The sequence below is a fragment of the Bacillus sp. ISL-55 genome, from assembly GCF_018613155.1.
Taxonomy (GTDB): Bacteria; Bacillota; Bacilli; order Bacillales; family Cytobacillaceae; genus Mesobacillus.
In genome coordinates this window covers 172897-224785 of the sequence record NZ_JAGGQU010000018.1, presented here as the reverse complement: position 1 = coordinate 224785, position 51889 = coordinate 172897, and the positions used below count along the sequence as shown (strand labels likewise).

The window sequence follows — 51889 nt, the reverse complement described above, 5'->3', positions numbered from 1 at the left end:
ATTTAGGTGTGGATAACTGCATGTAGTTTTCTTAATCCAGCTCCAGCGCCTAGCCCCTCGAGTCGCTTCGAGCCGCCCATTGAAGTCAAAGAACGACTTCATTGGGCGGCTCTCCAGCGCTTGTCGGGGCTGAACGAGGCGCTTGCGCTTTTTGTTCTTATACGTTTGCCTCAGTCTTCTTAACCTTTGGCAGGATTTTATGAAGAGGTACTTTTTTCTCTTTTGCCCATGTGTCCTCGTTTTCCTTGTCAAACTGTTCGAGGAAGGTAATGACCTCTTTTGTGATTGGTGTTGGAGTCGATGCTCCAGATGTGACTGCCACTGTGTCCGCATCTTTTATCCAATCAATATCAAGTTCGGTAATATCGGCAATTCGATATGCTTTTGTTCCGGCTATTTCTTCGGATACCTGTGCTAGTCGGTTTGAGTTATTGCTCTTAGGGTCACCAACTACAATTAGCACATCTGCTTCCTTAGCCTGCTCCGCTACAGCCTCTTGACGGACTTGTGTAGCCATGCAAATTTCTCTATGAACTTCTGCGTGGGGGTACTTTTCCTTGACGTTTTTCATGATGTCGGCAACGTCCCACTGGCTCATCGTTGTCTGGTTGGTTACGATTAATTTTTCAGCTTGCAGATTCAAAGCCTCTACATCCACTGCTGTTTCAACTAGGTGAACAATTCCTGGGGCGACACCTACCGCTCCCTCAGGTTCGGGATGCCCTTTTTTGCCGATGTAAATAACCTCAAAACCTTCTTTTTCTTTTTCCCTGATCAGGTTATGGGTGTTTGTCACATCCGGACATGTCGCGTCAATCGAAACTAGACCTTTTTGCTTGGCAAGCTCCCTGACTTCGGGGGAAATGCCATGTGCTGTGAAAATAACTGTACCGCCTTCAACCTTTTCAAGGATTTCCTTGCGGTTGTTTCCGTCCAAAGTAATGATGCCTTCCTCTTCAAATGCATCCGTGACATGCTTATTATGGACAATCATACCAAGTATATATATAGGACGCGGCAAGCTTTTATCCAGTGCAGCATTGCGTGCAATAACCATGGCATCGACAACACCATAGCAATAACCGCGCGGTGAAATTTTAATTACATTCATTGAGTCAACCTCCTAAGAATACCTCTGATTCTTTCTTTTATTATATAAGACTTATAGAAAGAATACAAAAGCGACTTTCCAGAAGGAATGAATTAACTGTTGGTTAAGTTAGATGAACAATTTAGGAGTAGAAGCTGAATTATTGCTTTGCTTTTTGATTGGCGGTTTTTGAGTTGGAGAACTGGAACCAGTTTTTTTGTTTTTTTTCGGTTTCTTCTTTTTCTCGGCTGATTCATTCGTTTCTTGTTCAGATTTTGACTCATCTGCATCTGGGAGGTCTTTCAGTCCTCTGTACAGTTTCCACATTGAAGGCAAATTACGGACGAGAGGACCATATTGCTGAATCATTGGTCCGAATTGCTGTGCGGTGTTGAGAACTTTTTGGGTGTTGGTGAGAAATCCATTAAGCGCAGATGGATCGGCGAGCGTTTTCAGGATACCTCCACCTGAAGCTCCACGTGCCGGTCCACTTCCGCCTCCTAATAATCCAGAGATACCATTTCCCTGGCCCCTGCTGCCTTTTCCAAGAATCTTTGATAGCAATCCGCCTCCCTGTCTTGATTGCGGATTTCTCCCCATCATCCTTGGCATTTGGCCACGTGGCATTCTGGATCCAGGACCGAATGGGTTTGAATACATCTGGCGCTGTCCCATGCCGGGCCCACCCATCATGCCAGGACCATAAAACCGGTTCTGCATCCCGCGTGAGTTCATACGGGGTCCTTGTAGCATTGTGACCCCTCCTTTCCCAATATTTCATCTCCTACTAGAGTATGCATATAATCAGGATTGGTTTAAGAAAAAAGTATGTTTGCGAAACAGGTTTGTTTTTTTATAAGGAAAGGTTAAGATAGTACTGATTGGAGATTTTCTGCAATCTTTATTATAATTACAGGATGAACCTGAAGAGATCAGCTTACGGAACGAGCTGTATTCCCCCAATTATCCAGGGAACAGGGCGAAAGAAGGAGATTTTCAATGAGTGAAACAAAATTTAATCGTTATGAATTGAAACCGTTCATTATAGATGCGATCAATAAACTAGGGTTTTATGAGCCGACTGAGATCCAGGAACGTCTTATTCCTACAATCCAGAAGGGTGAGAGTGCCATCGGGCAATCCCAGACCGGTACAGGAAAGACGCATGCCTATGTACTGCCAATTATGAATAAGATTGATTCATCACGCAATGAGGTGCAGGCAGTAATCGCCGCACCGACACGTGAGCTTGCCAATCAGATTTACCATGAAGTCCTTAAAATTGCTGAACACGCTCTGCATGGAGAGCAGATCGCAGCTCGCTGCTATATTGGCGGGACGGACAAGCAAAGAACGATCGAGAAGCTTAAGACACAGCCGCAAATCGTCATTGGCACCCCAGGGAGGATTAACGACCTGGTTAAGGAAAACGCGTTATTTGTGCATACAGCGAACATGCTCGTGATCGATGAGGCAGACTTGATGCTGGATATGGGCTTTATCGAGGATATTGACCAGTTTGCGTCCCGTATGCCAGAAAAGCTGCAAATGCTTGTATTTTCAGCAACAATTCCTGAAAAATTAAAACCATTCTTGAAAAAATATATGGAAAACCCAAAATATGTACAAATCGATCCAAAACAGGCTACAGCAGAGAAGATTGAACATATTCTTTTGCCTGCAAGGCATCGTGATAAAATCGGGCTTGTTTATTCGGCACTTGTTGCATTCAACCCATATTTGGGGATCGTATTTGCTAACACGAAGAAGAAAGTTGACGAAATAGCCGATGGATTAATCCAAAAAGGATTGAAGGTTGGCCGGATCCATGGAGACCTGAGCCCGCGCGAACGTAAGCGTGTCATGAAGCAGATCAAGGATCTTGAGTTCCAGTATCTTGTAGCTACAGACCTGGCTGCAAGAGGTATTGATATTCAGGGAATCAGTCATGTCATCAACTATGAGCTGCCTACGGATCTTGATTTTTATATCCACAGGGTAGGAAGGACGGCACGTGCTGGATCTTCAGGTATTGCCTTGACGGTTTATGAGCAGAGTGATGAAGATGCATTGATCCGTCTTGAAAAGATGGGCATCACTTTCAAAAACATTGATTTGAAAAAAGGTGAATTCAGCGAAATCGAAGAGCGGAACAGACGCCAGAACAGAAAGAAAAAAGAAACTTCTGGCGAGGTGAAGGCAAAGTCGCTCGTTTCCAAGCCTAAAAAGGTAAAACCAGGATATAAGAAAAAGATGCAGTGGGAAATGGACAAAATTAAAAAACGTGAAAATCGTTTGAATAAGAAAAAATAATCAAATTGTAAATGTTTAGGAGAGATCAAGATGTTAATTGGATCACATGTTTCCATGAGCGGAAAAAAAATGCTGCTTTCTGCTAGTGAAGAAGCTGTCTCATATGGTGCAAATACTTTTATGATCTATACGGGGGCACCTCAGAATACAAGAAGGAAAAAAATCGAGGACCTTAACATTGAAGCAGGACGCTTGCATATGGAGCAGAACGGTATCAGTGAAATCGTCGTTCATGCTCCTTATATCATCAATATCGGGAACACGCAAAATCCGGATACCTTTGATTTAGGAGTAAGGTTTTTACGGAGTGAAATTGATCGGACTGAAGCAATTGGTTCCAGGCAAATCGTGCTGCATCCGGGTGCACATGTAGGTGCAGGGACAGAAAAAGGGATTGAAAAAATCATTGAGGGACTGAACGAGGTTCTTAGCAGCGAAGACAAAGTCCAAATCGCTCTTGAAACGATGGCTGGAAAAGGGTCGGAGTGTGGAAAATCCTTCGAAGAACTCGCAATGATCATCGATGGCGTAACCCATAATGATAAGCTTTCCATCTGCTTCGATACTTGCCATACTCATGATGCAGGATACCCAATAGTTGAAGATTTTGATGGTGTTCTGAATGAATTCGACAAAATCATCGGTCTTGACAGACTGAAGGTACTTCACATCAACGACAGCAAAAATGAGGTCGGGATGAGGAAGGACCGTCATGAGAATATAGGATTCGGACATATCGGCTTTGACGCATTAAGCTACATTGTCCACCACCCGCAATTGACACATGTTCCTAAAATTCTTGAAACACCATTTGTCGGTGAAGACAAGAATAATAAAAAGGCGCCTTACAAACATGAAATCGAAATGCTGAAAAGCAAACAATTCGAAGAGAATTTGCTTGATATCATCAGGAATGGCGAAATTTAATCACAAAGCAGAAGCTGTGGAACATTCCACAGCTTTTTTTGCGGTAAAAATAGGGGACCGGTTATGAGTTACCCCCAGGTGGAATGATAGTTATATACATGACGGACAGAAATGGCCGGAAACGAGGAAAAAATGTCCGTCATAAGGGTCATGACGGACAAAAATGGCTGGGAAAAAGAAAAAAGTGTCCTTCATAAGAGCCATGACGGACAGAAAAGGCCGGAAACGAGGAAAAAGTGTCCGTCATAAAGGTCATGACGGACACATCTCTTATTTAGTGAATTGAACGAATAACTTATTAACTTCTTTTGCTGTTTCCGGGCTGGTGATTCTGGCGATTTGCTTAATCAGTGCCGTTCTCTCTGAATCAATAAAGATGTTCACTTTTTTACCGCGTAAGTATCCGGCGATTTTCTCTGCCTGCCCCTTTGTAATGGAAATGTTAAATTGAGAGGCGTATTTCAGCAGTTCGTCTGTCGAGATGTTGCCTATTTTATGGTTAATGATGTTTTCAAAAATAGCCAAAGATCATCACTCCTTCATAGTAGGGTATGTGCCCAGTAATGGATTCGTGACAATTTTCTTGGATTACGAGTTCTTTTATTTACATTATCGTCTGTAAGAGATATACTACTTAAAGTAAATCGGAATGATTCTTATTTTTGCGGGTGATAAAAATGGACAATAATGATTACATCGTCCAGGTACAGGACCTTAATTATCGATATGATAAAGAAAATGTTCTTGAAAATATAAATTTGTCTATCCAGAAGGGTAGCTTTTTAGCAATCGTCGGCCCGAACGGTTCCGGCAAGTCAACACTGCTCAAGCTTATGCTTGGCCTGATCAAGCCGCAACAAGGCTTAATCCGCCTGTTTGGTCAAGATATTAACAAGTTTAAGGAACAGCACAAAATTGGCTTTGTATCCCAGAAGGCCAACTCTTTCAACACAGGTTTTCCTGCTACCGTTTTTGAGGTAGTAGCGAGTGGTCTGACGAAGAAGCTCGGGCTCTTTCATTTTTTGAAGAAGACTGACCAAGTTAAAATAAAGCAAGCGATCGAGTCCGTCGGAATGGGGAAGTTCATCGACCGGAATATAGGGGAACTTTCCGGCGGGCAGCAGCAGAGGGTATTCATCGCGAGGGCGCTGGTCAGCGATCCTGAATTGTTGATTTTGGATGAACCTACGGTAGGTGTAGATGTTCAAAACGTCAATTCCTTTTATGGGATGCTCGAAACACTCAATAAGGAGAAAGGCATCACTCTCCTATTGGTCACACATGATATAGGGACGATTTCAGAAAAAGTGACGAATGTGGCCTGCTTGAACAAAAACATGCATTTCCATGGAAGTGCCGAGGAATTTGAACAATTGAAGCTAAATGATGTATCGGAGATTTATGGTCATGATGTCCACGTTTTGACGCACGATCATCATCATCACGGAGGGGGACACCTTCATGATTAGCGGACTGATGCAATATGAATTTTTGCAGAATGCTTTCTTGACTGGAATGATCATCGGGGTGATTGCTCCGCTTCTTGGAGTTTTTATAGTCGTCAGACGACTATCGCTTATAGCTGATGCCCTCAGCCATGTCACATTGGCGGGAATTGCCGCAAGCCTCCTGCTTGAGAAAAAGTTTATGATTTTCAGCGGTCTGAATCCACTTTATATGGGAATGGCTTTCTCGGTTGGCGGCTCATTGTTCATTGAAAAGCTGCGTACTGTTTATAAACATTACCAGGAATTGGCGATTCCGATTATCCTTTCAGGCGGAATCGGACTCGGAGTAATTTTCATTTCGCTTGCCGACGGCTTCAATACTGATTTGTTCAGCTATTTATTCGGCAGCGTGAGTGCGGTAAGCAGGGCTGATCTATGGACGATCCTGATCATCAGCATTATGGTGATAGCACTTGTTGTATTGTTATATAAAGAACTTTTCCTTTTATCTTTTGATGAAGAATATGCCAGGGCGACTGGGATTGCCGCTAAGACGCTCCATTTTATTTTCATCGTTATGGTGGCACTGGTGATTGCAGCATCGATGAGGATCGTTGGCATCCTGCTTGTCTCATCCCTGATGACCCTTCCAGTTGCAGCAAGCATTCGCTTCGCAAAGGGGTTCAAGCAAACCATTTTCTTTTCAATCCTGTTCGGTGAGGTATCGGTATTGGGTGGTTTGTTCCTGTCCTATTACCTTAACCTTGCACCAGGCGGAACGATTGTGATGATTGCCGTGTTCATCCTTGTGCTGTCCATTTGGCTAAAAAAACGTGCAGCTACAAGATCCATCTAACGGGGTGATTTCATGAATGTGAACGAAGCAATGGACCTGTTGAAGGAACAGGGTTTTAAGCATACTGGTAAAAGGGAAGATATGCTCCAGTTGTTTTCCGATAATGACAAATATTTGACTGCTCGCGATGTCCTGGAACAAATGAAGGGTAATTATCCTAGCTTGAGCTTTGATACCATCTACAGGAATTTGAGCGTGTTTGCTGATCTAGGTATCCTGGAAATGACAGAGTTATCAGGTGAAAAGCATTTCCGATTCACCTGCTCACATAAAGAGCACCATCATCATTTCATCTGCCTTGACTGTGGCAAAACGAAGGAAATTGATACCTGTCCAATGAGGAATATTGAAGCAAGCTTCAAAGGCTATGATATTTCCGGGCATAAATTCGAAATATACGGTCGCTGCCCTGACTGTGTTCAATAAGTAAAAGGTATAAAATAATACCGATAAAAACGAAGAAAACGGCCATCGCAAGTGGCCGTTTTTAACTATTTCCAAACCAGTTTTTCACCCATTCATTTGCTTCCTGCCAGTTATTCACCCGGATGACTCCTTCAGGAATATGTTCCTGATTGTAAGGAGTATTGAAGAGGATAACCGGAATCCCTAGCTCTTCATGCAGGTTGACTGCATTATCGTGTTTATCCTCGAAAAATATATCCACTTCATATTTACGTGCAGCTTCAATTTTATCATGTGAGCCGATCAGATGGATGTCATGATACCTAAGTTCGTTGGCAGAAAACCATTCTTTGGTCAGATCAAGTAAATGTGTTCCTCTGGCACTGATAAAATATAATTCGTGCTCATTCTCCCAGCTCTTTAAAATATCCTTAGCGCCTTTTGCTAAAGGAGAATTAGCATAAATTTCAGGTTCCATTTTTTTGAACCAGGCAGCGAACTCTCTTTCAGATACAGATACAAGCGGCATAAAATCATATTGCTTTATATCATCAAGAGTAATGTTTAAATCGAATCCTTCATTTAAATAAGGTACAAATGTAGTCGGACAAGTGACTGTACCATCGATGTCTATGCCAAAACGTTTTTTCATCAATCTGCTCCTTAAACATTGATCTTTCTTTAATCTTACCAAATATGGAAGGCTCGCAAAAGATTTACTTTCTCAAGTTAGTCAAACATTGCCATGATGAAAACCTCACTACTCGTAAACAATAATAAATGCTCCACTTAAGAAAGCGAGGGATTAAAGTGGCAGACCAAGAGCGAAAACAGAGAGGTACCGAATATATCACTGAACCTAAGCAGGATGTCATTACGATCAGGGATGCACGTGATGAAATATACCAGGAAGAAACAGCAACTGAACTGTACTCTCCGGCACGTGATGAGCACTACCAGGAAATGACTGCAATCGCGGGACCTGAAGGTGAGGATCACTATCAGGAAATGACTGCAATCGCGGGACCTGGGCGTGATGAACACTACCAGGAGATGACTGCAATCGCCCGACCTGTACGTAAGGAAAAACAGTACCAGGAAGAAACTGCGGCGGAGATTGCTGCTCCTGCACCACCTGCACTTACAAGAAGGTCAGAAGAAGAAAGTACAACTGGAGGACGAGGGCTAGCTCTATCAGCTCTTGCCCTATCGATCTTGTCGCTGTTTATTTTACCTGTTCTTTTCGGAGCTGCGGGGATTGTCCTTGGCTTCATGGCTCGCAGAAGAGGATCCGCTATCGGAAGCTGGGCAATTGGGATAGGGACAATCTCCATTCTAGTCGGCATCTTTATATTGCCGTTCTTCTAACGGTACTATTAAATTAATGCCAATAAAAAATGCCCGGGAACTGTTTCCCGGGCATTTTAATCGTTTATTTCTGAATGGCAGCTTCTCGGATCTTTTCTTCAGCGATTTTATCGATTTCTTTCTTAAGTTCTTCTACCATTGTTTCTTCAGGCACTTTGCGGACAATCTCTCCTTTTCTGAAAAGAAGACCTTCTCCCCTTGCCCCTGCAATACCGATATCAGCTTCACGTGCTTCGCCAGGGCCGTTAACAGCGCATCCAAGCACAGCCACCTTTATTGGTGCCTTTATCTTAGAGATGTACTCTTCCACCTCATTGGCAATGCTGATCAAATCGATTTCGATTCGTCCACATGTTGGGCAAGAGATTAATGTTGCTGCATTAGCTGCTAGGCCAAATGACTTTAACAGTTCTCTTGCTACCTTAACTTCCTCTACTGGGTCTGCACTTAATGATACCCTGACAGTGTTGCCGATTCCCTTGCTGAGAATCGCACCCAGTCCAGCAGCACTTTTGACAGTACCTGCAAATAAAGTTCCTGATTCGGTGATACCAAGATGAAGTGGATAATCAAAAGCCTTTGCAGCTTTTTCGTAAGCCTCAATCGCCAGGTTAACATCAGAAGCCTTCATCGAAACGATGATATTATGAAAATCAAGGTCCTCGAGGATTTTGATATGGTGCAGAGCACTCTCTACCATTCCATCCGCTGTTGGATAGCCGTATTTTTCAAGAATCCGTCTTTCTAGGGATCCGGCATTTACACCAATTCTAATTGGGATACCCTTTTCTTTAGCGGCTTTTACAACAGCCTCTACCTTTTCACGCTTGCCGATATTCCCTGGATTGATCCTGATTTTGTCGGCTCCGCCTTCAATCGCTTTAAGCGCTAAGCGGTAATCGAAATGGATATCAACAACAAGCGGTATGTTTATTCTTTTTTTGATTTCAGAAATGGCATTTGCCGCTCTTTCATCCGGACAAGCAACACGGACAACCTGGCAGCCTGCTTCTTCAAGGCGCATGATTTCAGCGACAGTCGCTTCGACATCATGCGTCTTCGTTGTTGTCATACTCTGGATGACAACTTCATTGTTGCCTCCAATAGTTAAATTACCAACCTTGATCGGGCGGGTTTTGGTACGATGTATGATTTCACTCAACAGTGATTCGCTCCTTTGAAAAATGGAATTCATGAAAATGTTCCTTAAGTTGCACAACCCCATTTTATCAATCTTTTGCTCAAATTGACAAGGAAAGACTTCAATTGTTAGCCTTTGCTAATTTTGGCTGCTGTAGTCCGGGAATTTATAAACGTTCCCGAATTTGATTTTTTGGGGATCTGTCCCGTCGTTCAACTTTTTAAAGTCTTCCACTGCTTGAGAGACAGGCACGCTCAATGGTTTGTCCATATAACTGTCAATTACTGATAGCACAGTATCACCAGGCAGTACTTCGTGTTCAAAAAAAGGAATATCTTGAGTGGTCTGTGTGTCTGTCTTTTCCATCTCTACCATTTCCACTTTTGATGTTTCAGGTCCCTGCATTTTCGCTGCTGGAAGTGTTCCTATGCTCAAATCATTGTAGACTGCGTAAGCTACTATCAAGAAAACCAATAATCCCGCTAGTTTTTGCATAGGACCTTCCTCCTTAAATGCTTATATCATTATTTATGCAGGAGAAATAGAGTTAAGAACCAATTTAATAGATAAAAAATGAAAGTTTATGTATAGAAAATAAAATAATCTGTCTGTCAATTGTTTAAGAGGATACATAGCGGGGGAGAGAGAAACCTGCAGAAAGAAAAAAATACGCCAAAGGCGCATTTTTTAACTTTCTACAGATTTCTTGGTTGGCAGTTCTTTAATGGCTAATAAAAGCATCGTCGAAGCAACAAACCAGTTGATCGAAAAACTGTAAGGCACAGTTGTTTTTAATAAAGCCATGATCGTGAAAAATATAGTAGGAAGTGTTGTGCTATATGCTGCCATTCTCCATAAATTTCTGTATTGAAGCTTTCTTCCAGCGAGATTTTTCAATAGAAGGCCAAAGAGTGCTAATAGAGAAACCTCGATAAATTTCATACCGCTGGAAAAAACATAGATGACAATAAACAGTATTCCGAGCAATACAGGGAGCGAGGATTCAGTCGTATTGATGAGAGAAATAATATCATCCTTCGTCATAGTTTCACTTGTAAATAGGGAGTAGGGCACAGCATTGGTTCCACCGCCGGCAGCCAAAACGATCTCTTTTTTAAGCATTGCAACGTTTGCATCCATGCCAGTCAGTTCACTTTCATCGATAGCACCAGTAGGGTCAAAGATTAACGTGAAACTCCCATTATTGATTGTTAACGGTGCTTTAACTTCTGACTGCAGTACTCCCTCTTGGATCGTAAAAGAAGGTAAATCAGTTTTGATGGATTGCTTGACCGAGCCAACAGCATCTGAGATCCCAACAAACATATAATAGACTATTGGCAAGATGGATATTAGGGTCAGCATGAAGACGAATAAGATAGTTTTGCCTATTCCCTGAAATCGCGTGTCAGCAATAACCTTTGGAGAATAAATGCTTTTTGCTAATTGTGTGAAAATACTCATGGATACACGTCCTTTAAAAGAATTACTCTCACTATTTTAGCTTTTCACATAGTAGAATAACAACCTTTTTACTTCTGCTTTGTAACATATTTGTAACATAACGAGGAAATGTTAAGCTATTGTAAATTTGGGGCATAAATAGTTTACTTTTCATTAATATTTCCTTCATAATAAGCTGTGTTTGTAGATGTTTGTCGAAATAAATCTAGGGGTTGAAAAAATGGAATTGAATTTACAAGAAATGCTGTTTGAGTTCTTTGGGGGACTTGGTATCTTCTTATACGGCATTAAATTCATGGGTGATGGTTTGCAGAAGTCAGCAGGTGATCGACTTCGCGATATTCTCGACCGCTTTACCACTAATCCACTGATGGGTGTACTGGCAGGTATTTTTGTTACAGTCCTTTTACAAACGAGTAGCGGGACAACTGTTATTACCGTGGGACTAGTAAGTGCCGGTTTCATGACGTTGAGGCAGGCAATTGGTGTAATCATGGGGGCAAATATCGGTACAACAGTCACAGCCTTTATCATTGGCATCGACATTGGGGAGTATGCTTTGCCGATTATAGCTGTTGGATCCATCATGTTATTTTTCTTCAAGAGCAAAAAAGTTCACAATTTTGGACAAATCGTATTTGGTTTCGGGGCATTGTTCTATGGTCTTGAACTAATGAGTGGTGGTATGAAACCACTGAGAAGCCTTGAATCATTCCATGATCTCACAGTGGAAATGAGTTCTAATCCAATTCTTGGTGTAGTAGTTGGTACTGTGTTTACAGTGATTGTTCAGAGTTCCAGCGCCACGATTGGTATTTTACAAAGCTTACATGCTGAATCAATGATTAATATACAGGGAGCATTGCCAATCCTGTTCGGTGACAATATTGGTACAACAATCACAGCTGTTTTGGCTGCAATTGGTACTTCGGTGGCTGCAAAGAGAGCTGCGGCTACACATGTTCTTTTCAATCTAATTGGAACAACGTTATTCGTCATTTTATTGGGACCATTCACAAAATTAATTGAGATTCTTAGAGATAATTTAAGCCTTAATCCTGAGATGACAATCGCTTTCGCTCACGGAATATTTAACACTACCAATACTCTTATTCAACTGCCTTTCATTGCGGTACTGGCATTGATCGTGACGAAATTGATTCCTGGTGAAGATTCTATCGTTGATTATAAGGCTCAGCATCTTGATCCAGTATTCATCGAGCAGTCACCATCAATCGCGCTTGGCCAGGCAAAGGAAGAAGTCCTGCGCATGGGTAAGTTTGCGTTAAAGGGACTTGAAGAAACGAATGAGTTTTTAAAGACAAAGAATACAAAGCATTCTTCTAATGCATATCAGCTAGAGGAAGCAATCAATAATCTTGACCGTAAAATTACAGACTATCTAGTAGACTTGTCACAAAGCTCTCTATCAGGACATGAATCAGAAGAGCACAGCATGCTGATCGATACAGTCAGGGATATTGAAAGAATCGGGGACCACTTCGAAAATATTGTTGAACTAATCGAGTACCAGCAGGCGAATAAAGTGAAGATGACTAATACGGCTATGGAAGATCTGGAAGTAATGTTTAACCTAACAGTTAGAACAGTAGAAGAGGCGCTTCAGGCATTAGATCAGAAGAATCTTGATGCTGCAAGAGCGGTAGTCACAAAAGAAGATGAGATTGACAGAATGGAACGAACGCTTAGAAAGCAGCATATCCTTCGCATGAATGAAGGACAGTGTACTGGACAGGCGGGAATCGTGTTCGTTGACATCATCAGTAACCTGGAGCGAATCGGCGACCATGCGGTAAACATCGCTGAGTACGTTTTAGGCGAACAGAAATAGTGGTAAAATAAGCAAAGGGAAACCTTTGCTTATTTTTTTACTGTATAAGAAAGTATAAATTTTTCACTTAGATTAGTGTCTAGCTCCAGCGCCTAGCCCCTCGAGACGTTTCGGCCCTGCCAATGAAGTCATAGAGCGACTTCACTGTCAGGCCCTCCAACGCTTGTCGGGGCTGAACAAGGCGCTTGCGCTTTTCTTATTTCACAATCAAAAAGGATGGAATGAATGGAATTAGTTTATTGGATCATCATTGGAGTGTTATTCGTTGGAGCTTTTGCAAGTTTGGTAGTGCCAATCTTGCCTGGTGTACTTTTACTGCTTGGCGGTTTTATTCTTTACGGTTTGTTTTTTTCTTTCGAGCCTTTCAACTGGTTGTTTTGGTCAATTCAGGGACTCTTTGTGGCTTTGCTGTTTGGAGCTGATTATATTGCCAACATCATTGGTGTCAAAAAATATGGCGGGAGCAAGGCGGGGATGTGGGGAAGTACAATCGGTTTGTTGATCGGGCCTTTTGTCATTCCGATCGTTGGTATCCTGATCGGACCATTTTTAGGAGCGGCACTGGCTGAACTGCTGGTTAATAAAAAGAATTTGAATGATGCGATTAAGGTTGGCTTTGGTTCTGTGGTTGGTTTTGTCAGCAGTGTGGTGACAAAAGGAATCATCATGACCATCATGCTCGTTTATTTCTTCATTTTAATATAAAAAAATCGTGCTTCAATCAGCACGATTTTTTTCGTTTAATTCAATCCGCAAATCTCAAATGAACAATTCTGGCAATCGACTTCTTTCTTTAAATATGCCAGATTCTTTACCGTGAACTTAAGCTGATCATAAAAGATGACGTCTTTCTCGCGTAATTCCTTCAGCATTCTTTGGATAACTTCTCGTGTTCCGTATGTTAGGTTGGCCAACTCCTGGTGGGTGAGGGGCAGATCAATCAGGATGCCTTCATCTGTCATCACCCCATAACTATTGCAAAGCCTTATCAAAATGGAGTACAAGCCGCCTTTCTTCCCGTTCATGATAAGATCCTGACATTTCATCTGTGCTTTCAGGTATCTGGTACTGAGCCAGTTAACCATTGCGTTCATGGCAGTTTTATCGTTCAGAATGAATTCCTCGAACTGCTCTCTTTTGATCATGAGAATTTCACATTCTGTAAGAGTCTTAGCTGAAAAGTGATAACGCGGATTATGCTTGAACAGTTCATATTCAATAATCATTTCTTCGCCATTCAAGATTTTTAGGATAAATTCCTTTCCTTTCATATGGACACGGCCAACAGATACACTTCCACTGAGGATCACATAAACATTCTCAACATTTTCATCTTCCTGAAATAGCAATGTATCCGGCTTGATTTTTTGAATTGTTTCCCGATCAATGAAGTTTTGCAAAATTAAGCTATATAATGATATATTTTTGTCCATCGAGGTCGTCTCCTTATTTAGCCTTTCTATACTTTTGATTTAAAAGAATTGTTGTTACTGTGTCAACGGTGTATTGGTAATAAATGGAACGGTTATATTATTGATGCGACATATATCGTTGACAGGACTGCATTTGAGCAATATTGACGATTTTCTGAAACTTTCTTAAGCGGCTCCATGTTCTTTTAATGAAACCTGATTACCACCTGGATTTTCGTAACCTTTTTCATTGATGATACAGTCAATGAAAATAAAATGTATATAACGTCGAATAATAGGGGATTTTAAACTCGTTATATGAAAGCATTTTATTTGAAACGATTACCGTTCTTTGGTAATCTAAACAAGAAGCACTTTTAGAACAATTCTAATTACAGAATTATGGAAAAGGTTTTGTTCTGGGAGTGAAACACGATACATAGGAGGATGTTAAAAATGGCATTTGAATTACCACAATTACCTTACGCATATGATGCACTTGAGCCACACATCGACAAAGAAACAATGAATATCCACCACACAAAGCACCACAACACTTATGTAACAAACCTTAACAATGCTTTGGAAGGAAACGAAGAGCTTCTTTCTAAAACTGTTGAAGAAGTAGTTGCTAACCTGGATGCAGTTCCAGAAGCTGCACGCACTGCAGTTCGCAACAATGGCGGCGGACATGCAAACCACTCTTTATTCTGGCAAGTGATCTCTCCAAACGGAGGCGGCGAGCCTGCTGGTGAACTAGCAGAAGCAATTAACTCTAAGTTTGGCGGCTTCGAAGGCTTCAAAGAAGAGTTCTCTAAGGCAGCAACTACTCGTTTCGGCTCAGGCTGGGCTTGGCTTGTTGTTAACAATGGTGAGCTTGAAGTTACTAGCACTCCAAACCAGGACTCTCCATTAATGGAAGGCAAGACTCCAATTCTTGGACTTGATGTTTGGGAGCATGCATACTACCTGAACTATCAAAACAGAAGACCAGAATACATTGGTGCATTTTGGAACGTTGTTAACTGGGAAGAAGTTAGCAAGCGTTACACTTCTGCAAAATAATTGAAGATAACCTGAGGGACTGCAATTGCAGTCTCTCTTTTTTGTCTTACTTTTTTATCCTTAAAAGACAGCCCGGAAAAACTGAATAACCCCCTCTACTTTGTTAGAAACTACCCTAGAGAAAAGGGGAGTCGATCATGAGCAAAGTAAACAAATTATTAGGAGACATTGAATTGACAAAGGATTTAGCGCTCCTATTGATTATTGGGGGATTGTACTCATTGAGCATTGCCCTTTCGAATACCTTTGTTAACATTTATTTATGGAAGCAATCTGGTGAACTTGCCGATCTGGCAATGTATAATTTATCGATTGTCGTTGCACAGCCGCTTACTTTCATTCTTGCGGGGAGATGGGCAAAAAAAGTCGACAGGGTTATTGTCCTCCGAATCGGCGTAATCTTTCTGGCTTTGTTTTATGTGACAGTTTTGCTTGTGGGAACGAAAGCTTCAGATTTTTTACTGTTATTAGGAGTGCTTTTAGGAATAGGTTATGGTTTTTATTGGCTTGCCTACAATGTTCTTACTTTTGAAATTACTGAACCGGAAACACGTGATTTCTTTAATGGTTTTCTGGGCATCCTTGGTTCAGTCGGCGGAATGATAGGTCCTGTAGCTGCAGGGTTCATCATTTCCCGTCTTGAAAAATTGACGGGCTATACGGTAGTATTTGGACTTTCATTGGGTCTTTTTTCAATCGCAGTGTTGCTAAGTTTTTTCCTGAAACGGAGGCCTGCCCATGGGAAGTACTGGTTTCAGCGCATTATCGCCGAAAGGAAGCATGATAAAAATTGGCGTATGGTTACAAATGCCCATTTTTTCCAGGGTCTGAGAGAGGGCGTATTTATTTTCATAGTATCTGTTTTCGTATTCATTGCTACAGACAGTGAGATGGCGTTGGGTACTTATGGCCTGATTAATTCGGGGATTTCGTTTCTTGCCTATTATCTTGTGTCTAGAATGCTTAAAAAAGAATACAGAAAAAAAGCAATCCTTGTGGGAGGAATCATTCTTTTCCTTGCCATATTTCTGCTCGTTTTCCAAGTCACATATTTCAGGCTGTTGTTGTATGCGGCTCTGATTGCAGTCGCTTATCCATTGCTTCTCGTTCCGTATGTATCAATGACCTATGATGTAATTGGACGTGGCTGGAAAGCTGCTGAAATGAGAATCGAATATATAGTAGTCCGTGAATTATTTTTGAATCTAGGCCGTATTGCTTCGATTTTATTATTTCTGGTTTCGACCCATATGTTCAATGAAGAACAGGCAATCCCCATCCTGCTTGTCATCCTTGGTAGCGGGCATACATTGATTTACTTTTTTATCAGGAAAATTCATTTGAAAGCCCCAGCATGACCGGGATGATCCCCCGGTCTTTTTTCAATAATTCGATATAATAGGAAAATATTTCTGGGTTAGTTTATTGATAGAAAAAAACGGCTACTTTCGATAAAATAAAAGATAGTGCATAATCATGGACATACAGACTGAAGAGGTGGGAGAGGCTTGAACAAGAAGAAAAAGAAGAAGACGCATGTGCCATTCAGGCTGAATATGTTGTTTTTTGCGGTTTTTGTTTTGTTTTCAATGCTAATTTTAAGACTTGGCATTGTACAAATTGTTTACGGTGAGGATTTTAAAAGGGAAATAGAACGAACGGAAGACGTTACAGTGAACAATCCTGTTCCGAGAGGGAAAATGTACGACCGGAACATGAAAACGATTGTCGATAATACGCCCAGCAAGGCTATAACATATACAAAGAGCCAGAGCACTGAGACGAAAGAGATGCTCATGGTCGCTGAACGACTCGCAAAATTGATATCAAAGGATTCTGAAGAGGATTTAAAGAAAGTCAGAGAACGAGACAAAAAGGATTATTGGATCTTAACAAATGAAGAGCGGGCTAGAGAAAAAATTTCAGAAAAAGAATGGTCACAGTATGATGAAAAAAAGCTGGATGATAAGGCCCTTTATAATCTCCAGCTGGATCGCATTACTGAAAATGAGCTCAGTGAACTAACTGACGAGGACCTCGAAATACTGGCTATTTTACGTGATATGATGAGCGGATACGCATTATCGCCTCAAATCGTTAAAAAAGAGGTAACACCTGAGGAATTTGCAATTGTCAGTGAGAACCTTGAAATGCTGCCAGGTGTCGATACAACGACTGACTGGGAGCGAAAATATTCATATGACAAAACGCTTAGGTCGATTCTAGGGAAAGTAAGTGATTCCGAAAAGGGTCTTCCGAAAGAAAAGCTTGAGTATTTTCTTGCTCACGGATACAGCCGGAACGACAGAGTCGGCTTAAGTTACATTGAACAGCAATATGAAGATGTACTTCACGGCCAGAAGGCAAAAGTAAAAAACATTACCGATAAGGGCGGAAACGTTCTGGACACAAAGGTGATTACTGATGGACAGCGTGGCAAGGACCTTGTGCTGACAATCGACATGGATCTTCAGATCGCTGTAGAAAAAATTATTGAAGAAGAATTGATGAAGGCGAAACAGACGCCAAGAACGGGACTTTTGGACAGGGCATTTGTTGTGTTGATGGACCCAAACACCGGAGAAGTGTTGTCGCTAGCCGGGAAGCAGATCGTTAAGGATGAAGAAACAGGAAAAACGGTCATGCAGGATTTTGCGAGCGGGAACTTTACAACTTCTTATAATGTCGGGTCTGCTGTTAAAGGAGCAACAATTCTAACAGGATTCAACACCGGTGCAATCAGTCCTGGTACTCAGTTTTACGATACACCGATCAAGATAAAAGGGACGAATCCGAAAAAATCTTGGAAAGCAGGATTAGGTACTCTCGATGACCGCAATGCCCTAAAGGTGTCATCTAACGTTTACATGTTCAGGACTGCAATAAATATAGGAAAAGGTAATTATAAGTATGATCAGCCATTGTATCTTGAGCCACAGGCTTTTGATACGATGAGAAACTATTTCAGTCAGTTTGGTCTTGGCACAAGGACAGGCATCGACTTGCCAAACGAGATGGTCGGATTCAAGGGAACAGAAAAAAGGCCTGGACTCTTGCTTGACTTCGCCATTGGCCAGTATGATACGTACACGACACTTCAATTGGCACAATATGTTTCAACAATTGCAAATGGAGGCAACAGGCTTCAGCCAAGGATTGTCAAAGAAATCAGAGAACCAGTCATGAAAAATAATGAGGTTGGTCCGGTGCTGAATGAATTGGAACCCGTCATCCTTAATAAGGTTGACGGCAAACCTGAATGGTTTGACAGAATCCAGGAAGGTTTTAGGAGGGTTATGCAGGAGAGAGGCGGTACGGCGTATGGAACATTTTATACCGCTGATTATAAACCGGCTGGCAAAACAGGTACTGCACAAGCTTTTTATGATGGCCCGAAAAGAAAGAATTATGATAAGCCTCCTGAAGTGATGAACTTGAGCCTAGTTGCTTATGCTCCATACGAAAATCCGGAAATTGCGATGGCTGTCATGGTTCCTTGGGCATATGAGGGGAATCAGGGGCACCATGCAAATAATGACATTGGGCGGAGAGTACTTGATACGTATTTCGAACTGAAAAAGAAACGCCTCGAAGGAAATATGAATCCCGTACAGCCAATCCAGGAGATTGAAGAGAAAGAAGAAGGAACTGAGCTTCTTGAAGAAATTGCTGAAGATATTGAACAATAAACCTGATGAAACTGTCTCTATGAGGCAGTTTTTTTTCTATTTATATGGGTATACTAACGCCAACCGGACAAACTTAATGTATTGCCTTTTTTCGACAAGAATACACAAGAATCAACGAATTTACAAAACCTTTACATTAAGTTAAAACAGTCTTAAAAGAAGAACTGTATTCTTGGTCTTGTAGGACATAACAACCACATCTCGTAGGGGGAATTAAGGAATGAAGAGTCTTAAAAAGATGGGCCTGTTTTCTATGCTGGCAGCTGTCATGGTATTCGCTGCGGCTTGTGGTGGCGGAGATAATGAAGGTGGAAATGGAGAAGAACTGGAAGGCAGCGTCGTCATTGACGGTTCTGGCACAGTATATCCATTCATGGCACAAATGGCTGAAAACTATATGGGTGAACAAGAAAATGTTTCTGTTGAAGTAAGTCGCTCCGGAACATCAGCAGGTTTCAAGAAATTCCTCGCTGAAGACGGAACTGACTACAATGATGCTTCCCGCCAGATTAAGGATGAGGAAAAAGCAAAAGCTGAGGAACTTGGAATAGAAGTACAAGAAATGAAGGTTGCACTTGACGGTATTACAATCGTCATTAATAAAGATAACGACTGGGCTGCTGAGCTTACTGAACAAGAAGTTAAAGATATCTTCCTTGCTAGCGCAGGAAAGAAAAAATGGTCTGATGTCCGCGCTGATTTCCCGAACGAAGAAATCAAAACTTACGGACCTAATGAAAACCACGGAACTTATGAGTTCATGTTTGAAACGATCCTTGAAGAACAGGACCTGCCTGAAAACATTAATTTGCAGCAGGATTACTCAACTTTAGTGGATCTTGTGTCTAAAGATAAGAATGCAATTGGTTTCTTCGGTTACGGTTATTATGAAAGCAACAAAGACAAGCTTTCTGCAGTAAAAGTAGACTTCGGCAATGGTCCAGTAGAGCCATCACTAGACACAATAAAAGAAGATGGAGACTATGCTCCCTTCACTCGTCCAGTATTCACATATTTGAACGTGAATAATGCAAAAGAAAAGCCGCAAGTATTGGACTATGCTATTTACACAATGAACAATGCACAGGATGTTGCGAGAGAGACTGGCTTCGCACCATTAGCGGACGAAGATGTAAAAGCAGTTCTTGATACCTTAAATGGCATGAAGAAGTAAACCAGACACATGAGGAGATGAGAGGTCTAGACTTCTCATCTTCTTGCGTATGAATATTATTTAATTTTCCCTTGGGTACTATAAGGAAAAGTTCTTCCTTGGATGAGAAGGATGAAAGGGGTTATTCGCGTGGCAAAAAGTGTTGTCCGAAATCACGGGCAGGAGTTGAATGTTCGTGAAATCATACAGGAAAAGAAAAAAGCCAAAAGTATCACAAATACAACTGAAAAATTAATACCAAAGATATTATTTGGTATTGCAGCGATCTCAGTTTTTACGACAATTGGAATTGTACTTACTTTACTTACTGAAACAATCGCCTTTTTTAAGGACGTTCCTATCATAGATTTTTTTACAGGCACTAAGTTGAAGCCATTGGGTGAAAATGCTGTATTCGGAGTATTGCCCCTGCTTACTGGCACACTTATTTCCACTGCAATTGCCATGCTCGTCGCCATTCCGGTCGGGTTGATGACAGCGGTATTCCTGAGTGAATATGCTTCTGAAAAAACACGAAGGCTATTAAAGCCAATTCTTGAAATTCTTGCAGGCATCCCAACGATCGTGTATGGTTTCTTTGCATTTACATTTGTAACACCACTATTAAGATCATTTATTCCAGGTCTGGAACCAACCAATATATTGAGTCCAGGGATTGTTATGGGGATTATGATTATCCCAATGGTTGCATCGCTTTCGGAAGACGCGATGAGTTCAGTGCCAAATTCGATGAGAGAAGGGGCATTGGCTTTGGGAGCAACCAAGCTTGAAGTAACCTGGAAAGTTGTCATTCCAGCTGCAATCTCTGGTATTATCGCATCTTTTGTTCTCGGGATTTCCAGAGCAATAGGCGAAACCATGATTGTGACGATTGCCAGCGGAAGTTCCAAAAATTTCACTTTTGATGTCACTCAATCTATGCAGACAATGACAGCTTATATTGTAGAAGTTACCGGAGGGGAAGCTGCTGCGGGAACTACATTGTATTACAGCCTTTATGCAGTTGCGATGACTTTATTTGTTTTCACACTGATTATGAATATGGTCGCACAATATATCTCTCGCAAGTTCAGGGAGGAATATTAAGATGAAATATGTAGATTCCACTCAAGTTCAAAAAAAGATGGGTTCTCGTTTAATGGCGAACAACCTGGCAAAAACATTATTCTTCCTGTCAACACTTTTTGGGCTGTTAGTCCTAGTTGTTTTAATTTACCGAGTTTTAAAAGATGGATTACCATGGATAAACATTGATTTTTTGATGAACAGACTATCCACTGACCCAGAAAAAGCAGGTATATGGGGCGCAATCACCGGGACTTTATGGCTGATGGTCGTAGTGGCACCAGTAACAATGGTCCTTGGTATCGGTACAGCAATTTATCTCGAAGAATATGCAACTAAAGGCCGCATTTCTTCTTTTATTAAAATGAATATTTCAAACCTGGCCGGGGTTCCATCTGTCGTATTCGGAATCCTTGGTTTGACTGTATTTGCAAGGACACTTGATTTAGGATCAGTTGTTCTGGCCGGCGGTTTGACGATGGCATTGCTTGTACTTCCTGTTGTCGTTGTGGCAAGTCAGGAAGCGATTCGTGCGGTACCTCAATTTTTGAGGGAGGCTTCCTATGGGATGGGCGCTACTAAATGGCAGACAATCAAGAATGTTGTCTTGCCTGCTGCATTGCCAGGGATCCTGACTGGTGTCATCCTTGCGCTATCACGTGCGATTGGGGAAACAGCACCCCTTGTTGTAATTGGTATTCCGGCATTGTTAATACCTATTCCAGACGGAATTTTTGATAAGTTCACGATTTTGCCAGTGCAAATTTATTACTGGACAATTGACTCTGCTCTTGTAGCTGAATATGCCAATCTGGCAGCTGCAACAATCGTCATTTTGCTACTCGTTTTGTTTGTGATGAACTCAATTGCCATCTTGATTCGTAATAAATTCCAAAAAAGATATTAGTCTGGGAGGGGTAACTTATGTCAGTAGTTACAGATAAGTCGAATGTTTCTGTAAGAGATACACAAAAATCAGCAAAAGAAGATGCCAAAAAGGTTGTATATGAAACAAAGGACCTGAACCTTTGGTATGGTGAAGGACATGCGCTGAAAAATATCAACCTTGCGATCAATGAAAATGAGGTTACAGCGATCATTGGGCCATCCGGCTGTGGTAAGTCTACTTATATCAAAACGTTGAATCGAATGGTAGAACTTGTCCCGACTGTGAAGATTTCTGGTGAAATTTTATACAGAGGAAGAAACATCCTTGAAAAATCGTACCAGGTTGAAGATCTAAGAACAAGTGTCGGGATGGTGTTCCAAAAGCCGAATCCATTCCCTAAATCTATATACGACAATATCGCTTATGGCCCTAAGATTCATGGTATCCGCGATAAAAAGATCCTTGATGAAATTGTCGAAAAGAGCTTGAGAGGCGCTGCCATCTGGGATGATGTGAAAGATCGACTGAACCAGAATGCGTACGGCTTGTCTGGTGGTCAGCAGCAGCGTATCTGTATCGCCCGTGCCCTCGCCATTGAACCGGATGTCATCCTGATGGACGAACCAACATCAGCACTTGACCCTATTTCAACACTGAAGGTAGAGGAACTGGTCCAGGAATTAAAGAAAGATTACAGTATCATCATTGTGACCCACAACATGCAGCAGGCTGCCCGTATTTCTGACAAGACTGCATTTTTCCTGAATGGAGAAGTCATTGAATTTGCTGAGACGGATAAGATCTTCTCCAATCCATCAGACAAAAGAACAGAAGATTATATTACTGGACGTTTCGGTTGATTTTTTATCTTGAAATTTCATTGGAAGGATGAGGATGCATGGTAGTTAGAGGGAAGTTTGAAGAAGATCTGAAGACATTGCATGAAAAGTTGCTGGAACTCGGGAATTTTGCGGTCAATGCACTTAACCAGTCTCTAGAAGCCCTTGAAAAAAAGGATATTGAACTTGCTTTAAAAATTCTTGAAGATGACGCGACCGCTAACCTTCTCGAAGAAGAAATTAATGATTTTGCGATATTATTGATAGCGAAGCAGCAGCCTGTAGCTGTGGATTTACGAAGGCTGATTGTTGCGATCAAGATTGCGACTGACATTGAGAGAATGGCGGATTTTGCCGTCAATATTGCCAAGTCAACAATCAGGATTGGTAAAGAACCGCTTGTTAAGCCAATTGAGCACATTAAACAGATGCATCAATTATCTGTTGAAATGCTGAAACTATCGCTGGAAGCCTATAACGAAGAGGATTTGGGAAAAGCAAGACAGGTTGCCCAGATGGACGACCAGGTTGATGACCTGTACGGACAGACGATTAAGGAGCTGTTAAGCCTTGCGCAATCGAAGCCAGAGCAGTTGGCCCAAATCACTCAGTTGTCATTTATCAGCCGTTATCTTGAACGTGCTGCTGACCACGTGACCAATATTGCCGAAAACGTCTTTTACCTTGTAAAAGGGAAGAGATACGATTTAAATCAATAAGCAATTAAGGAGCAGGGAGATTCCTGCTCCTTTTTCTAAGATTCATAAAAAAGACGAAGAGAAAGACCCTCCAGCAAGAGGGTCTTAGTTCCTGGATAAGAAAGTGAAATTTATCCCCTTAGATAAGTGTCTAGCTCCAGCGCCTAGCCCCTCGAGATGTTTCGGTCCGCCCGATGAAGTCAAAGAGCGACTTCACCAGTCGGCCCTCCAACGCTTGTCGGGGCTGACCAAGGCGCTTGCGCTTTTCTTAGTTATCTATTCTTCGTAATGATTTTCGCGATTTGGTGATAATCAAGCCCGCTTTTCAGTTCGTACTTGCCGATTTGTACCTTCGTATGGTAACCCTGATCAATCAGGAATCGCTCGAATTTGGTTTCATCGTCGATGATTCCCTGACTTTCCAGCATTGTCGCGACATCACCAGGTGACATGCCGCTGGCGATTATGAGCGTGAACTTCTTTTCCTCTTTTACTTCTTCTGCTTTTTCTGCAGGAGCTTCTTCTTTTGGTTTTTCCTCTTTCACAACTTCAGCTTTTTTCTCGTTAATTTTTGCAAACTCGCCGCTGCTCAACACCTTATAGCCTTCTTCTTCAAGAATCTTCTTGGCATCTGAAACGGCAACTTTCTTCTCTGGTTCTTTATCAGCGATGACGTTGCTGCCTGCCCAGAGGAAAATCGCTGCAAAAATAAGTCCTAATGCGAATGCTTGCGCTGTTCGTTTATTCATATGATCTGTCCTTTATCAACAAATTCATTAATAATCTCCTGGACTTCCTGGTTCGTAAGTGATGATTGCTTTGCAATTTGGTTTATATCCATCCCTTGCTGGGCAAGCGACCATACCTGATTTTTAATGATATCGTGAATCTGGTTTTTGCCGGTATTGAATGATGATTGCTTTTCAAGTGTTGTATCATTTACGAGCAATTCTTCCTCCAGTACCTTAAGCTTTTTCTTGATCTGGTATAGATCCTGGATTTGCTGGATTGTCAGCTGGTCGATTTCTTCACGCAATTCTTTATATGGATCTTTTAAAAAGAAAGAAATTGCGAAAAGAAGCGCGGCCAGGACAAAAAGACTGATGATTATGTAGCCCATCTGTTATTCCTCCCGAGCTGTTATTAGAACACATAGAATTAGTTTACCATTCAAGGTAGGAAAATTCGATTTATATTTTTTTCCTGAAAAAAAATGATAGTTTTGTCTTATTATGATTTCCAGTCGCTGTAAAGGCTGTCGAATCCCCGCCATATTTGTAATCCTAAAAGACTATTGAAAAATAAAAAAACGTTTTTGCATAGAGTATCCAGCAAGCTGCAAATTACGACAATTTGCGTTCATTGTGGCTCGCAGACGAACATGCTAACATAAATTTAACGAATATATTTTCAGTTCCATTAATATAATGATTAATTTGGGGGTGCATCGTGGCGGAGAGGACGCATTATATTAACAAGCTCCAGGATCATTTAGTTGCGAGAATCATTACACCTGGCAAGCTATTTGTTTACTGGCAGCTCCAGGATGAAAAGCTGCGGTTCATTTGCGGATATTTTTACATACCGGAAAAACAGCTCACTAAAACCCTGCGCTTATATGATCATGACTCCAGGAAAGTCATCCATGAAGTTGTTCTTCGTCATGATGTGTCAAGCTGGCTGTTCAAGGGGATTAAACCAACCGGTAATTACTACGTTGAACTGGGGATTAAACGAAGCACAGAGACATTTTTTCCATTGTTAAAGTCGAATTCGGTTATTCAGCATAACGATAACCAGCTAAAAGCGGACAAACCACTTTCACCTGGGTGGGCCCCAAAGGTGAGCACCTACACATATTATGAGAATCTTGAAGGGAGCATCCTCAAGTGATAGGCAGCCAGAGTCAAAAAGAAAAAACAATCCTGATGCTCTCATGGGAATACCCACCTCATATAATAGGCGGGCTTGCGAGACATGTACATGCACTATCAACTGAACTTGCCAAAGGTAATCAGCAAATCCATGTTATAACGAGTAAACCCTATAATAGTCAAGATTATGAAAATCATGGATCTGTCCATGTACACCGGGTCAATCCCATTAATGACCTGGATCCCGATTTCCTTTCCTGGATGGGCGGATTGAATCTTGCCGTCATTGAAGAAGCTTTGAGAACTGCAAAACATATTGGATTTGATGTTGTTCATACCCATGACTGGATGACAGGACCAGCTGCTGATTTTATTAGCCGGACATTGGATATCCCATTGATTGCAACGGTTCATGGCACGGAATTCGGCCGTAATAAAGGCATTTATACCGAGCTTCAGCAATTTATTTCAAGGAAAGAGAATGAGCTTTTCCATTCTGCAGATGAAATTATCGTAGTCAGCGATTTTATGAAAGCTGAGGTCATTTCCTTATTTAAAGTCCCCAACAACAAGATCACAGTGATCCCTAATGGGGCCTTATTAGAAAAATCAGATGAACATGATTTCGATATTGAAGAGCTATATCCGTTCATTTCCGGCAAGAAACTGGTTTTCTCAATAGGAAGAATCGTTAAGGAAAAAGGATTTCAAACTTTGATTGAAGCTGCAGAACATCTGAAACATAAAGCTCCGGAACTGTGCTTTGTAGTAGCGGGAAATGGTCCATTATTAGAAGAGTATAGGGATAAGGTTGTGGAGATGGGAATGGATGGGTTCGTCAATTTTATTGGTTTTGTTAATGAAGAAATCCGTTCCAGTTTAATGAAAAGGTCCGATGTGGCTGTTTTTGCCAGCAGCTATGAACCCTTTGGACTTGCCGCAGCTGAGGCCATTTCCGCTGGCGTCCCGACAGTCGTCGCAAAAACCGGAGGATTGCAAACATTAATTGAAGATTTTATAACCGGCTTTTATATGCAGCCAGGAAATGAACAAAGCCTTGTCCATATTATTAATTGGATTCTTGAAAATGAAGCCACCGCTAAGGAAATCGGACGAAACGGTATGATTTCAGTTCATGACAAATTCAGCTGGGAACGAAATGCAAAGTCAACAGATACACTATATATAAGAGCGATATCAAACTATTGCCATAAGGAGGGTATTAATGAAGACGAATGCTTATCTCAAAATTGACAATGAAGAGAACTTTGAATACAGCAGGAAACCATTGATTTTTAGTCCTGGCATATGGGTCAATGGAAAAGTGTATTGGCTTGGGAATGTGACTGAGAAACTTTTGCCGCAGGAAGATTTATCGATAAAAATCAAACAGGCAAATGTACATTCAAGGATAGAGTTTTTCAATCTCTATGTGACGAACCATTCCAAAGTTGGCAAAGAAGCGAAATTAATCCTGATGCAGCGTCATGCTGATACTGTTAATGAACAATTCAGTTTTGTATCTCCGAATGAAGATGTCATCTTTCACTTTGCAGATAAAAGAATTTACCTTGTAAATGGTTTGAACAGCAATGGCAGGATGAAACAGTGTACAGTCCAGCCGTTATGGAATGTGAGCACTGAACGACTCTGGAATTGCCGGGAATCAGGAAAGCTTAATTATCAGCCAATGGCAAAGGGATCTGCGGCCAGCCTTTTCTCGCTCGATTTACAAATGGGTCCTCGTGAAACACAAAAAAGCAGCTGCTGGATGATCGAAGGAAATGAAAAAAATATGGTTGTTCATCTGAATGAAATGCTTTTAAAAAACACACTAGCAATTCCCGACAAAAAGTGATATTATAGAAAAGTCGTATGCACGAACCTAGCTAGAATAGTTTGGAGGGAAATTACATGCGTGTAAATATTACATTAGCTTGCACAGAATGCGGAGAGCGCAACTATATTTCTAAAAAAAATAAGCGTAACAACCCAGATCGTCTTGAGCTTAAGAAATACTGCTCAAGAGAAAAGCGTGCAACTTTACATCGTGAAACAAAATAAGCAGCGGGATTTTTCCCAGCTGCTTTTTTGTTTGTCTAAAAACTATATAATTCATTTCTCGTCTGCTGGAAGAAATGGTATTGTTTTATACATAGGGAGTTATTGAATGGCGTTGGTAAAAAATACATATAAAACTCAGGACGTTTGGGGGAAAGACGGATGGATGCCAAAAAAAAGCTTAGAAAGACTATTAAAGCAAAACTATCAGAGCTTAGCCTGCCGCAATACGAAGACAAATCATACAGGGTCGCACAGCAGCTATTTCAAAGTGAAGAATGGATGGAAGCTTCAACAGTCGCGGTCACTGTATCAAAAGCTCCAGAGGTCGATACTTTCCAAATTATCAGGAAGGGATGGGAGCAGGGAAAAAGAGTGGTCGTCCCAAAATGCGAGCCTAAGACACGGAGACTGGACTTCAGGGAACTGAAGCGATTTTCTGAACTTGAATCCGTCTTTTATGGTTTACTAGAGCCAATCGTTTCCGAAACGAATACTGTAAGCGCTGGAGAGATAGATTTAGTCGTCGTTCCTGGACTCGCTTTTGATAAAAACGGATACAGGCTGGGATTCGGAGGAGGATACTATGATCGTTTTCTGGCAAACTATCATGGAAAAACGATTTCTTTGGCATTTCAAGACCAGATCGTTTCAGACATTCCGATTGAAGGTCATGATATCCCGGTTCGAAAAATAATCACCAGCGAAGGAGTTATCGTCATTGGAGATTGACCCGCTCTTGGTAATTGGATTTATTGCCTTATTTTCAGCTGCTGCAGGATATTTTCAGCTTTTGAAACCATCGGGAGCTTTAGCTGCTTTTTTGACCGGGATGTCCATATGGGCAGGTTTTGGTTTAAAGGGCCTTTTTTTAATGGGCGTTTTCTTTCTCACTTCCAGCCTTCTGTCCAGGTATAAAAGCAAGGTGAAGGAACACCTGGGCGAGTTACATGAAAAAGGATCAGCAAGGGATTGGGCCCAGGTAGCTGCAAATGGGGGTACTGCAGCAATTGCGGGTCTTGCACATTTTCTTTCTCCGGATCCAGTTTGGATCATTGTACTTGGTATTTCCATTGCCAGTGCCAATGCAGATACCTGGGCATCAGAACTTGGCGTGCTAAGCAGACAGCAGCCGTTATCGATCAAATCCTTCAAAAGGGTACCACGGGGAACCTCAGGAGCCATATCTGGATTTGGAACAGCCGCCTCAGCAGCAGGCTCCTTATTAATTGCTTTAACCGGTGGTTTTCTATTCGGTGAAGGAACTGGCTGGATATTGTCAGTGTTCCTCTTTGGTGTTACCGGGGCGTTGCTGGATACATTGTTTGGAGCCTATGTTCAGGCAGAATTTAAATGCGTTCGCTGCAATCTTCTTACTGAAAAATTAACCCATTGCACTCTGCCAACCAAACAGGTGTCAGGATTTAATCGGGTCAACAACGACGTCGTAAACTTTATTTCATGTTTCACAGCGGCTATTGTGGGAATGGCTTTATATAACATCCTTTAAACTTGAATTGGATATCCCATGTAACCAGGCTTGGCAGCAATCAATTAGAACTACAGGAATCGAGATGTAACAAAATGTTTATAATGATAACGTTTACTTAAATTAAAAGCGATACATTAATTCCAATAAAAACAGTACAATCTAAATGAGAAATAATTCAAGGGGGTATAACCATGAAAAATCATGTGAACCGTGTTGTTTTGGTTGGAACAGGCTTCGTTGGTTCCAGTTATGCATTTGCGATGGTCAATCAGGGAGTAACTGAAGAATTAGTACTAGTTGATCTCAATAAGGAAAAGTCAGAAGGGGACGCTATGGATTTGAATCACGGAATGGCGTTTGCTCCTTCCCAGACTAAAATCTGGTTTGGTTCATATGCAGACTGCAAGGATGCCGATTTGGTGGTGCTTTGTGCTGGTGCTAATCAAAAGCCAGGCGAAACAAGGCTTGATCTTGTAGAGAAAAACACGAAAATTTTTAAAAGCATTGTAGACGAAATTATGGCTAACGGTTTTGACGGGATTTTCCTTGTCGCAACAAACCCTGTTGATATCCTCACATATGCTGTGTGGAAATTTTCTGGACTTCCAAAGGAACGTGTCATTGGTTCAGGGACAATCCTTGATACTGCAAGATTCCGATTCTTGCTTGGAGATTATTTCAATGTAGATACCCGAAACGTACATGCCTATATTATAGGTGAACATGGCGATACTGAATTGCCTGTATGGAGCCATGCCGACATAGGCGGTAAGCCGATCGCCAAAATGATGAAAGATCAGGAACATTATAAGCACGATGACCTGGAAGAGATTTTCACGAATGTACGTGATGCTGCCTATCATATCATCCAGCGTAAAGGGGCCACCTATTATGGAATCGCCATGGGTCTTGTCCGATTGACTAAAGCGATTCTCCAAAATGAGAATTCTATCCTTACGGTTTCAGCCCAACTAAACGGCGAATATGGCCACGAGGACATCTATATCGGCGTTCCAGCTATAGTCAACCGCAACGGGATCAGAGAAATCGTCGAACTCTCCCTGGATGAAGAAGAACAACAGAAATTTGACCATTCGGTAGAAGTATTGAGAAAAGTAATGGACCCTGTCTTGAAGGGATAAGAAAAGTGGGCTGCTGATCAATGCAGCCCATTTTAAAATTTTTAATTTTTTGTAACCGTTTTCTTCTATTGTATATACTCCTTTTTAATGACTTATAAGATGGGTGGATAAAAAATTGGTTTTATTACCAAAATAAAAAGGGAGGGATTTATATGGCAAGGAAAATAATTTCGATTTTCATGCTTGGTCTGGCAGGCTATTTTGTTTTTGAGAACAGGTACAGGGTCATGAATATGCTTCTTGGCAACAGGTTTTTACGCCGGGTGGCTGTGGGATCAATCATGGGTCTGCCTGGTATTAGAAGCAAAATGATGGATTCAGTATTTTCAGGACCTTCAGAGTTTCAGTAAAGGCTGTTTTCGTATTGATTATTGTTTGCGAACCTATACTGGTATCCACATTAATCAAGGTATCGGGGCTCTTTTCGAGGAGAATTCTAAAGAGGATTTACGATCATACTCGTAAAAACCCAGGTGCCGGTTTTTACTCTTGTTGAGAAAGCTACAAAGTTTACGAAAAGAGCCTCAGTAAAAAGACCTTGTCGGGTCTTTTTCTGTTTAAAGAGCTCATGTTATCTTGCTGATGGTTCTTTAGTTTATAATAATTTTATAGAGGAAAAAATAAATACATAATAACGGTTGGGGCCGGAGCAGGAAAGTAGGGGAGATGTTGGCTTTTTTGGAAGAGTATATGTTTTGGAAGGTCACGGAATTCCTGATTGTGAAGAAGGAGTATCGTATCCTACAGTTATCGCAGGATCACGGAGAGCTATGGCTGGAAAAGACAGAAGACAAGAATACACAGATTGTTCGCCTGCTTCATTATAATCTTGATTGGAGCAACTGGCTGCAAAGGGATATCGGGATGACTGCGGAGAATGGAGACAGAATTCGCAGGAAACTTTCTAAAGGAGAGTTGAAGATTCTTAATCTTTATTTTAGTGCATATCCCCCAGTAGACGATTATGAGTTTAAAATCGCTGAACCGAACCTTTCTGAAAATGGAAAGGTAACTGTTGAGTCCATTTTATTGGATCGGGCAAATGCGTCTGAAGCATTAGGAAAAATAGAAAATAGGATTAATGGTAACATCGAGATTGATTTTGCAGAAGAAATCTCTGTCGATGATATAGAGTCTATAAAGAAGAATGCTCTTTCCAGCGCGGTTAGTCGCGCTAAGGAAGAACAATCGATTTTTAATTATGGGAAACCTTTTTTCACCTACCTATTCATTGCGGTACAGGTGCTGATGTTTCTGGTTCTTGAGGCAGCGGGGGGGAGTACGGATACATCAACGCTGATAAAATTCGGTGCAAAATTCAACCCGCTTATACTTGAGGGAGAATGGTGGCGGTTTTTCACACCAGTTATCATCCATATTGGGCTGCTCCACTTATTCATGAATACTCTCGCTTTATACTACTTAGGCACGATGGTTGAACGACTTTACGGCAATTTGCGTTTTTTGTTTATTTATGTTTTCTCAGGTTTCATCGGAGTATTGGCCAGCTTCATTTTTAGTCCAAATCTTTCAGCAGGAGCGAGCGGCGCGATATTTGGCTGTTTTGGAGCGTTACTTTATTTTGGTGTCGCCAAACCAAGACTTTTTTGGCGGACATTAGGACTGAATATTCTTATTGTGCTAGGAATCAACCTTGCTTTTGGCTTTACCATACCTGGAATCGATAATGCTGGACATATAGGAGGCCTTGTCGGAGGATTTGCATCAGCCGGTATTTTCCACCTTCCTAAAAAGAAACGTCCACTCCTTCAAGGAGCATTCCTGGCTGTTTCAGTTGCTGCAGTTTTTTTAACCTTGCAGTATGGTTTTAGCGGCAAAGCAAATTTAGTAGATGAAAGCTCAATATTGGTGCTTGCGCAACAGCATATAAAAGCGGAAGAGTATGAACAGGCAAATGAGCTGCTTACGGATTATCGCCAGTTGGAGACACTTTCAGCGGAATCATTATTCATGCTTTCATTTACCGAAATCAAGTTGGGTCAGCTTGAGGAAGCCAAAGGTAATCTTCTTAAGGTTATTGATATGGCTCCTGATTTCCATGAAGCATATTACAATCTCGCATTGATTTATTTCGATGAAAAGGAACTCAAGAAAGCTCAAACTTATGCTGAAAAAGCGGTAGAGTTAAATCCTGGGCAGGATAGTTACCGAAAAACACTTGAGCAGATTAATTACTACCTTGAAGAAGCTGCTTGAGTACGATGCTCTCACCTGAGTCAGTTTGTGTTACAACCAGCAGATGGCTCTTATCATTAGAAACCAAAATCAAAGGCATGGTACTGTCAATCGGATCAACGACAGTGCCATCGCTTTTTTTTATGCCAAGGTAATAATTTTTATATAACCCCTCCCATAGCTTCCCAACAATATTGGCAGTCTCATTTTGGGTAAAACCTTTTATAGGCTGGTCTTCGTATTGTCTAATTGTATCGAGAGGTACAGCAATATAATTCGAAGCTTTAAACCCATAAGTCTTTTCAGCCTTGTTCAAGCTTTTATTCAGTGTGTTACTTACACTCTGATCCAGGACATTCTTCCATTCCTTCTCCTGTTTACTTTTGGCGATAGAGAAGGATTGAAGTGGGCTGAAAGGAGAATCAATCACATATAACATGTCATCAGACATCCTTTGAGCGCTTGTGATTCTGTCGCCGTCACCATGCAGTTCGGAATAATGAAAAGTGATGGCGTCATACCTTGCGCTTTCCCCGTTTGAAATGAAGTCTTCCTGGTATACATCTGCTGTATCCTGCTCCCATTTGGCAGCTTTTCCTTTTAAAAGGCCGTTGACGAATAATAGCCCCATATCCTGTCTTAAGTATGCCTCCTGGTCCAACTTGGATTGCATCTTCCAATCAATCGTGTGCTTATCATTCTTCTTATCTTTTTGCAGCGTCAATGAAGTACTCGCGCTCTTGTACTGCACAGAATCATTCAATGGAAAAAAAGTGATCGTCTCCTCCGAACTGTTAATGTTCTGAAGTTGAATCATCAACGCAGAGACTGCAATGGCTAAAGCGCTAATTCCCAAAAATACATACTTTTTCATTAAGCTCACCCTTTTCAGATTGTCTGGTAGGTCGGTATAACCACTATATGATACTTGTCCGGAACACATGCAATTAAGTATGTATTTGCGTTTTTTTGTCTAAGATGGTGAAAGAAGCGGACAGGAAAATATTGGTCAGCTTATTGCTTAATAGCTGTTCCTGTAATACATGGTAAGTGCTCTTTCAATTTTAACCTGGTCTAAGACCACGGTAAGATTCATAGCCGCATCAACAAAGTCTATAAAAGAGCCTTAATGAAAGGTGTTAGGATAGAATATGGCAGAAAAAACGAAGCATCCCGTACAGGAAAATCTGAAAAATAATATTGAGTATTTAAGAGAAGAACTTGGAATTGGCAAGAGTTTTGATGTCATCCAGCTGGATGTTGAGTACGCCGGCAGGGAAATGGCTTTGTTTCTTGTAGATGGATTCGTAAAGGACGATATTCTTCTCTATATCATGCAGTTGCTTGCGAAACTTGAGCCTGGCGCCCTGGACATTGATACACTCAAGAAACTGGTCAAGACATACATCCCTTATGTTGAGGTAGAAACGACTGACGACCTTGATAAGGTAGCAGATATGGTTCTGGCCGGCCCTACGGCGCTAGCGGTAGATGGAGTGGCCGAAATCATCCTGATAGATGCAAGAACCTATCCAGTGCGCGGTCCGCAGGAACCAGATACTGAAAGGGTGGTAAGAGGTTCGAGAGATGGTTTCGTGGAAACATTGGTCTTCAATACTGCGCTTACAAGAAGGAGAATCCGTGACCGCACATTAAGAATGGAGTACATGCAGGTCGGGAGAAGGTCGCAAACGGATGTGGTCGTCAGTTATATAGAAGATATTGCCGATCCTGAGATGGTCAAGAAAGTAAAGGATTCAATCAGTAAAATTGATACGGACGGACTGCCGATGGGCGAGAAAACGATCGAGGAATTTATCTCAGGCCAGCATTGGAACCCATTTCCCACTGTAAGATACACAGAGCGCCCGGATACCGCTGCCACACATTTATATGAAGGGCATGTATGCATCATCGTTGACGGATCGCCAAGTGTCCTTATAACGCCGACAACCTTTTGGCATCATTTGCAGCATGCAGAGGAGTACCGAAATAAACCGGTTGTCGGGGCTTATCTGAGAATGGTGCGTTTCATGGCTGTATGGTCATCCTTGTTCATGCTTCCTTTATGGTATTTATTCGCGGTCAAACCAGAACTGCTCCCGGAGAAGCTGGCATTTATCGGTCCGAATGATCCAGGTCAAATTCCGTTATTTCTTCAATTCTTCCTGATTGAAATAGGAATCGATGTGCTCAGAATGGCTGCAATCCATACGCCGACCTCCCTGGCAACCGCGCTTGGACTTGTCGCCGCCTTGATGATTGGGCAAGTGGCAGTCGAAGTGGGACTGCTGACAAATGAAGTCATCCTTTACCTTGCGATTGCGGCAATTGGAACTTTCGCAACACCAAGTTATGAAATGAGCCTGGCAAACCGGCTTATAAGGATCTTCCTGTTAGTACTGACTGCAGCATTCCAGCTATACGGATTCCTGATTGGGGTCGTCCTGTTCATCATCTTGCTTGCAAGAATGAATTCCTTTGGAGTACCTTACCTGTGGCCATTCATACCGTTCAACCCGCGGGCATTCCGTGACGTGCTCGTTCGGTCTCCAATCCCATTAAAGAACAGAAGGCCGCGGATTTTGAAACCGCAGGATCCAGATCGATAAGAATTAAAAAGCAGCGCTTGCTGCTTTTTTTTTTATAGTTAAGGAAATTATAAAATTATTTAGGTGTGGATAACTGCATGTAGTTTTCTTAATCCAGCTTCAGCGCCTAGCCCCTCGAGTCGCTTGTCTAGTGCCGCCTCCTAGAAACTCCGAAACTTCAACTCCGCCGGCAGAAGCAAAAAGCGCTTCTTTGTCGGAGTCTCCAGTTTCTGCGTTTCTGGACAGTCGGCTATACTTTCCGATTTCGATCCGCCCATTGAAGTAAAAGAACGACTTCATTGGGCGGCTCTCCAGCGCTTGTCGGGGCTGAACGAGGCGCTTGCGCTTTTTGTTCTTGGTAAGACTTAATGTCATCTTGATGATCAAGCTAATTGAGAGAGGAAAGACTTTGGTTTTTGTCATAAAATCTTCTCCTGCATACTTGAGGAGGCATTCAGTATCCTTTATACTTAGATAATGGAAACATGCTCTTATTTTCACAAACATTGAGGGGATTACGTTGAAGACAATTTACGATATCCAGCAGTTCCTGAAAAAATTCGGGACATTTATTTACATAGGTGACAGAGTCGCGGATCTAGAGCTCATGGGAGCCGAAATGAAGGAACTGTATAATTCACAATTGATTGAGACAAAAGATTACCAGACTGCGATTTTGCTTTTAAGACAAGAAATCCGGATGGAAAAAGAAAAAAACGCAAATGAGAAAAGGTGATTTATTATGGCTGAAAAATGGCTTGTAGGTGTAGATTTAGGTGGAACAACAACCAAACTTGCTTTTATAAGTTTATATGGAGAAATCCTGCATAAATGGGAGATCCCAACAGATGTTTCAGACGAGGGGAAAAATATAACGGTCAATATCGCAAAGACGATTGATGCGAAGCTTGAAGAGTTAGGACACACAAAAAGTGAAATCATCGGGATTGGCATGGGGGCACCTGGTCCGGTTGACCTTGCCACGGGCGTAATTTATGAAGCGGTCAACCTTGGGTGGAGAGAACCTTACCCATTAAAAGACTTGCTCGAAGTCGAAACCTCGCTTCAGGCTGTAATCGATAATGACGCTAACTGCGCAGCACTTGGTGAGATGTGGAAAGGTGCAGGTAATGGTGCAAAAGATCTTGTATGTGTCACTCTGGGAACAGGTGTAGGCGGCGGCGTTATCACGAATGGAGACATTGTCCATGGTGTCAGCGGTGCTGCTGGTGAGATAGGGCATATTACTTCTATGGCTGAAGGTGGAGCTCCATGTAACTGTGGCAAGACTGGCTGCCTGGAAACCATTGCATCGGCAACTGGAATTGTCCGAATTGCCACTGAAGCATTGAATGAAGGGACCCAAGCAGGAGAACTGGCAGCTGTGTATAAGGAAACTGGCCATGTGACAGCAAAAGATGTTTTCGATTCTGCCAAAAGAAATGACCAATTAGCGCTGAAAGTCATTGATTCAGTTGCTTTGCATCTTGGAATTGCTCTTGCGAATATCGCCAATACTCTAAATCCTGAAAAAATCGTCCTTGGCGGCGGAGTTTCAAAAGCAGGAAATGTTTTGCTCGATCCTATAAAAGAACAATTTTTACGTAATTCTTTCCCACGAGTAGCGCAGTCAACTGAAATCAGCATCGCAACATTGGGAAATGATGCAGGTGTGATTGGTGCTGCGTGGCTGGTTAAGAACAAAATTGGATAAGGATAATCGGCAGCAGGGAGTTTTAGGGAAAAACTCCCTGTTTTTTGTATGGAAAAAGTTTCAATTTTCGGAATTTGGACATTCCTGAAACTTTTTTAGGTTTGATTCGTCTAAAATAGAGGAAAATAACAGTAATTGGTCTATGATTTTTTAGCTTTAATTTTGTTTGCTTTTTAGAAAAAAAAGTATTAAGATTATCTTTGATTCTTGAGCAAGTGGAAAAAATCACCTTAAAATTCCCATATCTGTTATTTTTAACAGGGAGGTAACAAACAAATGAAGAATAATAAATGGACTAAAGCATCCATTGTTGCGATTGCGACAATCCTGCTTTGGCTGAAGACTTATATTGCCTATAAAACTAGCTTTGATATAAAGATTGAGAACTGGAGACAGGAGATCATCCTGTTCATGAATCCATTAAGTTTCTTGATGGTCATTTTTGGAGTCAGCATGTTCATGAAGGAAAAGGCTCAGAAACGCTATATTTTCATAACAAGTTTCATAGTTTCAGCGATTCTTTTCGCGAATGTAGTGTTTTACCGTTTTTTCAATGACTTCCTGACGATACCTGTACTTTTCCAAACGAGCAATATGAGCGACTTGGGAAGCAGTGTTACAGAATTGATCAACTTCAGTGACTTGTTATATTTCGCTGATATCCTCGTATTGGCACTTCTGTTAAAAGTCAAACCAAATCTAATTGGATACCGGGAATATACCAAGGTGGACCGCAGAGCATATTTTCTTGTGGCGATCGCGATCTCATTTTTCAACCTGGGAATGGCTGAAACGGAGCGTCCGCAGCTGCTGACCAGAACATTCGATAGAGAAATGCTGGTCAAGAATATTGGGACATACAATTATCATCTTTATGATGCTTTCTTACAGTCAAAGTCTTCGGCACAGAGAGCTATGGCTGATGGCAGTGAACTGGCTGATATTGACAACTATGTGCGTGCTAACTATTTGCCGCCGAACGAGGACATGTTTGGTATTGCTAAAGGCCAGAACGTGATCATGGTTTCAATGGAATCCACTCAGAACTTTGTCATAAATCAAACTGTGAATGGTCAGGAAATTACACCTTTCCTGAACGATTTCATTAAGGAAAGCTATTACTTTAATAATTTTTATCATCAGACCGGCCAGGGTAAAACGTCAGACTCTGAATTCCTTGTTGATAACTCATTGTATCCATTAAGCCGAGGTGCAGTTTTCTTTACGCACTCTGGCAATGAATATACAGCAACACCTGAAATTTTGAATGAGAACGGCTATTTCACCGCTTCTCTGCATGCGAATAACAAGAGCTTCTGGAACCGTGACATCATGTATCAATCACTTGGATACGAGCGCTTCTATTCGTTGCCGGATTATGATGTGAAAGAAGAAAATTCAGTAGGCTGGGGAATGAAAGATATTGAGTTCTTCCAACAGTCTGTTGATCATTTGAAGGCTATGCCAAAACCATTCTATTCAAAGTTCATTACATTGACGAATCACTTTCCATTCGAATTGAATGAAGAAGATCATTATGTTGATCCTTATACTTCGAATGACAAGACAGTCAACAATTATTTCCCGACTGTCCGTTATCAGGATGAAGCTTTGAAACTCTTTATACAAAAACTAAAAGATGAAGGTCTCTATGAGGACTCAATCATCATTTTATACGGTGATCATTATGGAATCTCCGAGAACCATAATAAGGCGATGGGTGAGTATCTTGGCAAGGAAATTACACCTTTTGAAAGCACGCAGCTGCAGCAGGTGCCATTGATTGTTCATATCCCTGGTCAGGAAGGCAAGACAATTCCAACTGTAGGCGGACAGATTGACCTCAAGCCGACTATTCTCCACCTGTTGGGAATCGATACAAAGAATAATATTGACTTCGGATCAGACCTATTCTCAAAGGACCGGCTTGACTTTACGGTTCTGCGCGATGGCAGCTTCATCACGAAGGATTATGTATTCACAAGAGAAACTTGCTATGATAAATCAACTGGTGAGCCGACTGACAAAACAGCTTGTGAGCCTTTCTTTGATCAAGCAAAGAACGAGCTCGAGTTTTCCGATAAAATTATTTACGGTGACTTGCTGAGATTTTATGACGAGAAAAACGCCAGTAAAGAAAAGAGTTACCCGGAATCAAATGAGTAAATTTTTGAGAAACCTGTGCCTTAATGGTGCAGGTTTTTATAATTATTAAGGAAATTGCGTCCCTCCAGCGCTTGTCGGAGCTGAACGAGGCACTTGCGCTTTTTGTTCAAACATAAGAATGTATATATTTCTTCGAGAATTGTCCAGCTCCAGCGCCTAGCCCCTCGAGTCGCTTGTCTAGTGTCGCCTCCTAGAAACTCCGAAACTTCAACTCCGCCGTCAGAAGCAAAAAGCGCTTCTTTGTCGGAGTCTCCAGTTTCTGCGTTTCTTGACAGTCGGCTATACTTTCCAATTTCGGTCCGCCCAATGAAGTCAAAGAACGACTTCCGGTCGGCCCTCCAGCGCTTGTCGGGGCTGACCAAGGCGCTTGCGCTTTTCTTATGAAAATTATTTCTTTCAGAAAAATAAGGATGGTAATTTGCCTGGATACATGGGATATTACTTAGAGGGATTTTCTCTTTTGATTGATGGAAGTCAGTAATATTCTGTATTGAAAAATATATACGAATTTTTCGGAATTCATTGAAACATTTGCGAGTTTCTAACGTACAGATATATACATTGTTTAAAATGGGGGGGTAGAGGTGAGACAAATTAAGGATAGTACATATCGTATACCTTATGTTAGCTGGTTGTTGCTGATCATCGTCACTTCTGCACTCGGCCTATCTGCCTGCTCCCAGAAGCTTGATGCTTCATTGCATGAGGGCGCTGGTCACGGCATAAATAGTGTAAAGGAATCTCCAGGGCCTTCGTTTTTAGGAGCGGAAATTGTTCCAATCGAGATAGGGGAACAAGAAGAATTCTATAAATCTGCAGGCTGGCTAAGTGATTCAAAAATTCTATACATTTCAAATAAAGGGGAAAGCACTTCTTTATTATATTCATATAATCTTGGAACCGGGAAGGCATCATTGCTGTATAGAAGTGAGCAGCCAATCATAACGGCGGTACCAAGTCCGGAGAAGACAAAGGTGATGATTCATAGCGCGGCATCAGAGGAAGGCCATCTCACTGTTATCGATTTGACAGGGAAAGAACTGTATTCTACAAGCATTCAATCATATGAATTAACGTTTGAATGGAATGCTTTCGATGAGAATTTGCTAGTTGTTTCTGCATTTACAGAAGACTGGGATTTCAGTAGTTATTTATTGGATTTAAGGAATAATAATCTGAAAGAGATCAAACTGCCACAGCCTTTTGCAAGATGGATTTCTGAAGATGTCCTCGTTTATCAGGAGTGGGATGAAGACGGAATTTCATTAGATGCCCCGCTACGCACTTTTTCTGTGAAGGAAAACAAAACTGAAACTTTACTCAAAGATGTTTATCAATTTGATTCGCAAGGACGATACTTAATGACTGTAAAAGTGAATGAAGAAGAAAATCAAGAATCTGGACAGTATGCCTTCTTCAGGAATGGTGACAAGTCGGTCGGAAGTATTGAGGCACCGTTATTAACTTCTTTTTCTGGATGGGTCGTTCCTTTTTATGATTTAATGGAAAATGGAAAGAATTTTATTTATCTGAAGGCAACAGAGCAGGGTGAAGCGGACCTTTACGATGGTGGATTTGACTTGATGCGTTATCATTTAGAAACAGGTAAAGAGGAAGTTATTTTCACCGAAATGGCCAACGAGCCCCTTTCCTGCTCTCCCTCCGGAGAAATGTGCCTGTATGGTTTCCAGTTTGATAGGGTCTTGAATATGGAGACAAACGAGATCATTAATCTCGTTCACTAATAATTTTCAAGGAGAGATTTTGATGGCAATTGTAGATGTAACAGTGATTCCAATCGGAACACAGACACCAAGTGTCAGTTCCTATGTAGCAGATATCCAAAGAATCCTCAAGCAGTATGAAGAACAAGGCAAAATCCAGTATCAACTTACACCGATGAATACCTTGATAGAAGGTGAACTTCCTGTTCTGTTTGAGGTAATCCAGGCGATTCACGAAGCACCGTTCAATGCTGGCATCCAGCGGGTAGCCACAAATATCCGGATTGACGACAGGCGTGATGTAAAAAGGAAGATGCAGGATAAGGTAAACAGAGTTAACGAATTGCTGCAGCAATAGGAAAAGGGAAATCGAAAAGTATAGCCGACTGGCCAGAAACGCAGAAACTGGAGGCTCCGACAAAGAAGCGCTTTTTGCNNCTAGGAGGCGACACTAGACAAGCGCCTCGGTCAGCCCCGACAAGCGCTGGAGCTGGACACTAATCTTGTTGAGTAAAGCTTCTGAAATTGAAAAAAGACCACCAGCAAAGGGTGGTCTTTTTTTTGAATTAATGCGCTACTGGGAATCCGGAGTTAAGAATCGTCATGACTGTGAACCAGCCAATAACCAGGAATGTTCCTCCACCAAATACGATTCCAAGAATGTTTTTGTTTTTAAGTGCCGAGAATGTTGCATAGCCGGCAAGCAGTGTAACTAATGCGCAAATAATCGCAAAACCCATGAAAAAGCCCCCTTATAATATTAGGCAGATTATCAGCCTGTTGGATTAAAGAAATTAGGCGGCAGCCTGTTATGTAATGACAAGCATACACTCGTTTTATATTTTATAATTTTTTACATCATTTGTCGAGGTCTAATAACGCTACTTTCACCCCATATGCTTTTACTATACCCAATACCAGGTCAGTATAATGGTCTATGGTAAAATAAATGCCTTCTACAGTTGTAAAAACAAGATGTTCTTCCAGCTGTAGGAGGGCCATTTCAGTCTGAACTTCGCTGCAGCCTGTTAATCTGAAGGCTGACAAATCATTACTGAATAGAAAGAAATCGACACCAGAATGAAATCCATAATCGTAAAATTCTTCTCCAACTGTTCCGCTTGTTTTTATCAATTGATGTGTCTCTTCATGAAGGTCTGCTTCTGCGAGGAAACTGGAAGCTATATCTGCCACTTTCTGCTCACTATATATATAAATATTTTTGTGAACAAGAAGAGGAGGAGCTGCTGAAAGAAGAAGCTCTTCAAAGTCAGTCAAGTCCGATATTATTGGGTTGGCTTCGACTCCAATGAAATTTTGCATTTTACAGTCTCCTTCCAGGAATATTGATTGCGATTCGGGAAATGCTTCTTGCCATCCGGATTGCTTTTCTAATCGATCCTTAAAACTTGCCTGACAATAGTGTAAAATAAACATATTGATAATACCACTAGAAGCTGGAGGCTATTTTAATGAAATGGAAACAGATTCCCCTAGGTCCTTTACAAACAAATTGCTATATCGTCTATGATGATGAAAACAAATCATGCCTGATTGTGGATCCTGGCGATAATCCAAAAAAGCTGGCAACAGTGCTTGAACAGCTAGAATTGAAGCCAGAAGCAATTGTGCTCACTCATGCTCATTTCGATCATATCGGGTCAGTGGATAGAATAAGAGATAAATACGGAATCAAGGTATATATTCATGAAAAAGAAAAGGACTGGCTATCAGACCCTTCTTTGAATGGTTCAAAGCATTTTATGCTTAACGAGCCAATCAAAGCGCGTCCTGCTGACCATTTGATTGGCGATGAAGGTGTAATGTCAATAGGCAGTTTTGAGTTCGAAGTGTTTGAAACACCGGGGCATTCTCCTGGGAGTATATCGATCTACTTTCCTGAAGCAGAGTTTGTCCTGGCAGGAGATGCTCTGTTTAATGGCAGTATAGGAAGGACGGACTTGCCGGGTGGCAACCATAATCAACTAATCAGAAGCATCCATGACAAGCTCCTGGTATTGCCAGAACAAACTGAAGTCCTTCCCGGTCATGGACCAGCAACCTCGATTGGTTTAGAGATGGATTCAAATCCTTTTTTAAACGGATTTTAAAAACCTAGCAGAACAAGGAAAGCCCTTCTCAAAGAGAAGGGCTTTCCTGGGGGATGTTCTATTCATATCATGGGAGGGGATATAGTTAAGCTACTACTAAAACAATATAATACCGAAAACACTATGTCAATAGTGAAAACTTTTTTTCAAGGAGCTAATATGAAAGAAATTATTAGACAGTTTATTGACGCCTCCCCGGATAAAATGATTTCATATGCTGAGTATATGGAACTTGCACTTTATCATCCTGAGGAAGGTTATTACATAAAGGAACGCCAAAAAATAGGGAAAGAAGGGGACTTTTATACAACAAGCAATGTATCTGATGTATTTGGCAGATTGATTGGCAAATGGTTTGCGAAACATTCTGGAAATCTTGCCCTGCCGCCATCTGTTTGTGAAATAGGAGCTGGGAATGGTCGGTTTGCCCGCGCATTTATTGAGGGTTGGAATGACTTGAATGATGAGAGGCTAACATACTGTATAGTTGAAGCCAGCCCTTATCATCGGAAGCTTCAGGAAGCAGAGTTGAACGGTCTAGAAGATGTAAATTTACTTTATGGTAGTACATTTGCAGATACAGGCATGAAAGAAGGGCTGATTTTTTCGAATGAATTATTTGATGCTTTCCCTGTCCAGGTCGTCGAAAAAAGCGATGGCATTTTGAGAGAAGTTTTCGTAGGCCATGACGATGGACAATTAAAAGAAATCATGTTTCCAGTAATGGATGACCGGATTACCGCATTTTTAAATGACCAGGAACTTGAACTGGCTGAAGGGCAAAGGATTGAGATTCCGCTTGCCTTTGAACCGTTCATTAAATCGATCTCTGATAACTTAACGAAAGGCCTCATGGTGACTGTAGATTACGGATATACGAAAGAAGAATGGATGCACCCATCAAGGAGGCGCGGCAGCTTAAGGGGATATTACCAGCACCAGATGCATCATGACGTTTTGCAGCATCCGGGAGAGATGGATATTACCAGTCATGTGCATTTTGATGCACTAAAATTAATTGGTGAGAAATACAGCCTGAACTTTGTGCAAAAAATGAGACAGGATAAGTTCCTTATGGCTGCTGGCATTTTAGAAGAGCTTGCGGAACACAATGACCCCAATCCGTTTTCTGAAGCTAGTAAGCGGAATCGCGCTATACGAAGCCTAATCTTGCCAGGGGGGATCAGCCAGTCCTTTGATGTGGTTGTTCAGGCGAAGGGTCTGGATCCCTCGATTGGGAAATTATTTTAATATACGCTTAGAAAATAAAAAAAGCGATGTATGAACATCGCTTTTTTTATTTGACCTAACAATCGATCAATGTCCAGTTCCACCTAATGGCATCATAAATGTTGACCAGTAAGTAAATCCAGCAAAGAAAATCGTTAAGTATGCGCCGAAGACGTAAATGTACATACGCTCAGACAGTTTCAAGTAACTTAAAAGCAAGAAAAATCCAGTTTGACCAAAGAAAATCAAGGACGTCGTATACATGTCACCTAAGAAAAACATGACAGCAAAGATTCCCGTCCAGAATCCTAAAACTCTGTACATACGATCCAAAGATATCCCTCCTTTACCCTACAAGTCCATCACTATCATATTATAAAGTAAAGTGGAGTGAAAAGTAAACAAGGATTGATTATTGTGCAATAACAGCTTGATATGAACAAGAGTCACAGCCTGTGAACATATTCTCTTTTTCGATCAGTTCGATCTCACCAAACAGTGATTCGAACATACCGCGCAAAAATTCATAATGCATATTGCACACTGTTTCCGTATGTTCCATTGCCACTTCCTTGAAAGGACAGTTAAAGATTTGGAAATAAATCTTGGTCTTTTCGCTGTTAGACTCGAATTCAGGATAAAAGCCAGCAAGAGTTGCAGCGTTCTTGATTGAGTTCAGTTTATGTTCGAACGTCATTTCAGCTGACATATGTGAGTTTCGGGATACTTCTTGTTCAATCAGTTCTTCCCCGAAACGTTTTCCTGTCAAGTACAACGCTGTCTTTCCTGATTCTCCAAGAGACATCATTGTTGTCATCGCGATTTTGGACAATAACTGATAATCGCGGAATGGGAAGTGCAGCTGGATCACTTCATCGGAAAGTCGGTACAGTCTGCTTGGACGTCCCCCTTTGCCAGTCTTTTTTGTTTCTGAAATCAGCATGTTGACATCTTCGAGTTTTGATAAATGAAGCCTTGCCACATTTGGATGGATATCGAAATTGTCGGCAATTTCCTGTACGGTTACGTCCTTATGTCTTTTTGTGATGTATTGATAAATATAATAACGCGTTGGATCAGACAAAACACTTGTAATTTTTAATGTTTGCTCCACCTTAGTTCACCTCAGACCACTAATTTGCTTTCATTATAATACAGAGGAAAATAAGGTTTACACTGTTTACACTATATGTTTAGAAAATGTTCACAACTAAATGGCGAATTGATGACAAAATAGTATACAAATGTTATACAAAAGTTATACAATACGTATATAAGATAATTTTGATCGCCAGGAGGTTAACTTAATGGAAGAGCTGACGTTTTATTCATATCCAAGCTGTACTTCATGCCGTAAAACAAAAAAGTGGCTGGTCTCTAACAGCGTGAAATTTAATGAACGTCACATGTTCAAAGATACTCCATCAAAAAATGAACTGCTGCAAATTTTATCTCTGACGACTGAGGGCTTTGATGAACTGCTTGCAACAAGGGGAGAAACTTATAAAAATTTGGGAGTGGATATGGAAGATCTGCCACTTTCGGAAGTAATCAAACTTGTCATTGAAGAACCGAAACTGTTGAGACGTCCGATCCTGACAGATGGCAAAAAGCTGATTGTTGGATTTAACCCAGATGCCTTGAAAAAAATAGCTAAATAAAAAAACGGAAGCGGATGCTTCCGTTTTTTTTAGGAACTGGGCTAGCTGGATTCGAACCAACGCATGACGGAGTCAAAGTCCGTTGCCTTACCGCTTGGCTATAGCCCAATAATATGACTTGCTGACGTTACGATAGTTATTATGAATTGAATTGTCACTTTTTATACACATTTAAGCCGGATTTTTTGCAGGAAACAAAAGGATTTTGACGAAATCTCTTTCTATAACCGAAAAAGGTGGTGCATCCTTATTGTTAAATCAATTGAACAGCTAGCGGATAATGTGCTGAAAGATGCTTTAAGAAGTGGAGCGTCTGACATTCATATTATCCCTCGCGAGAAAGACACATTGATTAAATTCAGGCTTGGCAATCAGCTGCTTCCCCGGTACACACTAGAACAAGCAGATTGTGAGCGGCTCATTTCACACTTCAAATTCACAGCTTCGATGGATATTGGTGAAAAAAGGCGGCCACAAAGTGGTGCTTTTACCTATCAGTATCAAGAAATGAAAATAGGCTTAAGAATCTCCACGCTTCCTGCCTACCAGAGTGAAAGCATGGTCATTCGTCTCCTTCCCGAACAAAATCAAACTCCTTCATACCAAATTTCATTATTCCCATCCACATCAAAAAAACTGATTTCCCTACTAAAACACGCACATGGCTTGATCATTTTTACTGGTCCTACTGGGAGTGGTAAAACAACAACTTTATATTCCATGCTTTCTGAAACCTCGGATTTGGTGAATCGCAATGTCATTACGCTGGAAGATCCAATTGAAAAACCGAGTGACACAGTGCTGCAGGTCCAGGTTAATGAGCGGGCAGGAATTTCATATTCTGCGGGATTGAAAGCAATCCTGCGGCATGATCCGGATATTATAATGGTTGGGGAAATAAGGGATAAAGAGACGGCTGAAACGGCTATAAGGGCCTCGCTGACAGGACATTTGGTGCTCACGACTATGCATACAAGGGATGCCAGAGGAGCGATTTACAGGCTGATTGAATTCGGGATTAATTGGCTTGAGATTGAACAGACCCTGATTGCAGTAACGGCACAGAGACTCGTGGAATTGACTTGTCCTTACTGCGAAGGGACTTGCTCGCCATTTTGCTTTTCATCAGGCGGCGGTAAAAGGGGAAATGTTTTCGAAATCCTTACGGGGAAGGATTTATCTGCGGTACTGAAGGAAGCAAAGGGGGAGTGTCACAGCTATCATTACAAGACGCTCAAAGATGCGATCATGAAAGGCATCGCTCTGGGGTTCATAAAGGAATCAGAATACCAGAGGTGGGTTCTCAATGATGGAGAGTAAATGGCCTGTCGCTGAACAGGCCAGATTTCTCAAAAGGAGTGGGGAGCTTCTGTCGCGAGGTTATTCATTGGCTGAAGCGATTGAATCCATGACGTTTTATTTGGAAAAGAAAAGGAAAGAGGAGGTTAAAAGAAGCCTTGAAAAGCTGCGAGAGGGATTTCCGTTATATCTGATTCTTGCAGAATTGAATTTTAAAAAGGATCTTGTCAGCTATGTTTACTTTGCCGAGCAGCATGGCGGACTGGCCCGTACCTTAACAGAGGGGAGCGACATGGTCCTTAAGCGGGAAGCTGACTACCAGAGATTAAAAAGGCTTGCCGCATATCCAATTTTTCTAGTATTGCTTACGTTTATTTTATTTTTTTTCGTGAATAGGATTTTACTGCCGAAATTCAATTCACTATTTTTAGACATGAACCTGGCTCCGAATATTTTTATGAAAATCATTGGGGCAACAGCCTCTTTTCTTCCAAACCTGCTCTATTTTCTTCTTAGTTTCCTCACATTGCTTGCCGTATACTACATTTCGAGCTTTAAAAACATCCATCCATTGAAACAAAAAATGATGCTTGTCAGGCTGCCGATTGCCGGAAAATTTGTCAGTCTTCTTTACTCCCACTACTTCTCTGTCCAGTTAAGCTATTTATTTTCTGGCGGCCTTTCCGTCCTTGCGGCATTGCGGATTTTTGAGCAAAACGTTCATGAACCTTTTGCAAGGGAGATAGGAAAGGATATGATTTCAAAACTGGCTGCCGGCCAGGATTTCGACAAAGCAGTCGGGGAGTATCTGTTTTTTGAAGCAGAGCTGCCGAGGATTATTAAGCATGGGCAGGAGAACGGGAAGTTGGACCAGGAACTTTATTTTTACAGCAGGCACTGCCTGAAAGAGCTTGAAGAAAAATCGGAAAAAGCCATGAAGACAGTGCAACCGATTTTGTATAGCTTCATTGGCTTGCTAGTCGTTTCACTGTACCTAGCCATATTACTGCCGATGTTCCAGATGATGAAAGGAATTTAATCATCTATTGATGCAGAAAAATAAAGGAGAATGCATAATGAAAAACCAAAAAGGCTTCACATTGATAGAAATGATGATTGTATTGCTCGTGATCTCTGTTCTGCTTATTATTACAGTCCCGAATATTGCTACACATAGTTCGAATATCAATTCAAAGGGGTGTGAAGGGTATATAAAAATGGTTGAGGCGCAGGTGCAGGCGTACAAAATTGACAAAAATACAAATCCTACCTTTGAACAGCTTCAAACTGACAAGTACCTAAAAAACACGGGCTCTACTTGTCCAGACGGTAAAACTGAACTTGTCATTACTGCTGAAGGTGCGGTGGTAAAGAAAGATGATATCACTGCAACCGGCCAATGAACCACTCTGGCGGTTTTACCATGGTCGAAATGCTGATTGTGCTTTCAGCCTTCCTGATGCTTTCCCTCACATCAGCCTTCCTGTTTTCACCGCATAAGGACATCCTTGAGAAAGACCTTTTCTTTTCACAATTCAAATCTGACCTTCTATACAGCCAGCAATATGCGATTTCCCATCAAGAAACAATTACTGTCCATATCATGCCGGAAAATAACTATTATTATATCCGCGGAACGGATTATGCTTCTCCGTATTTGGCTCAGAGACATTATTCTTCCCAGATTAAATTGAAAAAAGGGACGATGAATTTATTATTTCACTACATGCCGGATGGGAATATCGATAGCTTCGGGTCATTATATGTCACGGCTGGTTCAAAAAAATACAAGCTGATGATTCAAATTGGAAAGGGCAGGTTCTATGTTTTGGAGGAATGATGGTTTTTTTCTCAGTGAAATGCTGCTATCGCTGGCTGCGTTTTTAATGGGGAGTGCAATATTGCTTCCGATTGCCATTCATGTCATCAACCAGACAGTGGAGTCTGAAAAAAAGGCAACGGCGATTAATTTGTTATATGACGAACTGATGTATTTGAAAATCACAGGAACTGATTTCGGCAGAAGATTCATTGAACAGAATGGAGACAAGTATGAAGTAGTGGTCACCAAGATTGAGGAAGATTCTTCATGGGAGGTTTGTATTCATTATGATATCGCTCAGAGGCATTATGAAAAATGTGCTCCCGCAGAGTGAACGAGGCTTTACCATGGTGGAGATGCTTCTATCTGTTCTGCTCTTTCTTCTGATCGCCTCGATGCTGCCGTTAGGTATGAAAATTATCCTTGATCAGCGTGTTGCTGATACTGTAGTGAGGAGGATGGAGTGGGAGGTCTTCAACAGCCAGGTGAAAAAGGAAATTCGGTCTGCACAGCAGTTGAATGTCCAGCCTGATAAGCTTTTAATGAAGGTTGATGGGCAAATCATTCTTTATGAAAAATATGGTGACAGCATGAGGAGAAGGGTGAATTACCAGGGGCATGAAATCTTGGTGCAAAATCTAACAAGCTTCAGCTTTGGCAAAATAGCTGATGGCGTAGAGATAAAAGCTAAGGATGTAAACGGAAAAGATTATTCTGTTAAAATCCATCAATTTTATCAAACCGGGGGTGTGGAGCCATAAATCAAAAAGGTTTTGTTTATCCGCTAACGATGATCTTTTTGCTCCTTATTTCGTTTTATTTGTTGATACTGACAGAGAATTATCTAGCGGGGAAAAGATTCGCGAAAGAAACAGAGACGATACGGCTGCAGGAATACTATATGCTTTGTTCGGTCAAACAGGCTGAGAAGATGCTGCATGATGGATATTTGCCAACTTCAGGAATAATGGACTATGAGTTAGGAAATGTTGCATTCCAAAAACAATCTCTGTCTGTAAGTGTGGAGGAAGTGACTTTTAATCTTAAGCTTGACAGTGGGGAGAAAACTCTTGGCATTGGCCAATATGACAAGGTTACGGGTGCGATGGTAAGATGGAGGGAAAAGAACTGACGGGTGATTAAAGATATGGAAGCTATATATTTAATTGGATTCATGGGGTCTGGCAAGACTACCGTATCACAGGAACTGGCTGAAAAGCTGGAAATAGACGTATACGACACAGACCGTGAGATTGTCAAGTTGGCAGGCAAGACTATAAAACAAATTTTTGACATTGATGGTGAAGAAAAATTCCGTAATCTGGAGTCTGAAGTTTTACATTCTATGCCTTTAGGTAATGCCGTTGTCTCCACCGGAGGAGGAATTATTGGCTCGGAAAAGAACAGATTGTTCTTAAAAGAAAAAATGAATGTAGTATTCTTGAATGCAGATTTCAGCACCATTATGGAGAGGCTGAAAGATGACGATACCAGGCCGTTATTAAGTCAAGACAACTTGGGAGCTGCTGAAAAACTGTACCATCTCAGGCTTCCATTATATCGAGAGGCTGCAAATATTGAGGTCAATGTAACCGGTAAATCAGTTTCAATAATCACCGATGAAATCATTCGGCGTATGAAAAAGTAAGTCGTGGTTATACTTTATAAAGTATGAAGGATGGTGTAACCATGAAAACAAATGATTATGTTAAATACCTTACCCAGACTGTTGTAAAATATATTGATCAACCTAAGGAAGAACGCCGGAAGATGAAGCAGGCGAAAAAAGAAGCGGAAGCTACCTTCTTGTTCAGGTGGTTTGGCATCCTGCCGTTCATGTTGATGTCGAGCATGAAAAAGAAAAAGAACAAATAATTGGTAAGCCCGGCTAAAGCGATAGCCGGGTTTGTTTTTTTGCTGCAGGATCACTCATAAAGCATTTTCTGTTAAATAAAATAATCCGCCGTTGACGATTTCGATATTGACCTTCGGTTCATATTGCTCCTGTAATGCAGCTTTTTCAGTTTTAAAGCTTTCAGACTCTTCTTCTTCGTCTTCATAAAAGTGATGGAGCAATTCCAGGTCCTTCTGCCAGCGTTTTCTTGCCTCTTCTGCCCAGGTGTGATCCTCTTGCTCTACCCTTGTTGTCAAAAAAGACTGAATCCTGTTAACTCCGCTTTTTGGCTTTATTAATGGAGAAAGAGTATAAGCATAATCAGGAATTTTTGAATTCAGCGGCAGCTTCAATAGTTTGTCATGAAAATCTTCTACCATCATTCCGTTGATCAGCTGCAGGCCGATCGAATGGAAAACATCCCGCTTCCTGTCACATTGATACGATATTTTCATATTCAACCCTATCCAGGGTATAAGCGGTGTCTGGGTAGGAAATTGGTTGTTTTGATACAATCGTATATATCCGGCAAGATTTTTTGTCGATGCAAAGATTTGATGAAGGCGAGGTGACCCAAAGTGGATGACCTCACCTTTGATATCGTCTGGTGCCTTCTGTTTATTGGTAATGAAGGTCAGCTTCATTGGATTGGGAACGCCGCCCGTTTTCTCGAGGTAATGCCAGTAAAAAGGGCGGTTCATCAATTCCTTATCAAGATCAACAGTTAACTGTACTGTCATATATCCCTTGTTATTCTCCATTAAGTCACAGTTATTCGCGGTAAAATATTTTTCGAGAAAATTATGGATTTCCGGTTGCTGCACGCTGATTTCCCTCCTTCATTTCCTCTGCGAACTGAATCATCGATGTCAGGTTTTCCATCTTGATCCGAATCTCCCCTTCAGAAGTCGATTTTCCGAAAATATCGGTCAAATGATCTTCGATATTCCCAAATTCCAATTTCGTAAGAATATCATCAAGTTCACCGATAACTTTTTCGAAAAGGTTGATTTTTTCGTATAGCAGTTTCAGGACATGTTCTTCAACTGTATCTTTTGTCGCGAAATTATATATTTTTACATCTTTTTCCTGCCCGAGGCGATGAATCCTTCCGATTCTTTGTTCAAGTCTCATCGGATTCCAGGGGAGGTCAAAGTTGATGATGTGGCTGCAGAATTGCAGGTTAATTCCTTCACCGCCCGCTTCTGTTGCGATCA

General features: G+C 41.4%; 63 protein-coding genes and 1 tRNA gene (1 of these 64 cut by a window edge). 44 read left to right on the top strand and 20 right to left on the bottom strand.

Features of this window, described 5'->3' with window-relative positions; all coding sequences use genetic code 11:
- Positions 1–157: 157 nt before the first annotated feature.
- The gene (locus J7E32_RS10705) at positions 158–1111 is read right to left on the bottom strand and encodes a 4-hydroxy-3-methylbut-2-enyl diphosphate reductase (RefSeq protein WP_214907113.1); all 954 of its coding nucleotides are present in this window, start codon (positions 1109–1111) and stop codon (positions 158–160) included.
- A gap of 108 nt (positions 1112–1219) precedes the next feature.
- Positions 1220–1843: a VrrA/YqfQ family protein gene (gene vrrA / locus J7E32_RS10700; protein ID WP_286182977.1), complete on the bottom strand. Its 624-nt coding sequence runs from the start codon at positions 1841–1843 to the stop codon at positions 1220–1222.
- A 246-nt stretch (positions 1844–2089) separates the two neighbouring features.
- Here vrrA and J7E32_RS10695 point away from each other — a divergent pair, with 246 nt between their 5' ends.
- The 3 genes from J7E32_RS10695 to J7E32_RS10685 all read left to right on the top strand — a co-directional run bounded on the left by J7E32_RS10695 (position 2090) and on the right by J7E32_RS10685 (position 4579).
- Positions 2090–3403 carry a DEAD/DEAH box helicase gene (locus J7E32_RS10695; RefSeq protein ID WP_214907111.1) on the top strand — a complete coding sequence of 438 codons (1314 nt, stop codon included), beginning with the start codon at positions 2090–2092 and terminating at the stop codon, positions 3401–3403.
- A 30-nt stretch (positions 3404–3433) separates the two neighbouring features.
- Positions 3434–4330 (top strand): deoxyribonuclease IV, encoded by an 897-nt coding sequence (locus J7E32_RS10690; protein ID WP_214907109.1) that lies wholly within the window; start codon positions 3434–3436, stop codon positions 4328–4330.
- Between the two features lie 111 nt (positions 4331–4441).
- On the top strand, positions 4442–4579 hold the full coding sequence (locus J7E32_RS10685; protein WP_214907108.1) for a hypothetical protein: 138 nt from the start codon (positions 4442–4444) through the stop codon (positions 4577–4579).
- 21 nt (positions 4580–4600) lie between these two features.
- On the opposite strand, the gene J7E32_RS10680 is transcribed toward J7E32_RS10685, so the two are convergent.
- A complete protein-coding gene (locus J7E32_RS10680; RefSeq protein WP_214907106.1) occupies positions 4601–4855 on the bottom strand; it encodes a DUF2624 domain-containing protein in 255 nt (84 codons plus the stop codon).
- A 152-nt stretch (positions 4856–5007) separates the two neighbouring features.
- Between J7E32_RS10680 and J7E32_RS10675 the strand changes: the two genes are divergently transcribed.
- The 3 genes from J7E32_RS10675 to J7E32_RS10665 are packed head-to-tail and all read left to right on the top strand — an operon-like array spanning position 5008 to position 7060.
- Positions 5008–5799, top strand: a complete 792-nt coding sequence (locus J7E32_RS10675) for a metal ABC transporter ATP-binding protein (RefSeq protein ID WP_214907104.1) — start codon at positions 5008–5010, stop codon at positions 5797–5799.
- Positions 5792–6634, top strand: a complete 843-nt coding sequence (locus J7E32_RS10670) for a metal ABC transporter permease (RefSeq protein WP_214907102.1) — start codon at positions 5792–5794, stop codon at positions 6632–6634. Before J7E32_RS10675 ends, J7E32_RS10670 begins: the two co-directional genes overlap by 8 nt.
- A gap of 12 nt (positions 6635–6646) precedes the next feature.
- Complete coding sequence (locus tag J7E32_RS10665; RefSeq protein ID WP_214907101.1) at positions 6647–7060, top strand: Fur family transcriptional regulator; 414 nt, start codon at positions 6647–6649, stop codon at positions 7058–7060.
- A gap of 61 nt (positions 7061–7121) precedes the next feature.
- Here the strand turns inward: J7E32_RS10665 and J7E32_RS10660 are convergent, their stop codons facing one another.
- Positions 7122–7691 carry a 5' nucleotidase, NT5C type gene (locus J7E32_RS10660; protein ID WP_214907100.1) on the bottom strand — a complete coding sequence of 190 codons (570 nt, stop codon included), beginning with the start codon at positions 7689–7691 and terminating at the stop codon, positions 7122–7124.
- A gap of 158 nt (positions 7692–7849) precedes the next feature.
- On the opposite strand from J7E32_RS10660, the gene J7E32_RS23320 reads away from it, so the two are divergent.
- Positions 7850–8407: a DUF4190 domain-containing protein gene (locus tag J7E32_RS23320; protein WP_483297602.1), complete on the top strand. Its 558-nt coding sequence runs from the start codon at positions 7850–7852 to the stop codon at positions 8405–8407.
- A gap of 64 nt (positions 8408–8471) precedes the next feature.
- On the opposite strand, the gene ispG is transcribed toward J7E32_RS23320, so the two are convergent.
- The 3 genes from ispG to J7E32_RS10640 form a co-directional block, all read right to left on the bottom strand.
- Positions 8472–9602: a flavodoxin-dependent (E)-4-hydroxy-3-methylbut-2-enyl-diphosphate synthase gene (ispG, locus tag J7E32_RS10650; RefSeq protein WP_214907099.1), complete on the bottom strand. Its 1131-nt coding sequence runs from the start codon at positions 9600–9602 to the stop codon at positions 8472–8474.
- Between the two features lie 84 nt (positions 9603–9686).
- The gene (locus J7E32_RS10645) at positions 9687–10043 is read right to left on the bottom strand and encodes a hypothetical protein (protein WP_214907098.1); all 357 of its coding nucleotides are present in this window, start codon (positions 10041–10043) and stop codon (positions 9687–9689) included.
- Between the two features lie 192 nt (positions 10044–10235).
- Entirely contained in the window at positions 10236–11012 is a 777-nt protein-coding gene (locus J7E32_RS10640) for a DUF1189 domain-containing protein (protein WP_214907097.1), read from the bottom strand.
- A gap of 220 nt (positions 11013–11232) precedes the next feature.
- Between J7E32_RS10640 and J7E32_RS10635 the strand changes: the two genes are divergently transcribed.
- On the top strand, positions 11233–12864 hold the full coding sequence (locus J7E32_RS10635) for a Na/Pi cotransporter family protein (RefSeq protein WP_214907095.1): 1632 nt from the start codon (positions 11233–11235) through the stop codon (positions 12862–12864).
- 225 nt (positions 12865–13089) lie between these two features.
- On the top strand, positions 13090–13569 hold the full coding sequence (locus tag J7E32_RS10630) for a DUF456 domain-containing protein (RefSeq protein ID WP_214907094.1): 480 nt from the start codon (positions 13090–13092) through the stop codon (positions 13567–13569).
- A gap of 35 nt (positions 13570–13604) precedes the next feature.
- Here J7E32_RS10630 and J7E32_RS10625 read toward each other — a convergent pair whose 3' ends face one another.
- Positions 13605–14297 (bottom strand): Crp/Fnr family transcriptional regulator, encoded by a 693-nt coding sequence (locus J7E32_RS10625; protein WP_214907092.1) that lies wholly within the window; start codon positions 14295–14297, stop codon positions 13605–13607.
- A gap of 435 nt (positions 14298–14732) precedes the next feature.
- On the opposite strand from J7E32_RS10625, the gene J7E32_RS10620 reads away from it, so the two are divergent.
- From J7E32_RS10620 to phoU, 8 genes are all read left to right on the top strand, one after another.
- Positions 14733–15341 carry a superoxide dismutase gene (locus J7E32_RS10620; protein WP_214907091.1) on the top strand — a complete coding sequence of 203 codons (609 nt, stop codon included), beginning with the start codon at positions 14733–14735 and terminating at the stop codon, positions 15339–15341.
- 137 nt (positions 15342–15478) lie between these two features.
- Positions 15479–16699: an MFS transporter gene (locus J7E32_RS10615; RefSeq protein WP_214907089.1), complete on the top strand. Its 1221-nt coding sequence runs from the start codon at positions 15479–15481 to the stop codon at positions 16697–16699.
- Positions 16700–16849: 150 nt separating this feature from the next.
- A complete protein-coding gene (locus J7E32_RS10610) occupies positions 16850–19030 on the top strand; it encodes a peptidoglycan D,D-transpeptidase FtsI family protein (RefSeq protein ID WP_286182974.1) in 2181 nt (726 codons plus the stop codon).
- 220 nt (positions 19031–19250) lie between these two features.
- Entirely contained in the window at positions 19251–20204 is a 954-nt protein-coding gene (locus tag J7E32_RS10605) for a PstS family phosphate ABC transporter substrate-binding protein (protein WP_214907087.1), read from the top strand.
- Positions 20205–20315: 111 nt separating this feature from the next.
- Positions 20316–21290: a phosphate ABC transporter permease subunit PstC gene (pstC, locus tag J7E32_RS10600; protein ID WP_214907085.1), complete on the top strand. Its 975-nt coding sequence runs from the start codon at positions 20316–20318 to the stop codon at positions 21288–21290.
- A 1-nt stretch (position 21291) separates the two neighbouring features.
- Positions 21292–22176, top strand: coding sequence for a phosphate ABC transporter permease PstA (gene pstA / locus J7E32_RS10595; RefSeq protein ID WP_214907084.1), 885 nt, complete (start codon positions 21292–21294; stop codon positions 22174–22176).
- 17 nt (positions 22177–22193) lie between these two features.
- Entirely contained in the window at positions 22194–23018 is an 825-nt protein-coding gene (pstB, locus tag J7E32_RS10590) for a phosphate ABC transporter ATP-binding protein PstB (protein WP_214907082.1), read from the top strand.
- A gap of 38 nt (positions 23019–23056) precedes the next feature.
- Entirely contained in the window at positions 23057–23716 is a 660-nt protein-coding gene (phoU, locus tag J7E32_RS10585) for a phosphate signaling complex protein PhoU (RefSeq protein WP_214907080.1), read from the top strand.
- Between the two features lie 251 nt (positions 23717–23967).
- On the opposite strand, the gene J7E32_RS10580 is transcribed toward phoU, so the two are convergent.
- Both J7E32_RS10580 and J7E32_RS10575 read right to left on the bottom strand, forming a co-directional pair.
- On the bottom strand, positions 23968–24444 hold the full coding sequence (locus tag J7E32_RS10580) for a hypothetical protein (RefSeq protein ID WP_214907078.1): 477 nt from the start codon (positions 24442–24444) through the stop codon (positions 23968–23970).
- Positions 24441–24815, bottom strand: coding sequence for a hypothetical protein (locus J7E32_RS10575; protein WP_214907076.1), 375 nt, complete (start codon positions 24813–24815; stop codon positions 24441–24443). Before J7E32_RS10575 ends, J7E32_RS10580 begins: the two co-directional genes overlap by 4 nt.
- 329 nt (positions 24816–25144) lie before the next feature.
- On the opposite strand from J7E32_RS10575, the gene J7E32_RS10570 reads away from it, so the two are divergent.
- From J7E32_RS10570 to J7E32_RS10530, 9 genes are all read left to right on the top strand, one after another.
- Positions 25145–25588, top strand: a complete 444-nt coding sequence (locus J7E32_RS10570; protein ID WP_214907075.1) for a DUF4912 domain-containing protein — start codon at positions 25145–25147, stop codon at positions 25586–25588.
- The gene (locus J7E32_RS10565) at positions 25585–26823 is read left to right on the top strand and encodes a glycosyltransferase family 4 protein (RefSeq protein ID WP_214907073.1); all 1239 of its coding nucleotides are present in this window, start codon (positions 25585–25587) and stop codon (positions 26821–26823) included. The genes J7E32_RS10570 and J7E32_RS10565 overlap by 4 nt, the downstream gene beginning before the upstream one ends.
- The gene (locus J7E32_RS10560; RefSeq protein WP_214907072.1) at positions 26795–27427 is read left to right on the top strand and encodes a hypothetical protein; all 633 of its coding nucleotides are present in this window, start codon (positions 26795–26797) and stop codon (positions 27425–27427) included. The genes J7E32_RS10565 and J7E32_RS10560 overlap by 29 nt, the downstream gene beginning before the upstream one ends.
- A gap of 56 nt (positions 27428–27483) precedes the next feature.
- On the top strand, positions 27484–27633 hold the full coding sequence (gene rpmG / locus J7E32_RS10555; RefSeq protein WP_023627313.1) for a 50S ribosomal protein L33: 150 nt from the start codon (positions 27484–27486) through the stop codon (positions 27631–27633).
- Between the two features lie 159 nt (positions 27634–27792).
- Positions 27793–28362 carry a 5-formyltetrahydrofolate cyclo-ligase gene (locus J7E32_RS10550; protein WP_214907071.1) on the top strand — a complete coding sequence of 190 codons (570 nt, stop codon included), beginning with the start codon at positions 27793–27795 and terminating at the stop codon, positions 28360–28362.
- Positions 28352–29140 (top strand): DUF92 domain-containing protein, encoded by a 789-nt coding sequence (locus tag J7E32_RS10545; RefSeq protein ID WP_214907070.1) that lies wholly within the window; start codon positions 28352–28354, stop codon positions 29138–29140. Before J7E32_RS10550 ends, J7E32_RS10545 begins: the two co-directional genes overlap by 11 nt.
- 173 nt (positions 29141–29313) lie before the next feature.
- A complete protein-coding gene (locus J7E32_RS10540; RefSeq protein WP_214907069.1) occupies positions 29314–30264 on the top strand; it encodes an L-lactate dehydrogenase in 951 nt (316 codons plus the stop codon).
- A gap of 152 nt (positions 30265–30416) precedes the next feature.
- Positions 30417–30614: a hypothetical protein gene (locus J7E32_RS10535; protein ID WP_214907068.1), complete on the top strand. Its 198-nt coding sequence runs from the start codon at positions 30417–30419 to the stop codon at positions 30612–30614.
- Between the two features lie 340 nt (positions 30615–30954).
- A complete protein-coding gene (locus J7E32_RS10530; protein ID WP_286182970.1) occupies positions 30955–32481 on the top strand; it encodes a rhomboid family intramembrane serine protease in 1527 nt (508 codons plus the stop codon).
- Here J7E32_RS10530 and J7E32_RS10525 read toward each other — a convergent pair.
- Positions 32453–33334 (bottom strand): hypothetical protein, encoded by an 882-nt coding sequence (locus J7E32_RS10525; protein ID WP_214907067.1) that lies wholly within the window; start codon positions 33332–33334, stop codon positions 32453–32455. The two genes, J7E32_RS10530 and J7E32_RS10525, sit on opposite strands and share 29 nt — an antisense overlap.
- Before the next feature lie 277 nt (positions 33335–33611).
- On the opposite strand from J7E32_RS10525, the gene J7E32_RS10520 reads away from it, so the two are divergent.
- A complete protein-coding gene (locus J7E32_RS10520; protein WP_214907066.1) occupies positions 33612–35072 on the top strand; it encodes a spore germination protein in 1461 nt (486 codons plus the stop codon).
- Positions 35073–35171: 99 nt separating this feature from the next.
- Here the strand turns inward: J7E32_RS10520 and J7E32_RS10515 are convergent, their stop codons facing one another.
- A complete protein-coding gene (locus J7E32_RS10515) occupies positions 35172–35474 on the bottom strand; it encodes a hypothetical protein (protein ID WP_214907064.1) in 303 nt (100 codons plus the stop codon).
- Positions 35475–35571: 97 nt separating this feature from the next.
- Between J7E32_RS10515 and J7E32_RS10510 the strand changes: the two genes are divergently transcribed.
- The 3 genes from J7E32_RS10510 (at position 35572) to J7E32_RS10500 (ending at position 38931) form a co-directional block, all read left to right on the top strand.
- Positions 35572–35787 carry a YqgQ family protein gene (locus tag J7E32_RS10510; protein WP_214907062.1) on the top strand — a complete coding sequence of 72 codons (216 nt, stop codon included), beginning with the start codon at positions 35572–35574 and terminating at the stop codon, positions 35785–35787.
- A 6-nt stretch (positions 35788–35793) separates the two neighbouring features.
- On the top strand, positions 35794–36765 hold the full coding sequence (locus J7E32_RS10505; RefSeq protein WP_214907060.1) for an ROK family glucokinase: 972 nt from the start codon (positions 35794–35796) through the stop codon (positions 36763–36765).
- Between the two features lie 276 nt (positions 36766–37041).
- Positions 37042–38931: an LTA synthase family protein gene (locus J7E32_RS10500; protein ID WP_214907058.1), complete on the top strand. Its 1890-nt coding sequence runs from the start codon at positions 37042–37044 to the stop codon at positions 38929–38931.
- Between the two features lie 20 nt (positions 38932–38951).
- On the opposite strand, the gene J7E32_RS10495 is transcribed toward J7E32_RS10500, so the two are convergent.
- Positions 38952–39293 carry a hypothetical protein gene (locus J7E32_RS10495; RefSeq protein WP_214907056.1) on the bottom strand — a complete coding sequence of 114 codons (342 nt, stop codon included), beginning with the start codon at positions 39291–39293 and terminating at the stop codon, positions 38952–38954.
- A gap of 222 nt (positions 39294–39515) precedes the next feature.
- Here J7E32_RS10495 and J7E32_RS10490 point away from each other — a divergent pair, with 222 nt between their 5' ends.
- On the top strand, positions 39516–40676 hold the full coding sequence (locus J7E32_RS10490) for a YqgU-like beta propeller domain-containing protein (RefSeq protein ID WP_214907054.1): 1161 nt from the start codon (positions 39516–39518) through the stop codon (positions 40674–40676).
- 22 nt (positions 40677–40698) lie between these two features.
- Positions 40699–41013 carry an MTH1187 family thiamine-binding protein gene (locus J7E32_RS10485; protein WP_214907052.1) on the top strand — a complete coding sequence of 105 codons (315 nt, stop codon included), beginning with the start codon at positions 40699–40701 and terminating at the stop codon, positions 41011–41013.
- Positions 41014–41221: 208 nt separating this feature from the next.
- Here J7E32_RS10485 and J7E32_RS10480 read toward each other — a convergent pair whose 3' ends face one another.
- Positions 41222–41395, bottom strand: coding sequence for a DUF2759 domain-containing protein (locus tag J7E32_RS10480; protein ID WP_214907050.1), 174 nt, complete (start codon positions 41393–41395; stop codon positions 41222–41224).
- A gap of 118 nt (positions 41396–41513) precedes the next feature.
- Positions 41514–41978 (bottom strand): hypothetical protein, encoded by a 465-nt coding sequence (locus J7E32_RS10475; RefSeq protein ID WP_214907048.1) that lies wholly within the window; start codon positions 41976–41978, stop codon positions 41514–41516.
- 149 nt (positions 41979–42127) lie between these two features.
- On the opposite strand from J7E32_RS10475, the gene J7E32_RS10470 reads away from it, so the two are divergent.
- Both J7E32_RS10470 and J7E32_RS10465 read left to right on the top strand, forming a co-directional pair.
- Complete coding sequence (locus J7E32_RS10470) at positions 42128–42766, top strand: MBL fold metallo-hydrolase (protein ID WP_214907046.1); 639 nt, start codon at positions 42128–42130, stop codon at positions 42764–42766.
- 159 nt (positions 42767–42925) lie between these two features.
- Positions 42926–44017, top strand: a complete 1092-nt coding sequence (locus J7E32_RS10465) for a class I SAM-dependent methyltransferase (RefSeq protein WP_214907043.1) — start codon at positions 42926–42928, stop codon at positions 44015–44017.
- Between the two features lie 66 nt (positions 44018–44083).
- Here the strand turns inward: J7E32_RS10465 and J7E32_RS10460 are convergent, their stop codons facing one another.
- On the bottom strand, positions 44084–44329 hold the full coding sequence (locus tag J7E32_RS10460; protein ID WP_023627332.1) for a DUF2626 domain-containing protein: 246 nt from the start codon (positions 44327–44329) through the stop codon (positions 44084–44086).
- A gap of 79 nt (positions 44330–44408) precedes the next feature.
- Entirely contained in the window at positions 44409–45110 is a 702-nt protein-coding gene (locus tag J7E32_RS10455; protein WP_214907041.1) for a helix-turn-helix transcriptional regulator, read from the bottom strand.
- A gap of 193 nt (positions 45111–45303) precedes the next feature.
- Between J7E32_RS10455 and J7E32_RS10450 the strand changes: the two genes are divergently transcribed.
- On the top strand, positions 45304–45657 hold the full coding sequence (locus J7E32_RS10450; protein ID WP_214907039.1) for a Spx/MgsR family RNA polymerase-binding regulatory protein: 354 nt from the start codon (positions 45304–45306) through the stop codon (positions 45655–45657).
- Positions 45658–45693: 36 nt separating this feature from the next.
- Here J7E32_RS10450 and J7E32_RS10445 read toward each other — a convergent pair.
- Positions 45694–45765 (bottom strand) — tRNA-Gln (locus J7E32_RS10445).
- A 135-nt stretch (positions 45766–45900) separates the two neighbouring features.
- Here J7E32_RS10445 and comGA point away from each other — a divergent pair.
- From comGA to J7E32_RS10400, 9 genes are read left to right on the top strand one after another with little or no spacing between them, the layout of a single operon-like run.
- A complete protein-coding gene (gene comGA / locus J7E32_RS10440; protein ID WP_483297605.1) occupies positions 45901–46977 on the top strand; it encodes a competence type IV pilus ATPase ComGA in 1077 nt (358 codons plus the stop codon).
- Complete coding sequence (gene comGB, locus J7E32_RS10435; RefSeq protein WP_214907038.1) at positions 46964–47995, top strand: competence type IV pilus assembly protein ComGB; 1032 nt, start codon at positions 46964–46966, stop codon at positions 47993–47995. Before comGA ends, comGB begins: the two co-directional genes overlap by 14 nt.
- A 37-nt stretch (positions 47996–48032) precedes the next feature.
- Entirely contained in the window at positions 48033–48359 is a 327-nt protein-coding gene (gene comGC, locus J7E32_RS10430; RefSeq protein WP_214907036.1) for a competence type IV pilus major pilin ComGC, read from the top strand.
- Positions 48356–48796, top strand: a complete 441-nt coding sequence (comGD, locus tag J7E32_RS10425) for a competence type IV pilus minor pilin ComGD (RefSeq protein ID WP_214907034.1) — start codon at positions 48356–48358, stop codon at positions 48794–48796. Before comGC ends, comGD begins: the two co-directional genes overlap by 4 nt.
- Before the next feature lie 19 nt (positions 48797–48815).
- Complete coding sequence (locus J7E32_RS10420; protein ID WP_214907032.1) at positions 48816–49112, top strand: hypothetical protein; 297 nt, start codon at positions 48816–48818, stop codon at positions 49110–49112.
- Positions 49066–49539: a competence type IV pilus minor pilin ComGF gene (gene comGF / locus J7E32_RS10415; RefSeq protein ID WP_214907125.1), complete on the top strand. Its 474-nt coding sequence runs from the start codon at positions 49066–49068 to the stop codon at positions 49537–49539. The genes J7E32_RS10420 and comGF overlap by 47 nt, the downstream gene beginning before the upstream one ends.
- A gap of 29 nt (positions 49540–49568) precedes the next feature.
- Complete coding sequence (gene comGG / locus J7E32_RS10410) at positions 49569–49910, top strand: competence type IV pilus minor pilin ComGG (protein WP_214907030.1); 342 nt, start codon at positions 49569–49571, stop codon at positions 49908–49910.
- A 15-nt stretch (positions 49911–49925) separates the two neighbouring features.
- Positions 49926–50426, top strand: a complete 501-nt coding sequence (locus J7E32_RS10405) for a shikimate kinase (RefSeq protein ID WP_214907029.1) — start codon at positions 49926–49928, stop codon at positions 50424–50426.
- Between the two features lie 41 nt (positions 50427–50467).
- A complete protein-coding gene (locus tag J7E32_RS10400) occupies positions 50468–50653 on the top strand; it encodes a YqzE family protein (RefSeq protein WP_214907028.1) in 186 nt (61 codons plus the stop codon).
- Between the two features lie 54 nt (positions 50654–50707).
- Here the strand turns inward: J7E32_RS10400 and J7E32_RS10395 are convergent, their stop codons facing one another.
- Entirely contained in the window at positions 50708–51496 is a 789-nt protein-coding gene (locus J7E32_RS10395) for a YqhG family protein (protein ID WP_214907027.1), read from the bottom strand.
- Positions 51474–51889 carry the 3' end of a DEAD/DEAH box helicase gene (locus J7E32_RS10390; protein ID WP_214907026.1) on the bottom strand. 1273 nt of this gene lie beyond the right edge of the window, so the window shows 416 of its 1689 coding nt (coding positions 1274–1689); its start codon lies beyond the right edge, outside the window; it ends in the stop codon at positions 51474–51476. The genes J7E32_RS10395 and J7E32_RS10390 overlap by 23 nt, the downstream gene beginning before the upstream one ends.

What these genes read in the sequence shown, in the direction of transcription:
- comGD (WP_214907034.1), top strand. Translation starts at nt 48,356, where the DNA reads ATGAACCACTCTGGCGGTTTTACCATGGTCGAAATGCTGATTGTGCTT.
- J7E32_RS10530 (WP_286182970.1), top strand. Translation starts at nt 30,955, where the DNA reads ATGTTTTGGAAGGTCACGGAATTCCTGATTGTGAAGAAGGAGTATCGT.
- J7E32_RS10400 (WP_214907028.1), top strand. Translation starts at nt 50,468, where the DNA reads ATGAAAACAAATGATTATGTTAAATACCTTACCCAGACTGTTGTAAAA.
- J7E32_RS10520 (WP_214907066.1), top strand. Translation starts at nt 33,612, where the DNA reads ATGGCAGAAAAAACGAAGCATCCCGTACAGGAAAATCTGAAAAATAAT.
- J7E32_RS10645 (WP_214907098.1), bottom strand. Translation starts at nt 10,043, where the DNA reads ATGCAAAAACTAGCGGGATTATTGGTTTTCTTGATAGTAGCTTACGCA.
- J7E32_RS10630 (WP_214907094.1), top strand. Translation starts at nt 13,090, where the DNA reads ATGGAATTAGTTTATTGGATCATCATTGGAGTGTTATTCGTTGGAGCT.
- J7E32_RS10620 (WP_214907091.1), top strand. Translation starts at nt 14,733, where the DNA reads ATGGCATTTGAATTACCACAATTACCTTACGCATATGATGCACTTGAG.
- J7E32_RS10575 (WP_214907076.1), bottom strand. Translation starts at nt 24,815, where the DNA reads ATGGGCTACATAATCATCAGTCTTTTTGTCCTGGCCGCGCTTCTTTTC.
- J7E32_RS10660 (WP_214907100.1), bottom strand. Translation starts at nt 7,691, where the DNA reads ATGAAAAAACGTTTTGGCATAGACATCGATGGTACAGTCACTTGTCCG.
- comGC (WP_214907036.1), top strand. Translation starts at nt 48,033, where the DNA reads ATGAAAAACCAAAAAGGCTTCACATTGATAGAAATGATGATTGTATTG.
- comGG (WP_214907030.1), top strand. Translation starts at nt 49,569, where the DNA reads ATGATCTTTTTGCTCCTTATTTCGTTTTATTTGTTGATACTGACAGAG.
- J7E32_RS10635 (WP_214907095.1), top strand. Translation starts at nt 11,233, where the DNA reads ATGGAATTGAATTTACAAGAAATGCTGTTTGAGTTCTTTGGGGGACTT.
- J7E32_RS10450 (WP_214907039.1), top strand. Translation starts at nt 45,304, where the DNA reads ATGGAAGAGCTGACGTTTTATTCATATCCAAGCTGTACTTCATGCCGT.
- J7E32_RS10465 (WP_214907043.1), top strand. Translation starts at nt 42,926, where the DNA reads ATGAAAGAAATTATTAGACAGTTTATTGACGCCTCCCCGGATAAAATG.
- J7E32_RS10525 (WP_214907067.1), bottom strand. Translation starts at nt 33,334, where the DNA reads ATGAAAAAGTATGTATTTTTGGGAATTAGCGCTTTAGCCATTGCAGTC.
- J7E32_RS10675 (WP_214907104.1), top strand. Translation starts at nt 5,008, where the DNA reads ATGGACAATAATGATTACATCGTCCAGGTACAGGACCTTAATTATCGA.
- vrrA (WP_286182977.1), bottom strand. Translation starts at nt 1,843, where the DNA reads ATGCTACAAGGACCCCGTATGAACTCACGCGGGATGCAGAACCGGTTT.
- pstA (WP_214907084.1), top strand. Translation starts at nt 21,292, where the DNA reads ATGAAATATGTAGATTCCACTCAAGTTCAAAAAAAGATGGGTTCTCGT.
- J7E32_RS10605 (WP_214907087.1), top strand. Translation starts at nt 19,251, where the DNA reads ATGAAGAGTCTTAAAAAGATGGGCCTGTTTTCTATGCTGGCAGCTGTC.
- J7E32_RS10420 (WP_214907032.1), top strand. Translation starts at nt 48,816, where the DNA reads ATGCTGCTATCGCTGGCTGCGTTTTTAATGGGGAGTGCAATATTGCTT.
- J7E32_RS10640 (WP_214907097.1), bottom strand. Translation starts at nt 11,012, where the DNA reads ATGAGTATTTTCACACAATTAGCAAAAAGCATTTATTCTCCAAAGGTT.
- comGB (WP_214907038.1), top strand. Translation starts at nt 46,964, where the DNA reads ATGATGGAGAGTAAATGGCCTGTCGCTGAACAGGCCAGATTTCTCAAA.
- J7E32_RS10505 (WP_214907060.1), top strand. Translation starts at nt 35,794, where the DNA reads ATGGCTGAAAAATGGCTTGTAGGTGTAGATTTAGGTGGAACAACAACC.
- J7E32_RS10515 (WP_214907064.1), bottom strand. Translation starts at nt 35,474, where the DNA reads ATGACAAAAACCAAAGTCTTTCCTCTCTCAATTAGCTTGATCATCAAG.
- comGF (WP_214907125.1), top strand. Translation starts at nt 49,066, where the DNA reads ATGATATCGCTCAGAGGCATTATGAAAAATGTGCTCCCGCAGAGTGAA.
- J7E32_RS10550 (WP_214907071.1), top strand. Translation starts at nt 27,793, where the DNA reads ATGGATGCCAAAAAAAAGCTTAGAAAGACTATTAAAGCAAAACTATCA.
- J7E32_RS10625 (WP_214907092.1), bottom strand. Translation starts at nt 14,297, where the DNA reads ATGGACAAAAATATATCATTATATAGCTTAATTTTGCAAAACTTCATT.
- J7E32_RS10500 (WP_214907058.1), top strand. Translation starts at nt 37,042, where the DNA reads ATGAAGAATAATAAATGGACTAAAGCATCCATTGTTGCGATTGCGACA.
- J7E32_RS10540 (WP_214907069.1), top strand. Translation starts at nt 29,314, where the DNA reads ATGAAAAATCATGTGAACCGTGTTGTTTTGGTTGGAACAGGCTTCGTT.
- J7E32_RS10705 (WP_214907113.1), bottom strand. Translation starts at nt 1,111, where the DNA reads ATGAATGTAATTAAAATTTCACCGCGCGGTTATTGCTATGGTGTTGTC.
- ispG (WP_214907099.1), bottom strand. Translation starts at nt 9,602, where the DNA reads ATGAATTCCATTTTTCAAAGGAGCGAATCACTGTTGAGTGAAATCATA.
- J7E32_RS10405 (WP_214907029.1), top strand. Translation starts at nt 49,926, where the DNA reads ATGGAAGCTATATATTTAATTGGATTCATGGGGTCTGGCAAGACTACC.
- J7E32_RS10560 (WP_214907072.1), top strand. Translation starts at nt 26,795, where the DNA reads ATGAAGACGAATGCTTATCTCAAAATTGACAATGAAGAGAACTTTGAA.
- J7E32_RS10670 (WP_214907102.1), top strand. Translation starts at nt 5,792, where the DNA reads ATGATTAGCGGACTGATGCAATATGAATTTTTGCAGAATGCTTTCTTG.
- pstB (WP_214907082.1), top strand. Translation starts at nt 22,194, where the DNA reads ATGTCAGTAGTTACAGATAAGTCGAATGTTTCTGTAAGAGATACACAA.
- J7E32_RS10475 (WP_214907048.1), bottom strand. Translation starts at nt 41,978, where the DNA reads ATGCAAAATTTCATTGGAGTCGAAGCCAACCCAATAATATCGGACTTG.
- phoU (WP_214907080.1), top strand. Translation starts at nt 23,057, where the DNA reads ATGGTAGTTAGAGGGAAGTTTGAAGAAGATCTGAAGACATTGCATGAA.
- J7E32_RS10685 (WP_214907108.1), top strand. Translation starts at nt 4,442, where the DNA reads ATGGCCGGAAACGAGGAAAAAATGTCCGTCATAAGGGTCATGACGGAC.
- J7E32_RS10580 (WP_214907078.1), bottom strand. Translation starts at nt 24,444, where the DNA reads ATGAATAAACGAACAGCGCAAGCATTCGCATTAGGACTTATTTTTGCA.
- J7E32_RS10615 (WP_214907089.1), top strand. Translation starts at nt 15,479, where the DNA reads ATGAGCAAAGTAAACAAATTATTAGGAGACATTGAATTGACAAAGGAT.
- J7E32_RS10665 (WP_214907101.1), top strand. Translation starts at nt 6,647, where the DNA reads ATGAATGTGAACGAAGCAATGGACCTGTTGAAGGAACAGGGTTTTAAG.
- J7E32_RS10480 (WP_214907050.1), bottom strand. Translation starts at nt 41,395, where the DNA reads ATGGGTTTTGCGATTATTTGCGCATTAGTTACACTGCTTGCCGGCTAT.
- J7E32_RS10695 (WP_214907111.1), top strand. Translation starts at nt 2,090, where the DNA reads ATGAGTGAAACAAAATTTAATCGTTATGAATTGAAACCGTTCATTATA.
- rpmG (WP_023627313.1), top strand. Translation starts at nt 27,484, where the DNA reads ATGCGTGTAAATATTACATTAGCTTGCACAGAATGCGGAGAGCGCAAC.
- J7E32_RS10535 (WP_214907068.1), top strand. Translation starts at nt 30,417, where the DNA reads ATGGCAAGGAAAATAATTTCGATTTTCATGCTTGGTCTGGCAGGCTAT.
- J7E32_RS10690 (WP_214907109.1), top strand. Translation starts at nt 3,434, where the DNA reads ATGTTAATTGGATCACATGTTTCCATGAGCGGAAAAAAAATGCTGCTT.
- pstC (WP_214907085.1), top strand. Translation starts at nt 20,316, where the DNA reads ATGAAAGGGGTTATTCGCGTGGCAAAAAGTGTTGTCCGAAATCACGGG.
- J7E32_RS10470 (WP_214907046.1), top strand. Translation starts at nt 42,128, where the DNA reads ATGAAATGGAAACAGATTCCCCTAGGTCCTTTACAAACAAATTGCTAT.
- J7E32_RS10485 (WP_214907052.1), top strand. Translation starts at nt 40,699, where the DNA reads ATGGCAATTGTAGATGTAACAGTGATTCCAATCGGAACACAGACACCA.